This is a genomic window from Streptomyces sp. PTY087I2 (assembly GCF_001687325.1).
Lineage (GTDB): Bacteria > Actinomycetota > Actinomycetes > Streptomycetales > Streptomycetaceae > Streptomyces.
Window position 1 is genome coordinate 1 of record NZ_LZRD01000025.1, and the last position, 56702, is coordinate 56702.

The window sequence follows — 56702 nt, forward strand, 5'->3', positions numbered from 1 at the left end:
ACGGGGGATGTTGTGAAGTTCGATATGGGGGCGTCGGTCCTGTCGAGGTTGTTGTCGGATTCGCAGGGTGCGAGTACGGATCTGGGGACGTTGATCCAGCAGTTGATCGCGGCGGCGGAGCCGTTGGAGGGGAAGTTCAACGGGGCGGGGAAGGTCGCGTTCGATGACTTCAAGTCGCGTTCGGACGAGATCACGAAGGCGTTGAACGCGTCGTTGTCGGGGATTCTGGGTGGTCAGGCGGGGATGGACGCGGCGTTCGGTTCGGGTGATCAGGAGCAGGGTGAGAACGCGAAGTCGCAGATGGCGTCGGCGAATTTCGACGCGGCGCGTTTCGGCGGCCGCTGACACCGAGCGTGGCGACCGGTTCATACAGGTTTTGTTCAACGGGGAGTTGAGGGTTGATGGCAGGCAGTACGGATCGGCGTTCGTACGACACGGGGGCGTCGACGGAGGTGCAGGCGGCGTTGCAGGTGGTGATCAGCCGTTTGGAGCAGGTGATCACGGCGCGGGATGCGCAGGTGAAGGTGGCGATGAATGATTTCGCGGCTGATGGGGTGGCGGAGGAGTACCACGGCAAGGAGTTGCGGTGGTATGCGACGTCGCAGGAGGTGCGGAACATTATCCGGCTGCTGCGGTCGACGTTGGAGAAGAACGACGGGACGGCCGCGCAGACGCTGGCGCGGGCGAAGGCCGCGGTCGACAGCATCGGCTGACCGGTCTCTGCCGGGTTTCGTGTTGTCGCCCGTCGTGCGGGTGGGCGGCTCGGCTTTGTTGTGCGTACGGGGGATGTGGGATGAGCGGGTGGGATATCAAGCCGCAGGGTGTGCAGGGCCAGTTGAGGGTCGTCGGGGTGCATGCCGGTGAGCTGGAGAAGGCACTCAGCGCGTTGATGAAGGACCTGGGGGAGGCCGCGCGGTCGGCGGGGACCGCGGTTGCGGGGACGGCGGCGAGTACGCGGTTGCACGGTCCGGTGGCGCCGGGGCAGGCGCCGTTGTCGCGGGCGGCGTCGGGGCCGGTGGCGGCGGCGCTGGGTGAGTACGTGACGGGCCGGCAGGCGCAGCTGAAGTCGATGTCGGAGCGGATCCAGGCGGCGGTGCTGGGTGCGGCGACGGCGACGAACGAGTACGTGGAGGGGGACCTCGACACGGCGAAGCAGGCGCAGGACGCGGCGAAGTCGGTGCGTCTGGACCTGCTGAAGGACCTGCGGGGTGCGAAGTGAGTGATGACCAGCCGGTGGTCCTGGAGGGCATACCGGTCTTCACGGGTGACCTCGCCCTGCTGGACGCCACAGTCAGGGAGCTGACCCGGGACGGGGCGAGGGTCGCCACGGCCGCGGGCGACATCCACAGCAGCTTCGGCGGTCTGCAGGCCTTCTACCAGGCCCCCGAGGCCGATCAGTTGTTCGCGACGACGAAACCCGTGGCCGACCGGGGGGCGGCGCTGAAGGCCGACCTGGCCACGATCACGGGTGCGCTTGGCACGTACTCGGACGAGGCGTACCCGCTGGTGGAGAAGCTGAGGCAGCTCAAGCGGGACGCGGGTGCGTTCCTCGTCAAGGTCAACGCGGACGACAAGTGGCGCGAGGACGGCGACCTGGTCGAGGAGAACAATCACCGGCGCGACGAGATCCGGGAGACCTGGGCGGCGTTCCAGGCGGTGGAACGCGCCTGCTACAACAAGATCATCGCCCTGGTGCCCGGGGGCAAGCCGCTCACGGCGAATGACGGCTCGGGCGGCAAGCACCTGTACGGGTACGACGCCGAGGCCCTGAAGCAGGCCAAGGGGCTGCCCTGGGGCGATCCGGTCAAGGAGTCGACCCGCTGGTACCAGTTCTACGAACACGTCTGGGACTTCGGCAAGGGTTTCGTCGTCGACGGGGTGTGGGGCACGGTCAAGGGCCTGGGCACCCTGTTCGGCACCGAAGGCTGGGACACCGCCAAGCAGGCCTGGACGGGCCTGGGCAACCTCACCACGGGTGTGATCCTCACGATCGCCGCACCGCACGCACTGTGGCTCACCCCGAAGGACCAACTGCCGGGCTTCGCCCGGGACGCGCGCCAGGCGATGAAGGAGACCGGCAAGGCACTGATCGCCTACGACCAGTGGGGCGAGAACCCGGCGCGCGCCGGGGGTGCGGTCACGTTCAACGTCCTGACAACGGTCTTCACCGGCGGCACCGGGGGCGGCGCCTCGGGCGCCGGCAAGGCGGCGCTCGCGGGCAAGGCCCTCTCCTTCGCGAACAAGGCGAGCCGCGTCGTCGACCCGACGACATACCTCTTCAAGGGCGCCGGCGCGGGCCTCACCAAAATCACCGATGTCATGGCCGGCCTGAAGGGCACGGGCACCGTCGAGATCCCGCCACTGCCCGCGGGGACGATCGCCCTGCCGGACGGCGCGTACAAGGCGGCCGACGGCACTCTGACGCTCCCCGAGGGGGCGGCTGTCCCGGAGGCCGCGTTCGAGATCCCGAAGGGCTCGGTCAAGCTTCCGGCCGGCGCGGAGATCCCCGCCGGAGCGGTCGACCTCGGCGACGGCATCGTCCACCTCCCCGAAGGCATGGCCCCGCCCGCCGGCTCCCTGCCCATACGGGAGGGCACCCTCAAACTCCCCGAGGGCACCACCGCGCTACCCGAGGGCACCTTCAGGGACGTCGACGCCCAGGGCAACGTCGTTCACCTCGACCGCCAGGGCAACATCCTCGGCGAGGACGGCACCCTCAAACAGCACCACACCGACGCCCGGCGCGAGAACCCGCCCACGTCCGCTCCCGCCAGGACGGACGCGGACAGCCCCCTGCCCCGCACACCGGCAGAACAGCCGGCCCTGGCCGGCGCGGGCGCACGCAGCGGCAGCGACACGATCCGACTGGGCTCGGACCCGGGCGACACGGGACGGGCCGGCGACGACCTCGGCGGACAACAGCACGCCAGGCGGCGGCTCACGGGGCGGCCAGGACGGGCACATCCCGGCGAACAGCCTGGACGGGGGCAACCCGACGGGCATAGGCGGCCGAGACGTCCAAGGGAGTTCCGCTGCTGGCAGCGGCGTCGGCAGCGGCGGCACCGACAGCGGAGTGCCCGGCCCCCGCAACCCCGGCGGTGCCGATCTTGGTAGTGCGAGTGGCGCGGCGCGCGGTTCCGATGACACCCCCGCGTCGGCAGGCTCGACGCGCCAGCCCGTTCCGCGGCCGAGTTTCATGCGCGACGGCCTCAACCCGTACGGTCGGCCAGGTTCACTCACCCTGGACCAGATCGAGGACATTCAGGTCTATCGTGCGAACGAAGAACCTGGGTACCGCGAGCAGTACTACCGGAAGGACGGGACTCGTCGTCGGGTCGAGGTTCACGACGAGAGTGGATTCGCTCCCCCGCAGCTAGTCCAGCCCACGCCTGGCGGGCCCTGGGTCAGAGCCAAGGATGTTCCTCCGCCTCCGAGCCCGCACTTCCTCGACGGGGACTACATAGCGGTGGGAGCAGACACCGTCACGAGCCGTGCCAGGCTGAAGCTTCTTGACGCGGCCGCAGAAAAACGTTACTTCGGCATCCAGTGGGACAATCTCGTAGCCAAATGGAAGGGCGACTCAGCGACCCTCCACGAAAGGTTGGGGACCTCCGAAACAGCAGCCGATTGGGCCGAAGCTCGGGGCACCTACAAGGAATCCCATACCCAGATGGGAAAAATGGCGGAGGACTTCGGGGAAAAGGCTGCGGAGCACCACTTCGTTGCAGAACGGTACCCTGATTTCGAAAATCAACCGCTCCTCGGTCCGAAGAATGGCAATGACCGGTTCGATCAGGTATGGATACATGAGGACGGCCGCGTTGCGGTCATTGAAGCCAAGAGCAGCACGGGGACAGAACTGGGCAGTCGTAGACTTCCGGACGGTCGACGAGCATCCCAGGGAAGCCAGGAATACTTCCTGGACATCATCGAAGCCATGAAGAAGCGAGGTGAGTTCGACACGGTAGAAGCCCTGGAAAGAGCGCTCGAAGACAACCGGCTGGACTATGTAGTTGTCAAGGGCGAGAAGAATAAGGGCACGTATACTGGCTACCGGTATCGCCGCTTCGACATCAGCAAGGGGACCCTTCCGTGACTCTAGAAATTTCCCGCCATGCTCTGCCCACAGGGCCCGAGGCCGAGGAGTTCACGGAACGCGTCGGAGCACATCTGGCCAAGGGGATCGGACGTCTCGAACATTCCTCTGAAGCCATCCGCTCAACATTCGGCACGGCGCTTATGACGTTGCGCTCCAGGTGCATCGTCGATCCGCGCTCAGCAACGGTGGAAACATGGGAGTCCGCCGTCACCGCAATGCAGGTGGGGTCGGCCCTCTTCGCTGTAACCACCACAAACGAGGAGCGGGTGGAGTGTCGCATCGACAGGGAGCTCCGTTCCATCCCTGCAACCGGCCCTCGTTCGTTCGCTGATGCGGGCACCTGGCTGTCCGCGTTCTGGCTGGCTGTCATCTGCCGTGACCAGGACCGTATGACCCAGCTCAGCGAGATCCCCTTGGACCGGCTCCGTTCACCCGAGGGGTCCTACGACGAGTACATCTACCACTGGGTCGACACTCTCCAGGGCTGGTGGCTCCGCCGGCCCGACCTCGCGGACAAGCTCATCGCCACCATCCAGGCATCCGACCCGGCTGTCGCCCGCATCGCACCACAAGACCTGCTCCAGGCCGTGCTCTATCCCCCGATCAACCTCTTCTACCACTACGTGCGCAATGACAGGGACGGCTTCGCCCCCGCTCTCGCCGACGCCCTCAAACTCCACAGGACCTACTGGACCCTCACCGAAGACCGCGCCGCAGACATCGACGGCAGCATCGCCCTCGGCCCCCTCGCCATCGCCTGCCTCGCCTACGACGCCGAGTTCCCCCTCGACATCGAATCCGATTACCTCCCCAAGCACCTTCTCCAGCGCACTTGGATCGGCGAATTTCCCACCTGATCATCTCCGCAATGGTGCCGAGAGAGCGCCGACGCAAGTGCGGGGCCACTCGACCGGCAACCACGGGAGTCCGATGCTCTACGGCACGCCGCGGTTTTCCGAATACCTTTCTTACTCGAACCATGCGGGCAGTGGTGCCCCCAAGGTCGCCCATATGGTTCTCCAGCGGAAAACACGTCCGAGGAGATTGATCTGAAGTGATTGACGAGCGAGGCGGGCAGGCGGCATCCGAGGTGCTGGAGCGTCTCTGCGCAGTGGAATGGGTTGGCGAGTGGAGCGACATTTTCGGGAAAGCGATGTCGCGGCGACTGTTGATGCGAGAGTACCTGAGGCGAGCCGCCTTGTGGGCCCAGGAATACTCCGCCGAGAGCGCCTGGCCGTTCTTCGACATCACAGAGTATCTGGACTCCGGATGTGAACTTTCACCCAGCGTGACACGAAGGCTGGAAGAGTTTCTTCGCGACCGACCGAGTGAGGTCAAAACCACCTGCCGTGGCGCCGTTCGTCTCGCAGAAATTCGTGCGCATAATCCTGCAGCGGAGGCTCATGACCTCCCGGGCCTCTATGAGCCACTGATTCGCTTTTATGAGCGAGGTGGCGAGTTCATCAGAGACAATTCCGGAGCCCTGGATCTGACAGGTGTCTCGTTTCGTCATGGAAGCTTGCAGGGTTACGCCTACAACACGCCCGTCGTCGCGCTCCACGATGCCGTGCTCGATGCCTTGGACGCCGAAGGCCGGGTCACATTTTATACCTCCGAAAAGGATCGAACGGCAGTCTTCAGGCGCCTCCTTCCGCAGGGTGGTGGGCAGCGCGATGAGGTATTCAGCGCGACGCTGGGGTGGCAGACCACGACCCAACTGTCCACCTCTGAGGACGGTATCGAATGCATACAAATTTACGACCAGGATGCCGCCCGGCTCATCGAGCATGCCGTACTCGGCGGCACACCTCGAGGATCTGTTCAAGCAGTACATCCGCGGCGGTGAACGCTCCCATGGTCCGGGGCGCCCGAACGTATCCTACGGCCGGAGGCGCGCACCGTCTGCAGACTATCTTCCGTAAGGAAATGTTCCCGTGGAAGCGCATTTCAGGAATTTCTTCAGAGTGTATCTCGATCTTGAACGAGGCTACGAGAACACAGGAAATCTGAGGCTCACATTGCTGAGTTTTAGTGATTCCTACGTGAAATTGATCCGCGAAGGGTTCGAGCGTATCATATCGGACGATTCCTTTGGGCCGGCCGAGTACGAAGGGCTTACCGATATCGAGTTCCCCGACAGGGAAACTCTCCACGCCTATCTTCGAGACATGTTCGACTACCTATTCAATGGTGCGCCCGAGCAGCCGATGCCGCCGGGTTACTAGTGCCCCAGCTGACACCCCTGGTCGCGATCGATACCGCGGGCCTCACTATCCTTTACCGGTATGGGCATATGCATCGACGTACTGATCGTCGACTGGGACCACCTCATGTCCGTGCCGGGCGATGATCAGCGGTACGGGATACTGCACGGCGCCGCCATCTCGGTGAACGACGAGGACGCCTGGCCGGACCGTTCGCCCTCCGTCGGGCCTCAGTGGCTCTGGCCCTCTCCCCCGGACGCCGACTGGTTCGGAAAGTTCGACTTCGGGGCTGTCGGCTCCTCGTACAAGGATCACTTCTGGGCGGGCGAACGGTGGGAGGATATCCGGGCGTTCGTCGCGCCTGCGGTGCGGTCGGCCGTGGACCGGTTCATCGATCCGCTCTTCTGGGGCGGGCTGGAGTACATGGCCGATCGGGACGCCGAGGGAGCCGCGGCACACGTGTCGGTGGTCTTGCCTGATGCACCGTCGGATCACCTCCTGTGGTGTCCGCCGGAAGCTGTCTCTTTGCTGAGACTTCTCTGGGATTCCGTCGACGCCGAACTCGCAGCGCTCCGAGTTCCGTTCGAGCGGTACGCCGGCTTCGGCTTGGGGAGGGTGAAGGACTTCGACGCGTTCGCCGGGCTGCTCCGCGGGTGGGGTGATGTCATCGGCCAAGCCCAGCAGCGCGGCTGGGGCGTTGTCGGGATTCGTTGTTGAGCGACGTTCAGGCTCAATCCCGCTTCGCGTTGCCCTCCAGCTTGCGGCGTTCCCGCTTGTTGGGGTGGCGGATGACCACTCCGGCCATCCCGCCGGACCCGGTGAGCCGGATCAACGGGGTGCCCGGGAGGCGGTCGGGCGTGGTCTTGTCTTTCAGGCCGCCGACGCCGGGGTCCATGCCGGTGGTGTCCGTGGCCCAGCCGTCGGGGATGACGATCGTGACGCCCGAGGTCTCCCCGTACGCCTCCACCACGACCTCCGTGAGGCGGCACTCGACCCGGGTGAAGTCGATGCTCACCCCTCCCAGGCCTGCGTGCGCGATCACGTGCCCGGGAACCTCCCAGCGGCCGGGGCCCCGGGATGCTCCGTACATGCCGCCCTTGAGCACCAGCGGCGGCAGGTTCTCCGCTGCGGCTGCCGCTGCCGATGACGGCGACTTCGGCAAGTCGGCCGTCAGGACAGCCAGTTCGGCGTACGTCTTCGATGTCAGCGCCTGTTCCAGGCGGGAATCCAGCTCATCGAGGTCGATGCGCCCCTCGGCCGCCGCATCGCGCAGCTGCTCCACCACTGCTTCCCGGTCGTCGTGAGAAGCGCGGAGCTGTCCTGCTGGGACAGAGCGTGGAGTGGGCTCCGGAGGCTGAGCAGTCATGATCCCAAGAATAGGCAGTCGGCGGACCGGGCCAACAGGGGCCGCGCATCTTGAGCGCCGTCACCCTGGCTTCGCTCCTCATGCGGGCGTGATCCTCACGTCCGTCTCCTGTAGTGCCGCCGAGGGGTTGACTGATCAACTCGCATCGAAACCCAGACGATTCGGCACATCACCCATGGTGCAGAGCGCCGTGACTTGCTTCTCCAAACAGCTCAGGGCATCCGTGAGGGAGAGTTGATCGATCCGCTCACGGTAGAGGGTGTGGACAACGGCGCCGAACTCTCCCCATGGCCGTTCAAGGTCGACATCGACCATAGCTTCAACGATGCACCCGGTCGACGTGATGGTCACACCTGCCGAGAACCACAGCTCACTGACATCCGCATCATCCTCCGCGAAGAAGCCGAAGCGATGGCAGGCCCTCAGCTCAGGTCCCTCAGCGTGGTTTTCGATCTCGATGGCAGGCACCAGCCCGGACTCATTCCCGAAGTCGTAGGCGATGTGGAGCTGGGTGGTGAAATCGTCCAGCTCCTTGTGCGGCCGATGCATCGTGGTCAGCAAGAGAGCCATGCTTGCGGCCTCGTCCGGGCTGGTGACGTTCAACATCAGTGGATCATCAGCCATGCGCAACGCCTTGGAAGGGTTCGGCAGCCCGGAGAAGCTCCTTCGGGAGGTAGGCGGAATCGACCCGGATCGCCCAGCCGCGTCGGCGGGCGTGGCAGGCCAGGGCGAGAATGTCGAGGTTGATCGAGGCGTCCGAATCGTTGGCGCGGTCGGCGACCTCGTAGTGGTCGCGGTGGGCTTCGAGTGCGTCGGCGAGGGCCAGGTTGAAGCTCTCCTCATCGCCCTCCACCAGTTGTGACAGCAGCACGGCCGGCGGCATGGCGAAGCCCCAGTCCTTGGCCCTCTCCGCCTGCTCCAAGGCCTTTTGCGCGGCCGCTTCGGGATCGGTGCCCTTCAGATAGGCGTGGAGAGCTTCGCGGTACGCGCTGAAGGCGGAGCCGTCCGGGCCGACGGATTGGGGGCCGGCGAGGACGAGCGGGGCGAGGTCCTCTCGTACGCCGGTGATCAGCGCGAAGGCGACAGCCCGCTGCCAGGCGCCGGCGTCGATCCGGTCGCCCCGGTCGGCCGGGGTGGACGCAGCTTGGAGGCGTTCCCGGTAGATGGCCGTGACCCGGGCGTCCAGGGTCCGCTCGTAGGCAGGCCGGTCCACCACCAGCGGGCCCGCAGCCAGCGCGGCGACCGCGTCCGGCCGCCGGTTCCGGCCGAACCCTTCGGCCCGGGGGCCCCGCGCCTCGAAGCCGGTGACCAGCGCATGCGGCAGGTACTCGGTGTGGACGGCGGGCTCCCAGCCCAGCGTCCTGCGGGCGAACGCGGCGAGGGCGATCGGCACGAGCGGCAGAAGCGTCCTGGCGGGAGCCCCCGGTCCGTGCGCGGCGGCGTGGCCGGCCAACAGACCGGCGAGTTCGGCGTCGAACGCATCGCGGTCCTCGGAGGCCAGGGCGCGCAGCGCACGCAGGGCACCGCTGTCCGGGCGGTCCAGGAGGGGCTCGCCACTGTCACGGGCACGGACACGGTCCAGGGCCGCGTCGACGGCGGCGAGCTTGGCCTGCGCACTCGGCGGGTAGTCCTCATCGTCGCCGGTGTCGTCCAGCACCACGACCATCAGTGCGGTGGCGAGCTCTCCGGTGGGCGTGCCCTGCACCCGCGCGACGAACCTCTCCCGGGCGAAGTGAAAGGCCTCGCCGTGAAACGAGGCCTTGTCCCTGAGAACCGCCAGGCAGAGCGCGTCGATCCATTCCCCGGGCGTGACGCTCTCCTCGGGGGCGTCCTCTCCCGGGTCGTAGCTCATGCCGAAGTTCACGTACTCCAGGAAGATCTGGAAACTGCAGTGCGGGTGGTACGCCGCATAGGCGACGGCGCCGGCCGCGGCCTCGGAAGCGTCCTTCAGCACGGCCCGGGCCTCCGCCGTACCGAGGTCGGGGGTCTCGGCCGAGAGCGCCCCGAGATAGTCGAGGAACTCCTCGGCGATGAACTGCCACTCGTAGGTAGCCATCCGCCCTGCCCTCGACGCGGACCGCACCTGGCCCCCGATGCGGTTGCTGAAGTCTTCACGTGCCGCCGACACGACGGCCCCGCCCACCTGGTGACGCTCTATACGCACTACCGAACTCCTTGATCGCCTCTCCGTATCAGCCTAGGGGCGGGGTACGACAGTCCAGCCGTGGCGGGCGCCGGTGGCTCGTGAACGGCCCCCTCAGCCCAGCCAGTTGCCGAAGCGGACCGCCGACGGCGTCACGTCCAGGCTCGCCTCGCCGAAGGAGACGCTGCCCTTGGTGACCGGGCCCGTGCGGCTGCCTTTGAAGAGCCAGACGCCGCCCTGGTTCGTGTTCTCGCCGGGGGCCGCCACCGCCAGCGTGGCCGGTACACCCTTGGCTCCGGCCACCACGTGGACCTCGCCGCCGAAGCCGTCGCCTTGCTCGTCGACGCCCGGAACGTCCGCCGTGGACTGGCCGATCACCTTCGTGTCGGCGCCCGTGATGCCCGTGGCGCGGCCCTTGAAGATCAGGACCCCGCCGGCGTCCTTCGCCGTGCCCACGTCCTCGCCCGGCAGGCCCACGACGACCTCGCCGTAGCCGTCGCCGTCCAGGTCCCCCACCGCGGCGCTCGCGCCCATGGCGTCGCCCTGCTCGTCGGCGCCCGGCACCCCGGCGGTGGCCTGGGTGATCCACTTCGGCTTCACGGACGTGTTCTGCCCCTTGGGGCCACCGAGGGCGACCGCCACCGCGCCGCCCTTGCTCGGGAAGTCCACGTCGCTGTCCAGGCCGGTGGGCCGCCAGGTGAAGACCAGGTCCGGGTACGCGTCGCCGTTGACCGAACCGACCGTCACCGAGGCGTGGTTGAGGTGCGTTCCCGGCGCGGTGACGATGTCGGCGCGGGTGAAGCCCTTGCCGGTCGACAGGTACAGCGACGTCCCGCCGCAGTCCGGCTCGTCGTTGCAGCCGGTGCTTACCAGCAGGTCGTCCTTGCCGTCGTTGTTGATGTCCGCGGCCTGTACGCCCTCGTAGGTCGTGACGCCATCGGCCGTCAGCACCGTGCGGGTGCTCCCGACCGAGCCGTCGCGCCGACGTTCTCGCTCAGCACGACCTTCCCGGCCCAGTCGGCGTTGTCGATCCCGGCCACGTCCGCCCGGCCGTCGCCGCCGAAGTCACCCACCGCTTCGCCCTGTCCCGGACCCTGGAACTCGACAGCCCGGGTGCCGAAACCACTCTTGCCGCCGAACAGGATGATCGGCCGGTCGTTACCGGCCGAGACCAGCAGGTCGGTGTAGCCGTCGGCGTCGATGTCGGCGGGCGCGGACCCGCCGAAGCGGGCGTTCGCGGTGGCCGAACCGGGGACTCCGGCCGTGTTCTGGTTGATCACCTGGTGCCGGGCCGGGTTGATGCCCTTCGCGTCGCCCGGATAGACCACCACGTAACCGGCCTTGTAACCGGCCTTCTTGATGCCGGACACGGTCCCGTCCGGCACCGAGGCGACCATGTCCTCGTACCCGTCCCCGTTGAAGTCGACCGGCTGCCGTACGACGGAGGCCGGCGCGGCCGCCACCGCCGTACCGGAGAGGGCCGGGGCGGCGGTCGCCGTGGCGGCGAGCGTCACGAAGATCGCCGAAGCGGTACGGAGTCGAGAAGTCTGCATGGGTCATCCCCCCGGATGCGCGCGTGCGTACTGCGGGCGGGCCTGCTGCCCGCCATCTGCCCGGAAAGACCATCCGTGCGGCGAATGGTTGTGCACCCCGGTTCCGGACGATCACCTGCGAGGTGCCTGTGCCTTTGCCTACGTGGCTGGTTTCGGCGCCATCTTCTTGCGTTGTACGCAACATTGCATGCGCCAAACGCAGGAGTCCGTACGCTCGATCGCATGGCTCACGCACACCAGCACCACCGCGATCAGCATCAGCACGGTCAGCACCACCACGCGGCGCCCTCCGCCCACGCCCACGACTCCGACGCGACCCCCAACGGCCTTCCCGAGATCCTCGATCTCGACGCAGCCCTCTTCGCGCCCCGCCTGACCGCCCTCACCGGGCGTATCGCCTGCCTGGCCGGTGACGACGTCCGGCACATCGTCGACCTCGGCTCGGGCACCGGGACCGGCACCTTCGCCCTGCTGGAGCAGTTCCCGACCGCCCGTGTGACCGCCGTCGACAGCTCGCCCGCGATGCTGGAACTGCTCGTCTCGGCGGCCCGCGAGCGAGGACTGGGCGACCGGGTGCGCACGCTGGAGGCCGACGCCGGTGCGGGGCTGCCGGGGGTGGTCGACGCCGACCTCGTCTGGGCGTCGGCGTCCCTGCACCACCTGGACGACCCCGCGACCGCCCTGGCCGGGATCCGCGCCGCGCTGCGCCCCGGAGGGCTGCTGGCCGTCGCGGAGGCGGACGGGATGCCGTCCTTCCTGCCCGCGGACGGGGAGCCGGGCGAGCTGGAGGCCCGCTGCCGCGCGGCGCTCGACGGCCTGCACGCCGAGCGGATGCCGCACCGGGGTGCCGACTGGGGCTCCCTGCTGACGGCCGCCGGATTCTCCGTCGAGCAGGAGCGAGCCGAGCCGTGGGAGCTGCGCGCCCCGTTGCCCGAGGGGGCCGGGCGGTACGCCTTCCTGGTCTTCGAGCGGATCCGCGGCTCTCTCGACGGGCGCGTCGCCGCCGACGACCTGGCCGCGCTCGACCGGCTCATCGACGGCGGGCCCGAGGACGTACGCCACCGCGACGACCTCGTCGTACGGTCCACGCGCCGGACATGGATGGCCCGCCCGGCCCAGGAAGACCTGAAGACCTGAAGGCATGAAGACCTGAAGGCATGAGGAAGCAGGCAGCATCGTCGGCCCCCTGGGGCATCGTGTGCTGCCCTGCTGTCCCTTCCGCCGGGCGTACACCGTCAAGCAGCCTGGGAGGCTAGCCATCGACGCGACGAAGGAACCTCTCTGTGCGTGCGCATGCCTCGGGATCGGGAAAAGAACCTGCCGGTAGCCCTTCACGTGGCCGGACCCGGGCCGCGGCTCCGGCCCGCCCCGCGGGCGGCACCGCCAGAGCCCTTGACTCGAAGAGCGCCCTCGCGCTGCAACGGGCCCTGGGCAACGCGGCGGTGACACGCATGCTGGAAGAGGAGCGGGGACGGGCGGAGGAATCGGCCCGGTCCGGCGGGACGGAGGCCGCGCCCGGCGTCCAGCGATCCGCCGTGCAGAACGTGCTCCGGGCCCCAGGGCGCCCCCTCGACGCCGCGCTCAAGGACGACATGGAGAGCCGGTTCGACGCCGACTTCTCCGACGTACGCCTGCACACCGGCGCGGCCGCCCGGGACTCCGCCGCCGAGATCGGTGCCCGCGCCTACACCTCCGGAAGCCACATCGTGATCGGCGACGGGGGCGACGACCAGCACACGCTCGCCCACGAGTTGACCCACGTCATCCAGCAACGCACCGGCCCTGTCTCCGGCACCGACGACGGCACCGGTCTGCGGATCAGCGACCCCTCCGACCGTTACGAGCGCGAGGCCGAGGCGAACGCGTCGCGGGTGCTGTCCCGGCCGCCGGCCCACAGTCCGGCAGAGGGTGCGGGCCATGGCCCGTCCTCCCACGACACCGGGGCCGCCACCGTTCAGCGGCGCCCCCGGGAGAAGCCCGCCGAGGAGGAGGGCGACCACACACACGTGGACCCCGACTACCCCGGGCTGCGACTGACGGTGGACCAGGCCCTGACCGACGAGTACTACGAGACGATCTTCAAGCTCGGCGGATCCGAGGAGCGGGTGATCTTCGACGGGGACGGCAGCTTCGGCTACATCAAGGTCGACGAAGGGCTCCAGACCTACTACAGCCTCGTCGAGGGCAAGATCGGAGCGCAGGAGGCCCAGGCGAACCTGAGCGGCCACTTCTCGCCGCAGCGAGACAGCAGCTACCACGTCCGGGCCAACGGCAAGCAGTTCCAGGACGCCCGGATCGACAGCCTGCAGGACTTCGAGGCCGCGGGCATCGGTCCGGGGCAGCTGGTCGAGGTCAGCGTGGCGCTGCTGGGCCGGGCGAGCGGTCGCGCGGAGACCGTGGCGGGCGGGCTCGTCGAGAGCCGGCTCGGCAACGCGACCACCGGCATGCGGAACAGCGCCGCGCTCGATCCGATCAAGATCCGTGTCACGTCGAGCGGCATCTCCATCTCGGACGGGAACCACCGGCTCGCCGCGGCTGCGCGCGAGGGCCACGCCTACGCGCCGTGCATGATCGTCTGACCCCGGTCCGGGGCCCTGAGTCCGGGCCCCGAATCCGGGGCCCCCGTCCGTGACCCCAGCCCGGTATCCCCGGTCCGGTCGACAGCGCCGCTAGCATCCGTGGAGACCCGAGAGCCTCCGGGGGAGACCCGAACGGATGAGGAGCGAGCAACACATGCGATTCGCCCTGGAAGCACTGTTCGCGGACGTGCCCGCCGAGCAGATCGCCGAGGCCCGGGACTTCTACCGGTCGCGGGTGGCAGGCCGTGGGCCCGCCGACTTCGCGGAGCTGGAGGAGGCCCGGGCGAAGAAGCCCGCGCCCCGTGCCGCCGTTCCGCCGCCCCTCGAAGAGACGGTCGAGGCCGCCGGGGTACGGATCCCGGTCCGGGTCTTCCTGCCGTCCGGCGGTCCGCCCCAGGGGGTCTACCTGGACATCCACGGCGGCGGCTTCTACATGGACTCCGCCGCGCACAGCGACGTACGCAACAGGGTTCTCGCCGACGCCCTGAACACCGTCGTCGTCAGCGTCGACTACCGGCTGGCCCCCGAACACCCCTGGCCCGCCGCGCCCGACGACTGCGCAGCGGTGGCGCTCCGGCTCGTCGAGCAGGCCGAAACCCGCTTCGGGACCTCGCGGCTCGCGATCGGCGGAAGTTCCGCCGGAGCCACCCTCGCCCTCACGACCCTCCTCCGGCTACGGGACCGGGGCGTCGTCGACCGGTTCGCCGGGGCGGCGCTCCGCTTCGGCACCTGGGACCTGAGCGCGCACACCCCGAGCGGCCGCCTCATCGCGGACGAGTACTTCCTCCAGGCGTACGTCGGCCACGTGCCGGACCGCGACCGCACCCTTCCCGACATCTCGCCCCTCTACGCCGATCTGACCGGTCTTCCTCCGGCCCTGCTGGTCGTGGGCGCCGAGGACATCCTGCTGGAGGACAACCTGACCATGGCCGGGCGGCTGTCGGCGGCCGGGAACGACGTCGAGCTGCGCATCTACCCGGCCGCACCCCACGGCTTCACCGGCCACCCCACCGCCCTGGCCGCCATCGCGGTCGACGGCGTCAACTCGTGGCTGCGCGAGCGGATCAGCGGTCACCTCTGACCCTGGCGTGCAGATGCATGTCGTGCCGGCCGTCGTCGTGCACGGCCGCATCGCGCTTGGTGCCTTCCAGCCGGTAGCCAGCCTTGGTCGCGACCCTGCACGAGGCGTCGTTACGCGTCGAGTGGTCCAACTCCAGCCGGTGGAAGCCGATGTCGTCCAGTGCCCACGCGCTGACCGCCGCGAGTGCGCGGGAGGCGACCCCCGCGCCGCGAGCGGCCGGGAGCACCCAGTACGCCGCGTTCGCGACCCCGTCGGCGAAGTCCACGCGGCGCAAGGCCATCCGGCCGAGCACCTCGCCGCTGTCGCGGGCGACGGCCCAGTGGCAGCCCCTCTCCCGCTCCCAGTCCCGGCGGTACCCGTCGAACCAGTCCTCCACCTGGGCCACGGTCGAGGGGCGGTGCGTGTGCCAGCGGTGCGTCTCCTCGTCCTCGTACGCGGACAGGAACGCCCGCGCGTCGGCCCGCTCCCACGGACGCAGCAGCACGCCCTCGGCCACGGGGAGCACGGGTTGCGGGGCGGCGGCGAGGCAGCCGGAGGGCAGGGTGGGCGGCGTCGACAACGTACGAGTCATGGCCTCATCGTCACAGCCGGGTCTGGGGGCGTCCGCCCAGCCCCCTACGCGCCCCGGCCGTACCGCACACGCGACGCCGTCTCACATGTACGACGCCGTCTCACACGTACGACACCGTCGGCAGCAGGCGCAGCCGCCGCGGCGGACGGGTCAGGTGCGCCGACAGGTCCGGCAGCGGCGCCGGCTCCCCCGCCGTGAACCAGACCACCACGTCCTCGCCGGTCCGTACGGGCAGGGCGGGGAAGGTGTTCTCCGCGTGCTCGGTACGCAGCACCTCCGCCGGCACCGCCCCGGCGGGCAGCTCCGGGCGCAGCCGCCGCTCCACGTGGTCCGCGAAGGCCCCCGGGTCGCGCGGGTGGCAGATGGTCGCGACGACCAGCCCCTTGTCGGACGACGCGGGGACGGCCGGTCCGCGCAGCAGCAGTACGTCGTCCGAGTCCACCATCGTCGCGTTGGCCGCGTCCCGGTGCGCCCGCCAGACCGGGCCGCCGTAGAAGGAGTGCAGAGCACGGGCGCGTTCCGCCATGTCGGGGAAGCTGCGCAGCCAGACGAAGCGGTCCGGGTCGTCCAGGTCCCGGAACCGGCCGCCGACGCGGATGCCCGCCTTCTCCTGCCCCGTCACGAACTCCCGCTCGAACAGCTCGATCAGGGTGTCCCGGGCGCCCGGGTGCAGCGTGTACTGCCGGAGTTCGACGACGGGGGAAGGGTTCACGGTCACAGTCGCGGTCACGGGCCTGGAGTTCATGGCCGGAGGCTAGGACCTGTCCCCTGACATCTGCTGTCAGGGGACTTCCCCGCCCGGGGATAATCCCCGCCATGCGCGCCGGACGCCTCATCTCCCTCCTTCTGCTCCTCCAGAACCGGGGCCGTATGACGGCCCACGAACTGGCCGCGGAGCTGGAGGTGTCGGTCCGGACCGTCTACCGCGATGTCGAGGCCCTCGGCGCGGCGGGCATCCCGCTGTACGGGGACGCCGGGCACGGCGGCGGCTACCGCCTCCTCGACGGCTACCGCACCCGTCTGACCGGGCTGACCACCGACGAGGCGCAGGCCGTCTTCCTCGCCGGGCTCCCCGGCCCCGCCGCCGAACTCGGCCTCGGCGAGATGCTCGCCGGGGCCCAGCTCAAGCTGCGGGCCGCCCTCCCCGACGGGCTACGGGAGCAGGCGGTACGCGTCCAGGAGCGGTTCCACCTCGACGCACCCGGCTGGTACGGGAACGCCGACGAGACGCCCCACTTGACCGCCGTCGCCGACGCCGTCTGGGACCGGTACGCGATACGGGTCCGCTACCGGCGATGGAAGAGCCCCACGGAGGTCGAACGCCGCCTGGAACCGTACGGGTTGGTCCTCAAGGCGGGACGCTGGTATCTGGTCGCGGCCTCGGGCGGCGGCTCCCCGCGTACGTACCGCGTCGACCAGATCCTCGAACTCCGCGCCCTGGGCGAACCGTTCGAGCCGCCCGCCGCCTTCGACCTGGCCGCTCACTGGCGCGAGCACCTCGCCAGCTTTCCCGCCCGGCTGCACACCGGCGAGGCCGTCGTACGTCTGTCGCCGCGCGGCGTCGCCCGGGTCCGCGAGCGGCTGGGGCAGATGGCGGAGAGGGCCGTCGCGGAGAGCGGGGTGACCGAGGCGGACGGCTGGACGCGGGCGACCGTACCCATCGAGTCGCTCGACCACGCCCACGCGGAGTTCCTGAAACTCGCCGCCGACCTGGAGGTCGTCGAACCCCCCGAACTACGCGACCGCCTGACCACCACCGCCCGCGAACTGGCCGCCCTTTACGGCGAGGGCCCGTCCTGACGCCCGCGCCGTCAAGCGCGGGGCCCTCTCCGTCTGACCCGGAGGTCGGGCGGCGAGGGCCCGGCCCGCCTCACTCCCCCACGTACTCCGCCAGGTGTTCGCCCGTCAGGGTCGAGCGGGCCGCTACCAGGTCGGCGGGGGTGCCCTCGAAGACGATCTTGCCGCCGTCGTGGCCCGCGCCGGGGCCGAGGTCGATGATCCAGTCGGCGTGGGCCATGACCGCCTGGTGGTGCTCGATGACGATCACCGACTTTCCGGAGTCGACCAGGCGGTCCAGCAGGCCGAGCAGCTGCTCCACGTCCACCAGGTGCAGGCCGGTGGTCGGCTCGTCGAGGACGTACACGCCGCCCTTGTCGGCCATGTGCGTCGCCAGCTTCAGGCGTTGGCGTTCGCCGCCGGACAGGGTGGTGAGCGGCTGGCCGAGGCTGAGGTAGCCGAGGCCGACGTCCGCCAGGCGGTCGAGGATCTTGTGTGCGGCGGGGAGGGGCGCCTCGCCGGAGGAGCCGAAGAACTCCTCGGCCTCGGTGACCGACATGGCGAGGACCTCGCTGATGTCGCGGCCGCCGAGGTGGTAGTCCAGGACCGAGGCCTGGAACCGCTTGCCCTCGCAGTCCTCGCAGGGGCTGGAGACGCTGGCCATCATGCCGAGGTCGGTGAAGATGACGCCCGCGCCGTTGCACGTGGGGCAGGCGCCCTCGGAGTTGGCGCTGAACAGGGCGGGCTTCACGCCGTTGGCCTTGGCGAAGGCCTTGCGGATCGGCTCCAGCAGGCCCGTGTACGTCGCCGGGTTGCTGCGGCGGGAACCCTTGATGGGGCTCTGGTCGACCGAGATGACGTTCTCGCCCGCCGGGATCGAGCCGTGGACGAGCGAGCTCTTTCCGGAGCCGGCGACGCCCGTGATGACGGTGAGGACGCCGAGCGGGATGTCGACGTCGACGCCCTGGAGGTTGTGCGCCGTCGCGCCCCGGATCTCCAGCGCGCCGGCGGGCTTGCGCACCTCGTCCTTGAGGACGGCCCGGTCGTCGAGGTGGCGGCCGGTGACGGTGTCGGAGGCGCGGAGGCCTTCCAGGGTGCCCTCGAAGCAGACGGTGCCGCCCGCCGTACCGGCCCCGGGGCCGAGGTCGACCACATGGTCCGCGATCGCGATGGCCTCCGGCTTGTGCTCGACGACCAGGACCGTGTTGCCCTTGTCGCGCAGGCGCAGCAGCAGGTCGTTCATGCGCTGGATGTCGTGCGGGTGGAGGCCGATGGTCGGCTCGTCGAAGACGTACGTGACGTCGGTGAGCGAGGAGCCGAGGTGGCGGATCATCTTGACGCGCTGGGCCTCGCCGCCGGAGAGGGTGCCGGAGGGGCGGTCCAGGGCGAGGTAGCCGAGGCCGATCTCCACGAAGGAGTCCAGGGTCTGCTGGAGGGCTTCGAGGAGCGGGGCGACCGAGGGTTCGTCCAGACCGCGGACCCATTCCGCGAGGTCCCGGATCTCCATCGAGCAGGCGTCGGCGATGGAGATCTTCTTGATCTTCGAGGAGCGGGCGCCCTCGGTGAGCCGCGTGCCCTCGCACTCGGGGCAGGTGGCGAAGGTGACCGCGCGGTCGACGAACTCCCGGATGTGGGGCTGCATCGCCTCGCGGTCCTTGGACAGGAACGACTTCTGGATCTTGGGGATCAGCCCTTCGAAGGTGAGGGTGGAACCCTCGACCTTCACCTTGGTCGGCTCCTTGTAGAGGAAGTCCTGCATCTCCCGCTTGGTGAACTTGGCGATCGGCTTGTTCGGGTCGAGGAAGCCGGACTCGGCGTAGATCCGGACGGTCCACCAGCTGTCCGACTTCCAGCCGGGGATGGTGAACGCGCCCTCGGCGATCGACTTGGAGTCGTCGTAGAGCTGGGTGAGGTCGATGTCGGAGACCGTGCCCCGGCCCTCGCAGCGCGGGCACATGCCGCCGGTACGGCTGAAGGTCGCTTTGACGGCCTTCTTGTTGCCGCGCTCGACGGTGATCGCGCCGCTGGCGGTCACCGAGGGGACGTTGAAGGCGAACGCCCCGGGCGGGCCGATGTGCGGCTTGCCGAGCCGGCTGAAGAGGATGCGGAGCATGGCGTTGGCATCGGTGGCGGTGCCGACGGTGGAACGGGGGTCGCTGCCCATGCGCTGCTGGTCGACGATGATCGCGGTCGTCAGCCCGTCGAGCACGTCGACGTCGGGGCGCGCCTGGGTGGGCATGAAGCCCTGGACGAACGCGGGGTAGGTCTCGTTGATCAGCCGCTGGGACTCGGCGGCGATGGTGGCGAAGACCAGCGAGCTCTTGCCCGAGCCGGAGACCCCGGTGAACACCGTCAGCCGACGCTTCGGCAGCTCGATGCTGACGTCCTTCAGGTTGTTCTCCCGCGCACCGTGCACGCGGATCAGATCGTGGCTGTCGGCAGCGTGCGGCGCGGGCGGCTGCTGGGTCTTCGTTCGCGGAGCCATGCTCGTCGTCTCTCCATAACTGGGCAACCGGCCGTTGCTGGTGCGCGGAGCCTGCTGTCCGTGCGTGGGGGCCGGGGCCCGAATGCCGGGCTCCGGCCCCGGAGGGCGGGTGCGGGGACGGGTGCTACTTCTTGGCCTGGGTGATGCGCAGCATGTTGCCGGACGGGTCGCGGAAGGCGCAGTCGCGGACGCCGTACGGCTGGTCGATCGGCTCCTGGAGGACCTCGCCCCCCGCGGCGCGGACCTTTTCGAACGCCGCGTCGACGTCGTCGGAGGTGAGGATGACGCCGCGCAGCATGCCCTTGGCGAGCAGCTCGGCCATGGTCTGCCGGTCGGCGGCCGGGGCGTTCGGGTCGGCGAGCGGGGGCTCCAGGACGATCTCCACGTCCGGCTGCGCGGGGGACCCGACGGTCACCCAGCGCATGCCTTCGAATCCGACATCGTTGCGCACCTCCATTCCCAGGGCGTCGCGGTAGAAGGCGAGCGCCTTGTCGTGGTCGTCGACGGCGATGAAGCACTGCGAGAGCTTGATGTCCATGGATTTCACGCTACGGGCGGGGCCTCCGATCCGCTTCTCCATTCCTGACCGGTCGGGTGAGCATCTTGGCGACGCACGCGGGGATGGTCTCGCCGGCTTCGTGGGGGCGGGCCCGGTAGGCGCTGGGGCTCTCCCCGACCAGCTCCGTGAAGCGGGAGCTGAACGAGCCGAGCGACGTACAGCCGACGGCGAAGCAGACGTCCGTGACCGACAGGTCGCCCCGGCGCAGCAGCGCCTTGGCCCGCTCGATGCGGCGGGTCATGAGATAGCTGTACGGGGTCTCGCCGAAGGCGGCGCGGAAGCTGCGGGAGAAGTGGCCCGCCGACATCAGGGCGTCGCGGGCCAGCGAAGGGACGTCGAGCGGTTCGGCGTACTCGCGGTCCATCCGGTCACGGGCCCGCCGCAGCCGGGCCAGGTCCTCCAGCCTCACGTCCTCACCTGCCTCTCCTCACCCTCCCACGGCCGCCGAAGCCCGGCCCGCCGCCCGAAGCCCGGCCGCCCGCCGCCCGGCCGCCCGTCGCTCGAAGCCCGGCCCGCCGCCCGGAAGCGGGTCGCCGAACCCGGTCACCACTCGCGCTCCGCGATCAGCTCCTCCGGGTCCGCGTCCGCGAAGCCGTACGCCGTCGCGATCGTCCAGAAGGCCTCGCCTATCTCCTCGCGGGCCACCGTCTCGATCTCGCTGCCCGCCGCCTCGAACTCCGCCTCCAGGTCGTTGAAGGCCTCGGTCGCCACCGCGGTCAGCGCGTACAGCGCGGTGAGGTCTGCGGGGCGCTCCGCCTCGATCCGCTCGCACAGGGCACGCAGGATCGCCGTGCCCTTGTCCAGGACGTGGTCGGGGAAGTATTCGTCCTCGTACAGCAGGGACAGGAAGGTGTGGCCCGCCAGCTGCTCGTTCGTGATGGTCATGGTGATCCCCCGTGCGTTCCGTCGGCCGCGTCCGTCGCCGTTGTTCCGATACTCCCCCATGCCACTGACAATCGGGCCGTCCCTTGGCCTCCGCCGGCCTCCGCCGGGTCCGTCGCGTGCCGAGCATCACCCTGGACAGCGACCGCAACCGGCGGGTAACTTCGAAGGGAGTCTGAGCAAGCGCTTAGCCACGTTCCGCGAGTTTCCGCGAATCGACTGCCGACCTAGGAGGCATTCCGTGCGCCGTACGGTATTCAACGAGGACCACGAGGCGTTCCGGGAGACCATCCGCGCCTTCATCGCGGCCGAGGTCGTGCCGGTCTACGACGAGTGGTTCGCCGCGGGCCAGGCGCCGCGCGACTTCTACCTCAAGCTGGGCGAGCTGGGCATCTTCGGCATCGAGGTCGACGAGGAGTACGGCGGCGCGGGCATCGACTCGCACAAGTACGAGGCCGTCATCTACGAGGAGACCGCCCGCGCCGGTGTCTCCTTCGGCGGTTCCGGGGTGCACACGCTGCTCGGCCTCCCCTACATCAAGATGCTCGCCACCGACGAGCAGAAGAAGCGCTGGCTGCCGAAGTTCGCGACCGGCGAGGAGATGTGGGCCCTCGCGATGACCGAGCCGGGCACCGGCTCCGACGTGGCGGGCATGAAGACCACCGCGAAGCTCTCCGAGGACGGCACGCACTACGTCCTCAACGGTGCGAAGACCTTCATCACCGGTGGCGTCCACGCCGACCGCGTCATCGTCTGCGCCCGTACCGCCGCCCCGCGCGAGGACGACCGCCGCTTCGGCATCTCCCTCTTCGCCGTCGACACGAAGTCCGAGGGCTACTCGGTCGGCCGCAAGCTCGACAAGCTGGGTCTGCGCGTCTCCGACACCGCCGAGCTGGCGTTCGTCGACGTCAAGGTCCCGGTCGAGGACCTCATGGGCGAGGAGAACAAGGGCTTCGGCTACCTCGGCACCAACCTGGCCTCCGAGCGCTGGGGCATCGCCTTCGGCGCGTACGCCCAGGCCGCGGCGGCCGTCCGGTTCGCCAAGGAGTACGTCCAGGACCGCACGGTCTTCGGCAAGACCGTCGCCTCGTTCCAGAACACCAAGTTCGAGCTGGCCGCCTGCCAGGCCGAGGTGGACGCGGCCCAGGCCGTCGCCGACCGCGCGCTGGAGGCCCTGGACGCCGGTGAGCTGACGGCGGCCGAGGCGGCCTCCGCGAAGCTGTTCTGCACCGAGGTCGCGCACCGCGTCATCGACCGCTGCCTCCAGCTGCACGGCGGCTACGGCTTCATGAACGAGTACCCGATCGCCCGCCTGTACGCGGACAACCGCGTCAACCGCATCTACGGCGGCACCAGCGAGGTCATGAAGTCGATCATCGCCAAGTCCATGGGCCTGTAAGGGATTACCTTTCCCCCATGAACGAGAGTCCCGATCCCCTGCTCGATCTGCTCCACCTGCTCGACCTGGAGCAGATCGAGCGGGACATCTTCCGGGGCGAGAGCCGCAGCGCGCTCGTGCCCCGGGTGTTCGGCGGCCAGGTCGCGGCCCAGGCGCTCGTCGCCGCGGGCCGCACCGTCCCCGCCGACCGGGGAGCCCACTCCCTGCACTCGTACTTCCTGCGGGCCGGCGATCCGGGCGCGCCCATCGTCTACACCGTCGACCGCATCCGCGACGGGAAGTCGTTCACCACCCGCCGCGTCGTCGCCGTCCAGCACGGGCAGCCGATCTTCCACCTCTCCGCGTCCTTCCAGACGTACGAGGAGGGCATGGAGCACCAGGCCCCCATGCCCGCCGCCCCGGATCCGGAGACCCTGCCGACGGCCGCCGAGCTGCTGCCCCGGTACGCGGACCGCTTCAGCGATCCCGGTGTCGTGGACCGGCTGATCGAGGCGCGGCAGGCGGTGGACCTGCGGTACGTGGACGAGCCGCCGTTCGGCACGGTGGGCGAGCCGCGCGAACCCCGCTCCCAGGTGTGGTTCCGGACGAACGGCAAGCTCGCCGACGACCCGCTGCTGCACGTCTGCATGGCGACGTACGTCTCCGACATGACCCTGCTCGACTCGGTGCTCCTCGCCCACGGGCGGGGCGGCTGGGCGGTCGGGGACGTGGTCGGGGCCAGCCTGGACCACGCGATGTGGTTCCACCGGCCGTTCCGGGCGGACGAGTGGCTGCTGTACGACCAGGAGTCGCCCTCGGCCTCCGGTGGCCGGGGACTGGGCCAGGCCCGTATCTACACCGCCGACGGAAGCCTCGCGATCACCGTCATCCAGGAAGGCGTGGTCCGCATCCCGCGAGGATGAACGGTCTCTGAAACATCCCGCGAGGATGAACGGTCTCTCAAGCGTCCCGCGAGGATGAACGGCTCCTGAAGCCGCGATTCCGACATACTCCCCACCATGAGCGACGCGCAAGCGAGCAGGGAACCCGATGGTGGGGAGTCCACCTTCACCGTGATCGTGGCGGCCCTCGCCAACCTCGGCATCGCCGTGGCCAAGGCCGTCGCCGGTCTGATCAGCGGCTCCAGCGCGATGCTCTCCGAGGCGGCCCACTCGGTCGCCGACACCGTCACCGAGGTCATGCTCCTCACCGCCCTCAAGCGGAGCGAGAAGCCGGCCGACGAGGACCATCCCCTCGGTTACGGCCCCGAGCGCTACATCTGGGCGATGCTCGCCTCCATCGCCACCTTCGTCGGCGGGGCCGTCTTCTCGATCTACGACGGGGTGCACACCCTCGTCGAGGGCGAGGAGCTGGGCGATCCGCTCATCTCCTACATCGTCCTGGCCGTCGCCTTCCTGCTGGAGGGCTACTCGCTGCGCACCGGGGTCAAGCAGGTGCGGCGCGAGGCGTCCCGGCTGCGGGTGCCGGACACGTACTACCTGCGGCACACCCCCGACACGGCCGTGAAGGCCGTCGTGATGGAGGACTCGGCGGCGCTGATCGGGCTGCTGCTGGCGGCGTGCGGTCTGCTGGGCGGGCAGCTCTCCGGCTCGGGCGTCTGGGACGGGGTCGCGTCCTGCCTGATCGGCCTGCTGCTCGTGTACGTCGCCTGGGTGCTCGGCCGGTCCAACGCCCAGCTGCTCATCGGGCGGCCACTGCCTCCAGCGGTACGGTCCGGGGTGCGCGAGGAGCTGCTGTCGGTGCCGCACATCGTGGAGGTCCTGGAGCTGACCACGCTGATCCAGGGGCCGGACGAGATCCTGATCGCCGCGAAGATCGACTTCCGGGACATGGCCACCGCCGCGGAGGTCGAGTGGGCCTGCGAGGAGGCGGAGGCCCAGTTGCGCGAGCGGTTCCCGTCGGTCCGGCGGGTGTATCTGGACCCGACACCGGGGCGGGCGCAGCGGCTGCGGCGCGGCAGTTCCTGAGGCCAGGGCGTGCCAGGCGCCGCGGACCCGGTCAAGATCCGCCGGACACCCCCTACGACGTCAGCTCCGCCACCGTCTTCGCGATCCGTCGCTCCCGGGTCTCCTGCGCCTTCGCGCCCTCGATCGACGTGACGTGCGCCTTCTGGCGGCTGGGTGAGAGCGCGGCGAACGCCTCCGCCGCCCCGGGGACCGCCGCCAGTGCCGCCGCCAGGTCCTCGGGCGGCTCGACCGTGCGGGGCGCGGTGTCGAGGGTCAGCTCCACCTCGATGGCGTCGCCGCCGCCGATGCCGGTCTCCTTGCGTTTGTCGGAGCTGAACGGGATGAGGTACTGGCCGCCCATCGGGGCGATCGTCGAGCGGTACGCGTAACCGTTCACGGTCACGTTCACCGGTGGGCGCTTGCCCGCGCCGAGGGCTTCGACCACGGACTCCGGCACCTCGATGCCGGTGTTGTTCCCGGTCTGGAACATCGTCGTGCTGAACTTCATGGCCCGCGCCCTTCGTCTCCGTCGGCGTCTCCGCCGGCGTTCCCGTCGGCTGTTGTCAGTGCAGACGCCCGCCGCGCCGGAAACTCATCGCCGACGCCCTATTCGGCGGGCTCCTCCTCCAGCAGCCCCGCCGCGTGCAGCAGGTAGTCCGTCATCGGGTCGTAGAAGCGCGGGTCGGTGACATGGTCGTCGAGCGGGACCGTGACCTGGAGGGTGCCCTCCGACTCGCCGAGGAAGAGGGCCGGGTCGTTGCAGTCGGCGTAACCGATCGCGTCCAGGCCCCGCTGCCCCGCGCAGCCCGCCCAGCCGTGGTCGGCGACGACCAGGTCGGGCAGCGGGCGGCCCAGGTGGGCCATGGCGTCCAGGATGGCGGCCATCGGGGCCGGGGAGTGGGTGTGCCAGAGGGTGGCCCCGCGCTCCAGCATCGCGACATCGGCGAACTGGACGACCAGCCCCTCGTCCGCGATCAGCCCCGACGGGATGCGCACGATCTCGCAGCCCGCCCGGCGCAGCGCGTCCGCCGTCTGCCGGTGGACGTCCAGCAGGCCGCCGGGGTGCCCGGTGGCGAACAGGACCCGCTCGCGGCCGTCGGCGGCCTTGCGCAGGCGGGCCGCCATCCGCTCCAGGCCGTCGACCGTCAGCTCCGGGTCGATGGTGTCCTGCCCCTGCCGGTGCGCGGGGTCGTCGTTCACCCCGCAGCGCTCGGCCATCACGGCCAGCACGTCCTGCTCGTCGGTCCAGCGGTCGCCGAGCTCCAGGCCGAGCCAGTAGTGGCGGTCGCCGTTGGCGAGCTTGCGGTAGTGGGAGAGGTTGTTGTCGCGTGGCGTGGCGACGTCCCCCGCGATACGCGTACGGACGAGGTGGTCGACGAGGGCGGCGCGGCTGGGTATCGGCATGGACCCATTGTGCCGTCCCGTGTGCGGCGTGTGCCCGGTGTCCTGATCTACGGACAGCACGGATCCCGCGGACGGCCGGGCGGACGGTCGGCCCTCCGCCCGGTGGACGGTCGGCCCTCCGCCCGGCGGACGGCTGGCCCTTCGGCCCGGTGGCCACTCCGCCGTACGGCCCGCACGCGCCCCCGTAACTCTTCCGGGACTGTTCACCCTCGCGTGACCTGGCTCTTCCTTCGCCGGGCGGGCGCCGGGCTCGAATGGAACCACCCAGAGGTCTGGACCAATCGAGTCACGCCAAACCGGTGTCCGATTCTCTTCGTCGCCACACTCTCGGCCAAGTGGTCTATACCTTTGACGCTAGGCTGGCCTCCGGGAACGAGCACAGATAAACGGGCACATTCGCAGCCGTGGGGGGCTTTATGACCGTGCATCACCTTCCGCAACCTCCGTCCGACGACGAGCTGTACTGGTACTTCGGGCCGCAACGCCGGTGGGTGCTGGTGAGCAGTTCGCTGGCCTTCGTCTTCACGGCGGCGACGATGTTCGCCTTCGCGTTACGGACCCCGGCGCTCTGGGCGTTCCTCGCGGTCCTCGGGCTCAATGTGGTGGCCCTGCTGCTGTCGTCGATGAACAGCCTGCGGCAGCGCCGGCTGACCCGGGCCTCGCACGAGGTGCTGGTCCGCGCCTGGCGGCCGGCCGCGCTGCCCGCCGTCGACCTCTACCTGCCGACCTGCGGCGAACCCCTCCCCGTCCTCGCCAACGCCTACCGCGCGGTCGCCGCCCTCGACTGGCCCGACGCGCTCACCGTCTGGGTGCTGGACGACGCCGACCGGGCCGAGGTGGCGGCCCTGGCGGCCGAGCACGGTTACCGGTACGTCGTACGGCCCGACCGGGGGCACCTGAAGAAAGCGGGGAACCTCAACCACGCCCTCACGCTCTCCGGCGCCGAGTTCATCGCGATCCTGGACGCGGACTTCGCGCCCCGGCCGGACTTCCTGCGCCACCTGGTCCCCTACTTCGCGGACCCCGCCGTCGGCATCGTGCAGAGCCCGCAGTGCTTCGACACCGACGCGGGCATGGACTGGATCCAGCGCGCCGCCGGGGCCGCGCAGGAGTGGTTCTTCCGCTGGATCCAGCCCTCCCGGGACGCCGCCGACGCCGCGATCTGCTGCGGCTCCAACGCCGTCTACCGGCGCTCCGCGATCGACCTGGCGGGTGGCTTCGCCCGGCTCGACCACAGCGAGGACCTGTACACCGGACTCGCCCTGCACGAGCGGGGGTTCCGCACCCAGTACGTCCCCGTCCTGGTCGCCAAGGGCACCTCGCCGGACACCGTCACCTCGTTCGTCAACCAGCAGTACCGGTGGGCGATGGGCAATCTGCACCTCCTCGGCACCCCGGTCCTGAAGCGGATGGGCGCGCCCTGGCGGATGCGGCTGTGCTTCTACGAGGGCGTCGTCGGCTACCTGACCACGGCCGTGAACACCTTCGCCGCACCGCTGCCGCCGCTGGTCATGATGTTCTGGTACCCGGACCACGTCCGGCCCTGGCACGTCCTGCCGCTGCTCGCGCCGCTGTGGCTGTGGCATGTGCTGCTGCCCCGGATCAGCCGGACCCGGTGGCGGGTGGAGGTGATCCGCGCGGGCGTCCTCACCAGCGTGGCCGCCGCCACCGCGTTCTGGCACACGCTGCGGGGCCGCAGTGCCGCGTGGGTGCCCACGGGGGTGCGGAGCAGCGGTAGTTCGGGCTCGATGGCCCGCCGGGTCGTGGGCGTCTCGCTGGTCTGGCTGGTCCTGTCCAACGGGGCCGCCGCCGGGGGCCTCGCGCTGACCGTAGCCCGTAACGGCTGGGGACCCAGCTGGGGTCTCGGCCTCTATCTTCTGGTCCAGCTGCACATCAACGCCCCTTTGATCCGGGAGCTTTCGGCCGAACTGCGCCGGGGCGGGTGGACACGGGCCGGGGCCTTGGCCGGGGTTGGGGCTGGGGCTGGGGCCGGGGCCGGGGCTGGGGCCGGAGCCGGAGCCGCTGCCGGGACCGGGACCTTCGCCGAGGTCGGGGCCGGGACCGGGGCTGGGGCTGGGGCCTTGGCCGAAGCCGGGACCAGAACCGAGGCCGGCACCCTCGCCGAGGTCGGGGCCGGGACCGGGACTGGGGCTGGGGCTGGGGCTGGGGCCTTGGCCGAAGCCGGGACCAGAACCGAGGCCGGCGCCCTCGCCGAGGTCGGGGCCGAGGCCGGGACCTTCGCCGGTGCCGGGACTGGGGCCGGGGCCGGCACCCTCGCCGGGGCCGGCACCCTCGCCGAAGTCGGGGCCGGGGCCTTCGCCGAAGTCGGGTCCGGGGCCGGGACCTTCGCCGGGGCCGCGCCCCTGGCCCGGGCCTGGGCCCGGTCATGGGCCAGGGACCGGCTCGGCGGTCTCCGTTCGCGGAACCGGGCCGGTTCGCGTGTGCTGCTCCCCCGCCGCTGGCCCGAAGCCCTCGCCGCTTCCGCCGTCCTCCTGCTCACCGGCCTGCTCGCCTCGGGGTGGGTCGATCCGATGCTGCCATGGCTGAGTTGAGCCGTCCCGAAAGGCGCCACCCGATGCCCTTCCTCCTCGCACCCGGCCACCGCCGAAAGCGGTATGCCTCCGCGCCCACGACTCGCAACCGCCCCGGCGGTGAGTCCGGGCCCAGCCCGCACCGGGCCGCGTTCCGGCCCGACATCGAGGGGCTGCGCGCGGTCGCCGTCCTCGCGGTGCTCGCCTTCCACGCCCAGATACCGGGCGCGGCGGGCGGCTTCGTCGGCGTGGACGTCTTCTTCGTCATCTCCGGCTATCTGATCACCGGGCTGCTGGTCCGGGAGGCGATCACCACCGGCCGGATCCGGCTCGGCGACTTCTTCTCCCGGCGGGCCCGCCGGCTGCTGCCCTCCGCCGCCGTCGTCCTCGCGGCGGTCGCGGTCGCCGGGGCGTGGCTGACCGTACCGCTGCTCCGCGCCGACCTGGAGCACGACGTCCTCGCCGCCGCGCTGTCCGTCGCCAACTGGCGGTTCGTCTCGCAGCAGACCGACTATCTGGCCGCCGGGCACGACCAGAGTCCGCTGCTGCACTTCTGGTCGCTCGCCGTCGAGGAGCAGTTCTATCTGGTCTGGGCCCCGCTGCTGGCGGTGATCGTGCTGACCGCCGCCCGTGCGGTCCGCCGGGGCCGGGCCGTGCGCGCGGTCGTGGCGCTGGTCACCGCCGCCGCGGCCGTCGCCTCGTTCGCGCTGTCCCTGCACTGGACGCGGGACTCCGTCTCGCTCGCGTACCTCGGAACGCCGTCGCGCGTCTGGCAGTTCGCGGTCGGTGCGCTGCTGGCGCTGCTGCCCTGGCATCTGCTGCGCGGGCCGCGGCCGCTGCGGCTGGTGTGCGGGTGGGCGGGGGCCGCGGCGATCGTCTGGTGTGTCGTGTCGTACGACGCGTCGACCCCGTACCCCGGATACGCGGCGCTCGTCCCGACGCTCGGCACGGCCGCGGTGATCCTGGCGGCGATACCGGGGCGGGGCGAGCGGGACGTCCAAGGGGCTTACGGGGTCGGCCGGTTGCTCGCCGGAAGGGCGCCCCGGGCCGTCGGGCGGCTCTCCTACACGCTCTATCTGTGGCACTGGCCGGTGCTCGTGCTCGCCGAGGCCCGGCTCGGGGCGCTCGGCTGGCCCGCGAAGACGGCGCTGACGCTGGCGGCGGTGCTGCCCGCCTTCGCCACGATGCGCTGGGTCGAGCAGCCGCTGCGCCGCAGCCGTACGGTCTCCGAACTCCCGCGCCGGGGACTGGCGGTGGGGATCTCCGCCGTGATCCTGCCGGTCGTGCTCGCGCTGGTCGTCGGCGCCACGACGCTGCGTCTGCTGGGCCCGGCCACCCCGGTCGACGTCGGGAGCCTCCCGCCGGGTGCGGCCGCCGGGCCGTCCCTGCTGGCCCGCTCCGACGGCTCCGCGCTCGCGGCCGGGCCCGTGGTGCCGGGTCCGGCCCAGGCCCGCGAGGACTTCCCGCCGGACGGGGGCTGCCAGGTGCCCCCGCCGGTGACGAGCAGCCCGCCGTGCCTGTTCGGGGCGGTGGACAGCCCGGACCGTGTGGTGCTGCTCGGCGACTCGCACGCCGGCCAGTGGTTCTCCCCGCTGCTCGCCCTGGCCTCCCGGCGCGGCTGGGCGCTCCAGGAGCTGGTCAAGCAGGGCTGCCCGCTGCCGGAACTTACCGTGAAGAGCCCCCAGTTGGGCCGCGTCTACCGGGAGTGCGACACCTGGCGGGACGACGCCCTGGACCGCCTGCGTACGGGGCCGAGCCCCCGGCTCATCGTGATCGCCTCGCTCAACCGGTACACCGCCGACCCCGAACTCCTCACCGCCGCCTGGGAGAAGACGCTGAAGCGGCTCCGGGCGACCGGCGCGCCGATCGTGTACGTCGAAGGCACCCCCGTACCGGGGACGGACATCCCGGCGTGTGTCTCCGGCGCTCCGGACGAGACGGCGGCCTGCGCGTTCGACCGGGCCCAGGCGCTTCCCGCCGATCCGCTGGCGCGGCGGATCGCGGCGGGCGCGGTGCCGGGCGTACGGTCCGTCAGCGTGAACCCGGTGCTGTGCCCGGGCGACGGCCCGACGTGCCCCGCCGTACGGGACCGGATCCTGCTCTACCGGGACGACGCCCACCTCACGAACGTGGCGACGGTCGTCCTGGCCCCGAGGCTGGAGCGGCTGCTGACGGAGTCGGGCGCGCTGCCGGTCAGCGCGACCGCCGCCCCCGCCCGGCCGCACAGGACCGCCCCGTAACCGGTGAAGACGAGCGCCAACACCAGTGGCTGCGTCAGACAGGCCCACGACGAGGATCCGGCGCAGCCGGGCCGCCCGGTCCGCGGTGCCGGAGACACCGGTGCCCAGGCGCCGGGCGACGGGCGTCAAGCGACGGGCGACGGGCCGCGGGCCGCGGGCCGCCTACGACACCACGGTGAGGACCGTCACCACGGACACCGCGGCGATCGCCGCCTGGAGGTCGCGGATCGCCTCGCGGACGCTGACGCCCGCCCAGTGGCCCTCGGCGATCTCGGCCATGCGCGGGGCGACCTGCTTCTTCGGCAGGCCGGGGAAGGTCTGTCGGTGCATGCCCGTGGCGTGCAGCAGGGCGACGAGGGCACTGGTGCGGGCGTCCGGCTCGGCGCCCGCCAGCACCACGGCGGCCAGCCGGGCGCGCAGCTCGCGTTCGACGGTTCCGTCGGCTTCCGGGTAGCGGCGGACGGGGAAGACGCCGAGGGCCCGGTGCGTCTCCTCGGTCACCAGGCCGCGGGCGCAGAGGCTGTCCACGACGTCCTGCGAGCCCTTGGCGTGGTCCCGGGTCAGCCAGGCGGTCACCTTACGGGTGCTGGAGGCCCCGTGGACCCAGCGCGTGAGCCGGTCGAGGCGGCCGTCCAGCAGGGCGTCGCCGGTCGGGGTGGGGTCGAAGACCTCGACGCGGCCGCCCTTGACCGTGACGCGCCCCGCCATGACCAGTTCCAGGAGCATGCCGGCCGCCACGCCCCAGCGGGCGGCGGTCTCCCCCTTCGCCGCGCCGGTCTCGTCGTCCAGCGACAGCAGCATGATCTCTTCGCCCAGTGAGACGGTCATGGTGCGGCTCCCCGATTCGTAGCGTGGCGACCGATTCGCAGCCCGTTGACCGGTCGTCCGGTCGTAGCGTGTTGACCGGAGAGACGCACGTACCCCGTCCCGGGTTGCCCGGAACCCGGGGTGGCCCGGGCGGAACCCAGGGCGGCCCGGACAGGGAAACCGCCGCTCAGGAAGGTTCCGCCGCGGCGAAGGCGCCCCGGGCCAGCCGGTGCAGCAGGGCGGCGGTCGCCGCGCGGCCGGGCAGGGCGTCGGGGCGGGCCAGGTGCGGGGTGGAGTTCAGCAGGCCGAAGACGGCGTGCACGGTGACGCGGGCCCGGTTCTCGGCCAGCGACGGGTAGAGGGCGCGTACGACGCCGACCCAGACCTCGACGTACTCCCGCTGGAGGCGGCGCACCCGCTTGCGGTCCGTGTCGCGCAGCCGGTCCAGCTCCCGGTCGTGGAGGGTGATCAGGGGGCGGTCGTCGAGGGCGAAGTCGATATGGCCCTCGATGAGCGCGTCCAGGAGGGCCTCCGGGGAGCCGTCGCCCCGGGCCTCGTCCTCCGCCACCCGCAGACGGCCGCCTTCGAGGAGCCGCTCACTGATGCCCACCAGCAGCTCGGCGAGCATCGCGTCCTTCCCTGGGAAGTGGCGGTAGAGGCCAGGGCCGCTGATGCCGACGGCGGCGCCTATCTCGTCGACGCCGACACCGTGGAAGCCGCGCTCGGCGAAGAGGCGGGCGGCCTCCCGGAGGATCTGCTCGCGGCGGGTGGGGGCCGCGACGCGGGCGGCGGCATGGGTGCTCATGAGGATTCATTCTAGACAGGGTCGTTAGCGGTCGTTAACCTGAGGGAAACGCGTTAACGCTCATTAACGGAGCGCAGATGATCGCGGTACGGGCAAGGGGGCTCGACACGATGCAGCAGGCACCGGTCCTGGCGAGCGCGGCCGATCCCGCCTCGGAGGCCTGGCAGGCCAACGAGGCGGCGCATCGCGCGCTCTCCGACGACCTGGCGGAACGCCTCGCCACGGCACGGCTGGGCGGGGGTGAGAAGGCACGGGCCCGCCACGAGGCGCGCGGCAAGCTGCTCCCCCGGGACCGGGTGGACACCCTGCTCGACCCGGGTTCGCCGTTCCTGGAGCTGGCCCCGCTGGCGGCGAACGGGATGTACGGGGACCAGGCGCCCGCCGCGGGCGTCATCGCGGGCATCGGGCGGGTCTCCGGCCGGGAGTGCGTGATCGTCGCCAATGACGCGACGGTCAAGGGCGGCACGTACTACCCGATGACCGTGAAGAAGCATCTGCGCGCCCAGGAAGTGGCGCTGGAGAACCGTCTCCCCTGCCTGTATCTGGTCGACTCGGGCGGCGCGTTCCTGCCGATGCAGGACGAGGTCTTCCCCGACCGGGACCACTTCGGGCGGATCTTCTACAACCAGGCGCGAATGTCGGGGGCGGGCATCCCGCAGATCGCGGCGGTGCTGGGCTCCTGCACGGCGGGCGGGGCGTACGTCCCGGCGATGAGCGACGAGGCCGTCATCGTGCGCAACCAGGGCACGATCTTCCTCGGCGGCCCGCCGCTCGTGAAGGCCGCCACCGGTGAGGTGGTCACGGCCGAGGAGCTGGGCGGCGGCGAGGTCCACTCCCGTACGTCAGGGGTCACCGACCATCTCGCGGAGGACGACGCGCACGCGCTGCGGATCGTCCGCAACATCGTCGCGACCCTCCCGGACCGGGCCCCGCTCCCCTGGTCGGTCGAGCCGGCCGAGGAGCCGAAGGTGGACCCGGCGGGGCTGTACGGGGCCGTGCCCGTGGACTCCCGCACCCCCTACGACGTACGCGAAGTGATCGCCCGGGTCGTGGACGGCTCCCGCTTCCAGGAGTTCAAGGCCGAGTACGGCCAGACGCTGATCACCGGCTTCGCCCGGATCCACGGCCACCCGGTCGGGATCGTCGCGAACAACGGCATCCTGTTCTCCGAGTCGGCCCAGAAGGGCGCGCACTTCATCGAGCTGTGCGACCAGCGCGGCATCCCGCTCGTCTTCCTCCAGAACATCTCCGGCTTCATGGTCGGCCGGGACTACGAGGCGGGCGGCATCGCCAAGCACGGCGCGAAGATGGTCACGGCGGTGGCCTGCACGCGAGTGCCGAAGCTGACGGTCGTCGTCGGCGGTTCGTACGGCGCGGGCAACTACTCCATGTGCGGCCGGGCCTACAGCCCCCGCTTCCTGTGGATGTGGCCGAACGCCAAGATCTCGGTCATGGGCGGCGAGCAGGCCGCCTCCGTCCTGGCCACCGTCAAGCGCGACCAGCTGGGCGACGACTGGAGCGCCGAGGACGAAGAAACGTTCAAGGCCCCGATCCGCGCCCAGTACGAGACCCAGGGCAACGCGTACTACGCCAGCGCCCGGCTCTGGGACGACGGGGTGATCGACCCCGTGGACACCCGGCAGGTGCTGGGCCTCGCCCTGACCGCCTGCGCCAACGCCCCGCTGCCCCAGAAGGACCCGGCCGGGCCCGGCTTCGGCGTCTTCCGGATGTGAGGAACAGATGACGACGATGTTCGACACCGTGCTGGTCGCCAACCGCGGCGAGATCGCGGTCCGGGTGATCCGGACCCTGCGGGAGCAGGGCGTGCGCTCGGTCGCGGTCTTCAGCGACGCGGACGCGGACGCCCGGCATGTCCGGGAGGCGGACACGGCGGTACGGATCGGCCCGCCGCCCGCCGCCGAGAGCTATCTGAACGTGCCGGCGCTGCTCGATGCGGCCCGCCGCACGGGCGCGCAGGCGGTCCACCCGGGGTACGGATTCCTGGCGGAGAACGCGGAGTTCGCGCAGGCGTGCGCGGACGCGGGGCTGGTCTTCATCGGCCCGCCCGCCGCCGCGATCGCGCTCATGGGCGACAAGATCCGGGCCAAGGAGACGGTAGCGGCGTACGGGGTCCCGGTGGTCCCGGGCTCGTCCGGTAGCGGCTTGACCGACGCCGAACTGGAGGAGGCGGCACGGGAGATCGGCACCCCGGTCCTGCTGAAGCCCTCGGCGGGCGGCGGCGGCAAGGGCATGCGCCTGGTCCGGGACGCGGCGGTGCTGGGCGAGGAGATCGCGGCGGCGCGACGGGAGGCACGGGCCTCGTTCGGCGACGACACGCTGCTCGTGGAGCGGTGGATCGACCGCCCGCGCCACATCGAGATCCAGGTGCTGGCCGACGCCCACGGCAATGTGGTGCACCTGGGCGAGCGCGAGTGCTCGCTCCAGCGCCGCCACCAGAAGATCATCGAGGAGGCGCCGTCCGTCCTGCTCGACGAGGAGACCCGGGCGGCGATGGGCGAGGCGGCGGTCCAGGCGGCGCGCAGCTGCGGCTATGTCGGGGCGGGGACGGTGGAGTTCATCGTCCCGGGCAACGACCCGTCCTCGTACTACTTCATGGAGATGAACACCCGCCTCCAGGTCGAGCACCCGGTGACCGAGCTGATCACCGGACTGGACCTGGTGGAGTGGCAGCTGCGGGTGGCGGCGGGCGAGCAACTCCCGTACGCACAGGAGGACATCACCCTGACCGGCTGGGCGATCGAGGCGAGGGTCTGCGCCGAGGACCCGTCCCGTGGCTTCCTGCCCTCCGGCGGTACGGTGCTGGCGCTGAGCGAGCCGCAGGGCGGCGGGGTGCGGACGGACTCGGGGCTCAGCGAGGGCGTACCGGTGGGCAGCCTGTACGACCCGATGCTGTCGAAGGTCATCGCGTACGGCCCCGACCGCGCGACGGCCCTGCGCAAGCTGCGGGCCGCCCTGGCGGACACGGTGATCCTGGGCGTCCCGACCAACGCGGGCTTCCTGCGCCGCCTGCTGGCGCACCCGGACGTGGTCGCGGGGAACCTGGACACGGGGTTGGTGGAGCGCGAGGCGGAGGGCCTGGTGCCGGAGGGTGTCCCGGACGAGGTGTACGCGGCGGGGGCGGCGGTCCGCCTCGACGCGCTGGCTCCCCGGCCGGACGCGGACGGCTGGACGGACCCGTTCTCGGTGCCGAGCGGGTGGCGGACGGGGGGTGTGCGGGCGCCGCTGGTGTTCCCGCTGCGAGTAGCGGGACGTGAACCCGTCGCTCAGGGCTCCCCGGCGTCCGCGACGGTCACAGCCGACCGCGTCACGGTCGAACTGGACGGTATGGCCCACCACTTCCACCGCTCCGGCGACTGGCTCGGCCGGGACGGCGACACCTGGCACGTGCAGGACCACGACCCGGTGGAGGCGTCCCTGAGCGGGGCGGGCCGGAGCGGGGCGGACACGCTGGCGGCCCCGATGCCGGGCACGGTCACGGTGGTGAAGGTGGCCGTCGGGGACGAGGTCGAGGCGGGTCAGAGCCTGCTCGTGGTGGAGGCGATGAAGATGGAGCACGTGATCTCCGCGCCGCACGCGGGGACGGTGACGGAGCTGGACGTCACGGCGGGCGCGACAGTGGCGATGGACCAGGTCCTGGCGGTCGTGGTCCCGACGTCGGCGGACGGGGAGGACGCATGAGCGCACAAGGACTCCCCATGAAGGTGCCGGCCCCCGGCCTCCCGACCCGGGTCCGGATCCACGAGGTAGGAGCGCGTGACGGCCTCCAGAACGAGAAGCAGACCGTCCCGACCGAGGTGAAGGCGGAGTTCATCCGCCGCCTGGCGGTGGCCGGCCTGACGACGATCGAGGCGACGAGCTTCGTGCACCCGAAGTGGGTGCCCCAACTGGCGGACGCGGAGAAGCTGTTCCCGCTCCTCGGCGATATCGCCGACGTAGGGGACGTATCCCTCCCCGTCCTGGTCCCGAACGAACGGGGCCTGGACCGGGCGCTGGCGCTCGGGGCGCGGTCGATCGCGGTGTTCGGCTCGGCGACGGAGACGTTCGCGGCGCGCAATCTGAACCGTACGGTCGACGAGTCGCTGGCGATGTTCGAGCCGGTGGTGGCCCGCGCGAAGGCGGAGGGCGTGCAGGTGCGCGGGTACTTGTCGATGTGCTTCGGCGACCCGTGGGAGGGCGCGGTCCCGGTCGCCCAGGTGGTGAGGGTGGCCAGGACCCTGCTGGACCTGGGCTGCGACGAGCTGTCGCTGGGCGACACGATCGGGGTGGCGACGCCGGGCCACGTGACGGCGCTGCTGACCGCGCTGAACGAGGCCGGAGTCCCGACCTCGTCGATCGGCGTGCACTTCCACGACACGTACGGCCAGGCGCTGTCGAACACGCTGGCGGCGCTTCAGCACGGTGTGACGACGGTGGACGCGTCGGCGGGCGGCCTGGGCGGCTGCCCGTACGCGAAGAGCGCCACGGGGAACCTCGCCACCGAGGACCTGGTCTGGATGCTCGACGGCCTGGGCATCGAGACGGGCGTCGACCTGGCCGAACTGGCCGCCACCAGCGCTTGGTTCGCAACGCTCCTGGGCCGGCCGAGCCCATCCCGCACGGTCCGAGCCCTGCCCCCTCCCCCTTCTTCCGCCTCCCACAAGGAGTGAGTGACCCCATGTCCCTGGACCACCGGCTGACCGCCGAACACGAGGAACTGCGCCGTACGGTCGAGGAGTTCGCGCACGATGTGATCGCGCCGAAGATCGGCGACTTCTACGAGCGCCATGAATTCCCGTACGAGATCGTGCGCGAGATGGGCCGGATGGGCCTGTTCGGGCTGCCGTTCCCGGAGGAGTACGGGGGGATGGGCGGCGACTACCTGGCGCTCGGGATCGCCCTGGAGGAGCTGGCCCGGGTCGACTCCTCGGTGGCGATCACGCTGGAGGCCGGGGTCTCGCTGGGCGCGATGCCGCTCCATCTCTTCGGCACGGAGGAGCAGAAGCGGCAGTGGCTGCCGAAGCTGTGCGCGGGCGAGGCGCTGGGCGCGTTCGGCCTGACCGAGCCGGACGGCGGCTCGGACGCGGGCGGCACGCGGACGACGGCGGTGCTGGACGAGGCGACGAACGAGTGGGTGATCAACGGCTCGAAGTGCTTCATCACCAACTCGGGTACGGACATCACGAAGTTGGTGACGGTCACGGCGGTCACGGGCCGCAAGAAGGACGGCCGCCCCCTGATCTCCGCGATCATCGTCCCCTCGGGCACCCCCGGCTTCACGGTCGCGGCCCCGTACTCCAAGGTCGGCTGGAACGCCTCGGACACCCGCGAGCTGTCCTTCACGGACGTCCGCGTCCCGGCGGCGAACCTCCTGGGCGAACAGGGCCGGGGCTACGCCCAGTTCCTGCGCATCCTGGACGAGGGCCGCATCGCGATCTCGGCACTGGCGACGGGCCTGGCGCAGGGCTGCGTGGACGAGTCGGTGAAATACGCGGCGGAGCGCCACGCCTTCGGCAAGCCGATCGGCGCGAACCAGGCCATACAGTTCAAGATCGCCGACATGGAGATGCGCGCGCACATGGCCCGCATCGGCTGGCGCGACGCGGCCTCCCGCCTGGTCGCGGGCGAACCGTTCAAGAAGGAGGCGGCGATCGCGAAGCTGTACTCGTCCACGGTCGCGGTGGACAACGCCCGCGACGCGACACAGATCCACGGCGGCTACGGCTTCATGAACGAGTACCCGGTGGCGCGGATGTGGCGCGACTCGAAGATCCTGGAGATCGGCGAGGGAACGAGCGAGGTCCAGCGGATGCTGATCGCCCGGGAGCTGGGCCTGCCGGGCTGAGCCGGAGGCCGCCGCACTGACTGCTGCCGCCCCGCCCGCCGTGGATCACTCTGCGGCGGGCGGGGCGGACGTGTGGGCGGGCACTGCTCTCTGCCACCCTTGCCCTGGTCGTCCGGCACGGCCGTGCCGGACTCGGCAAGCGCGAAAGGCGAGGCAGCATGATCTCCGCTCGGTCCTGGTCGGACGCCCGGCAGGTGTGGGATCACCACCTCATGCACCACACCCCGCGCCCCTGCTCGGTCATCGTCGGGCTGGGCAGCCACGACCTGGGGGTGGCCGACGCGGCGGCGGGGTTCTATCTGCGCGGGCTGGCACCCGTCATCGTGTTCACCGGCTCGACCAGCCCCACCACCCGCGACCGGATGCCGCGCGGCGAGGCCGTGCACTACCGGGAGCGGGCCGTCGAGCTGGGCGTGCCGGAGACCGCCGTGCTGGTCGAGCCGAAGGCACGTAACACCGGTGAGAACATCCGCTTCTCGCGTGCCCTCCTCGAGGAGGCCGGGGTGGACGTGGAATCCGTCCTGCTGGTCAGCAAGCCGTACGAGGAGCGGCGCGCGTACGCCACGGCGCGCAAGCTGTGGCCGGGGGTCGACGTCGTGAGCGCGTCGAGCCCGATGACGTTCGAGGAGTACGCGGCCTCGATCGGGGACGACCGGATGGTGATCGACATGCTGGTCGGGGCCCTGCAACGGCTGCTCGTCTACCCGGCCCAGGGCTTCATGATCGAGCAGCCTGTGCCGGAGGAGGTTGTGGCCGCGTACGAGCGGCTGGTTGGGGCCGGGTTCACGCGTCGGCTGATCGCATAGGCCGTGGTAGCACCTGGTCCGGCTGTGCATCATGCTGATGCCCCTATGTAGAGATGGGGAATTTAGGTGCCCCCCTCCCGTCGGCCTGGTAGGCGGCCGCCCCGCGCAAGGCGACCGCCTGACCTGACCAGCCACAGCTCTCTACTGTGGTGTGGCCCCCGGCACCGCCACCCCGTCCTCCGTCACGTACTTCACGCCCGCGTCGTTCTTCGTGATCGTGAACGCGTCCAGGGTCTCCCCCACCTCCTTGTCCGTCGTCGACTTGTCGTCCCACTTCGCGCCGATGACCGCCTCGTAGCGGATCGTGTCCTTCGTGACCGTGATTCCCTGGAACGTCGACGTGTGCGCCGCGCGGGTCACCTGGGTCGCGCCGTTGCGGGTCCAGACGTTGTCGTCGGCCGGGGACAGTTCGTAGTACTTGGGGCCCGCCATCGCCACCGCGTAGACGGGGCCCGTCGTCACGCCCGGGGTGTCCGTCGCGTCCGCGTTGACGTAGCCGCGGGCGTACACGTGGTCGTGGCCCATCAGGACCAGGTCGATGTCGTTGCGCTGGAAGACCGGGAGCCACGCGTCGCGGATCGGCTTCTCGTCGCGGCCGACCGCCGCCGAGAAGACCGGCTGGTGGAAGGTGGCCACCGACCACTTGTTGGGGTTGTTCGCCAGGATGTGGTCGAGCCAGCGGGCCTGGAGGTCCAGCCACAGCTTCTGCGGGTCCGGGCAGCCCTCGGAGCACGGCGGCAGGTCCGGCGGGGTCATCAGTTCGCGGGCGTCGTGCGTGCTCGCGTTGAGGGTGATGAAGCGGACGTTCTGGTAGTCCGTGTAGTACGCCGTCTCCGCTATCGACTTCGCCATGTGGGCTTCGTACGCGGCCCGTTGGCGTTCAGAAGGTGACTCGTCCTTCGCCGGTGTCGCCGTGGGGCCGTTCGCCGGGTACGCGAACGTCGACTTCCACGTCTTCAGGAACAGGTCCGCGTTGTACTCGTGGTTGCCCGGGGCCGCGATCACGTTCGTCGTCTGGCTGTGGCCGTTCATCGCGCCGAACCACTCGTCCCACAGGCCGTCGTTGCCGCCCGAGTCGACCAGGTCGCCCGCGTTGACGCTGCCGATCGCCTTCGGGAAGCGCTTGTACGCCTGGTCGACGACCGGGGCCCACTTCGCCTTCAGGTCGTTCTGCGCGTCCCCGAAGTAGAGGAAGGTGAACTCCTCGCCCGGGTTGCCGGCCGCGGTGAACGTGTAGCTCTCGCTCAGCTTGGTGCCCGTGCCCACGCGGTACTCGTACGCCCTGCCCGGCTTCAGGCCCTCCATCACCGCCGAGTGCGTGCGCGTCGGGACCCCGTTGCTCAGCAGTTCCTCGTTCGTCGTCGCCTTCGCCTTGCGCCAGGCCGAGTTGGAGCCCTTCTCGCGGTACTGCGCCTCGCCCTGCGTCGTGCCGCTGCCCGTCCGCCATGTCACCGCCTGGGACGTGGCGGGAGTCTCCGTCGGGGTGAGGACGATGCGCTCCGGGGTCACCCCCGGCGCTTCCAGGTCCGGGTTCGTCGTCAGGGCCACGTCGAAGACGTGCATGATGCCCCGGTCCGTGCCCTGGGGCAGGGTCACGGCACGTACCCGCTTCTTGCCGTCCAGCACCTGCGGGACCGTGCCGAACACCACCGTGCGCGTCGTGTCCGACGTGCCGTTCACCTTGTTGCGGCCCTCGGTGACCACCAACGGGACGTTGCCGTAGAGGTAGTCGGTGCCGGGCGTCCAGTCCGTGAACTGCACCGCCACGTTCTGCGTCGAGCCGTCCTCGTACTCCACCGTCGCCAGACCCTGCGACGGGCCGTTCGTCGCCAGACCCAGGAAGGAGATGCCCGTCGCCTTGGCGCCCTTGCCGGTCCGGCCGGTGAAGTCGATGCGCTGGCCGTGCGGGATCCAGTTGTCCGGCTGCCCCGCCTTGGCGTTCGGCCAGGTGAACGTGACCCCCGTGTCCCCCAGCGGCAGCTTCGCGCCCGGGGACGCGCCCGCCGCCGCCAGCTTCTCGCGGGAGAGGGAGTTGTCGCTGAGGTCGAGGGAGCCCAGCCTGCCCTGGCCGTCCGGGGTCGAGCCGATGTTGTTGCGGGTGTCCGAGCCGTCCGTGTACGAGGGCGGGACATCGGCCGCCCCCGTGCCCCAGGCCGCCGGAGCCTCACCCATCGTGTACGTCAGGACGCCGCCCGACCGCGCGAAGTCCTCGGTCAGCCAGGACTTCGTCGTGGGCTTTCCGTTGACCTTCAGGCCGGTCACATACGGCTTGTCGGCCGCCGCGCCCGGCGCGTTGATGGTGATCCGGCGGTCGCTGTCCGCGCTGTCGATCGTCACCTTGTCGAACATCGGCGAGCTGAGCGCCAGGTTCGCCGTGCCGTACACCGTCGGGTTCATCCCGAGGTTCGCCCACACGTACCAGGAGCTGAGCGAGCCCAGGTCGTCGTTGCCCGGCAGGCCCGACGGGGTCGTGCCGTACATCTCGTCCGTCGCCCGGCGCAGCACTTCCGACGTGCGGTGCGGCTGGCGCAGCCAGTTGTAGACGTACGGCATCGAGAAGCTCGGCTGGTTGCTGAGGTACGCGCCCGTCGTGTTGTAGACGCCCGCGTCCAGCGACTTCGTGTGCTCGTCCAGGTCCCGCGTGACCGCCTCGACGCCGCCCCGCTTCTCGATCAGCGTGCCCATGTTCTGCGGGACCATCCAGCCGTACTGGTAGCCCGTCGCCTGCTCGAACTGGTTGCCGCGCTCACCGAGGTTGAAGCTCCGGTCAAAGCCGTTACGGCCGCGCGGGCGGATGCGCTGCGTCTCCGGGTCGAGCAGATTCTGCCAGTTCTGCGCTCGCGTCATGAACCGGTCGTGGGTGGCCTTCTCGCCCAGCCTGCCCGCCAGTTGGGCGATCGCGAAGTCGTCGATGGCGTATTCGAGGGTCTTCGACGTCGCCGAGTCGCCCTTGCCGTTGTCGATGAAACCGGCACTGAAGTACTGCTGTGCGTGCGCCCGCTTCGTCGTGTCGGCGGGCAGCGACTGCGTCTTCCGCATGGAGGTCAGCGCCGCCTTGCGGTCGTAGTCGACGCTGCCGAACGCGTCGATCGACGACAGCACCACCTGGAGCGAGTCGCCGCTCATCTTCTGCTGCGACTGGTTCAGATGCGGCCAGTTGGGCCACGCGCCCGTCTGCTTGACCAGGTCCACCAGCGACTGGTTGATGTCGGAGCCGACCTTCGGGAAGAGCAGCGCGATGAGCTGCGCCTGCCCCCGGTACATGTCCCAGCCGGCGTACGTCACGTAGTGGTGCCGGCCCGCCGCCACCTTCCGCACCTTGCCGTCGTGGCCCGGGTACTGGCCGTTGACGTCGTCGGCGATGTTCGGGTGGAGGAGGGAGTGGTAGAGCGCGGTGTAGAACTTCACCCGCTCCGACTTCGTCCCGCCCGTGGCCTTCACCGTGGCCAGCGTGTCCTTCCAGACCTGCGCCGTCGCCTTCCGCACCTGGTCGAAGGTGCGGCCGCCGGTCTCCTCCTCCGCGTTGCGGGCCGCGTTGGCCACGCTGACGTAACTCAGCCCGGTCCGCGCGGTGACCGTCGTCCCCTTCGGGAAGACCAGATACGCGCCGGAGCCGTGCTTGGCCTCGCCGCCGCGCGCGGTCGCCGCGCCCGGGGTGACCTCGCCGCCCTGCCAGGTGCCGTACGAGGTGAACTCACGGTCGAACGTCGAGGAGAAGTAGGCCCGGTAGCGGCCGCCCTCGTCGCACACCGACGCCGTCTCGACCCAGCCGCTGACCGTACGGCCCTCGACCTTGACCTCGCTGTCGAAGACCCGGTTGTTGGAGCCGGCCACGTCCAGGATGAGGGTGGAGGAGTCCTTGCGGGCCGGGAACTCGTACCGGTTGACAGCGGTTCGGGTGGTCGCCGTCAGCTCGGTCTCCACGCCGTTGCCGAGGCCGACCGTGTAGTGGCCGGGGGCCGCCGTCTCGTCCCGGTGGTCGAAGTCCAGGTAGTACGGGTCGATCTTCGTGCCGGGGCTGGTCGGCAGCGCGCCCCCGTCGAGCTTGCCCGTGTACGGCAGGACCGGGAAGTCGAAGGCGCTGAACCGGCCTTCGCACCCGGTGCCGGACAGCCGGGTCATCCCGAAGCCACGGATCTTGTCGGCGCTGTACTCGTACCCGCCCTTCTGGTCCCCGTCCGACGAGCGGTACGTCGTCGGGCTCGACTGGACCATGCCGAACGGGGTCGTCGCACCCGGCCAGGTGTTGCCGTACGCGCTGTTGCCCTTGTTCTGGGCCGGGTCCAGCTGCGTCCCGATGAACGGGTCGACGGCGTCGTACGGGCTGATGGCCGAGGCGCGCGGGGCGGCCTCCGCGGCCGTACCGGTGGCGGCGGCGGTGACGTTCGCCGTGGCGGGCGCCAGGCCCGCGACGAGCGCGCCCGACGTCAGCGCGGCCACGGCGACGGCGCGCAGCCGCCCCCGTCTGGTCGGGGGCGGCGGGGGTGCGGCGGCGGTGGGTTCCCGCATGAGCGGTCCTCTCGGGGGAGACGGAAGGCGTGGGCCCGGCCGGACGATGACACCGATGACAACGTTGTCCAACTCCCGTCCGGGCGCGTGCACCACAGTGCTCGGCACAGTTTTCCCGGAGAGGGCCGCGATGGGAAGACCTGGCCAACACAGCGTTTCGGGCCGCATCCGGGCCTCGCCCGAAGAGCCGGGCGCCTCAGCGCCAGGCGTGGCGGATCCTCAGCCGCCCGTATCCGACCGCCCCGGAGAAGCGGAAGCGCGGCGCGTCGGGGCGGGACGGCTGCCGGGGGCGGTAGCGCAGGTCCTTCCACCCGGTCGTCAGACCCTCGACCTCGACGATCGCGTCCCGCGGCACGGTGATGCTCGCATTGCCCGTGCCGAGGCGGAGCTCGATGTCGACGACCGGATACGTGAGGACCGCCCGGGAAAGGTCCAGGCGCACCCGCCCGAAGGCGGACTCGACCGTGAGGGTCCTGGGCACCTGCCACGCGCCGCGCCGTGTGATCCGGCCCCCGGCGGCGGCGATCGTCGCCGTCGCGCCCGGGTCCTCCGCCGGGAGCGCGTCCAGGGCCACCGCGAGCTCGCCGTACGTCGTGGCGGCGAGCACCCGGTCGAGGCGGCCGTCCATCTCCTCGTGCGTGATGCGCTGTTCGGCATACGCCTCCCGCACGCGCAACACGGCGCTCTCGCGGTCTTCTTCGCCCACGCGCGTCGACGCGTCTCGCTGAGGTGAGGTCACCGGTTCACCCTAGCGCCGCTCCAACCGCCCGCATATGAAGCATATTTGCTGCCTCAGGAGGCCGACGCCTCCGCGCTCTGCCGGGCGTCGTACTCGCTCCGCGCCTTCGCGATCTCCTGCTGGTGGCTCTCGGTCCAGTCGACGAGGGACCTAATCGTCGTGTGCAGGGTCGCGCCCAGCTCCGTCAGCTCGTACTCCACGCGGGGCGGCACGACCGGGTACACCGTGCGCCGCACCAGGCCGTCGCGTTCGAGCTGGCGCAGGGTCACCGTCAGCATGCGCTGGCTGATGCCCTCGATGAGGCGGCGCAGTTCGGAGAAGCGCAGCGTGCGGCGTTCCAGGTGGGCGATGGCGAGGAGCGACCACTTGTCCGCGACGCGGTCGAGGATCTGCCGTACCTCGCAGCCCTCGCGGACGTCCCACTGGCTGATGTCGTAGTCCGGACCGACGCCGGTATCGGTACCGGTACCGGTATCGGCGCAGTGACTCGGTGACTTCGAAGTGCCTTCTTCCATACCGCCCCACGGTGCCGCAAGCTTCGAGTGGTTACAAGAGGGAACCGACCGCTGGTTGGGTAACTCGCTTTCCCTCCGCGTCGCTTGAGGCCTCTGCACGCGAAATCCGTCCTGTTCAGCCGCTGTTGCGGTGGCTCGTCATGCCTCTTTCGCCCCCGCACCCCGTCCGCGTACAAGGAGAATTCCCGTGTCCTCATCACCGTCCCCGTCCGGACCGAGCAGTGACCGTATGACCGGCCGCGCCTGGGGCGTGCTGTTCGTCCTGTGCGGCGCGATCTTCCTCGAAGGCATCGATGTGGCCATGCTGAACGTGGCCCTCCCCGCGATCCGCGAGGATCTGGATCTGTCCACCGGCACCCTCCAGTGGGTGATGAGCGCGTACGTCCTCGGGTACGGCGGGTTCATGCTGCTGGGCGGACGGGCGGCCGATCTCTTCGGGCGGCGGCGGATGTTCGTCCTCTGGCTCGTGGTGTTCCTGCTCTTCTCCGGGCTGGGCGGACTCGCCACCGAGGGCTGGACGCTGATCGTCGCCCGCTTCGTGACGGGGATCGCGGCGGCCTTCATGACCCCGGCCGGTCTGTCGATCATCACCACCGGTTTCCCGGAGGGGCCGCAGCGCAACCGGGCCCTCCTCGTCTACGCGGGCACCGCCGCCGGAGGTTTCTCCATCGGCCTGGTCGTCGGCGGGCTGCTGGCCGCCGTCGACTGGCGGTGGGTGTTCTTCGCGCCGGTCATCCTCTCGCTGGGCATCCTGCTCGCCGCGCTCGCGCTCATCCCCGCCTCGCCCCGGCCCGACCGCACCGGGCAGGGCGTCGACCTGGCCGGAGCGGTCACCGTCACCGCCGGGATCCTGCTACTCGTCTTCGGCGTCGAGCGGGCCACGCACGTGCCGGCCGGGTGGACCGCCGGCACGGTCGGCGCGGCGCTGCTCCTCTTCTTCTCGTTCGTCGTCATCGAGCGCGCCTCGTCCTCGCCGCTGGTGCGCCTGGGGATCTTCCGCAGCGGGTCGCTCGTCCGCGCCAATGCGGCGGGGCTGCTGTTCGCCGCGGGGTTCTTCGGCTTCCAGTTCATCGTCGTGCTCTATCTCCAGGAGCTGCGCGGCTGGTCGCCTCTGCGGACCAGTCTCGCGCTGATCGTCGTCGGCGTGGACGCGGTGCTCTCGCCGCTCCTGACCCCGAAGCTGGTGGCCCGGTTCGGCAACGCGCGGGTCATCTTCGGCGGGCTGCTCCTCGCGTCGCTCGCCTACGCCCTGTTCCTGCCGCTCGCCGCGGACTGGACGTACGCGGCGATGTTCCCGGGCCTGCTCCTGCTGGGGGTGGCCTTCTCGCTGGTCTACGGGCCGCTGACCATCGTGGCCACGGACGGCGTCGCCGAGGAGGAGCAGGGTGTGGCCGGCGGACTGCTCTACACCTCCTTCCAGTTCGGTGCCGCGCTGGGGCTGTCCGCCGTGACCGTCGTCCATATCGCGGCCACGGACGGAAGTTCACCCGCCGCGCTTCTCGACGGCTACCGGGCGGCCCTGGTCGTCCCGCTGGCCGCCGCCCTGATCGCCGCCGCCGTGAGTGCGTTCGGTCTCGGTGGCCGGCGGGCGGGGGCCGCTGCTTCCCCTGTCGGCGGTTCCGGGGGCGCGCCCGACGGGAGCGGCTCGCCGAGGAAGGCCGAGCAGGCCGCTCGACTCGGATCCTGATCGCGCGTACGGGGTGCACGCTCCGGACCGGATGCCGTTCAGCGTGGCGTGGACCGACAGGAAGCCCGAAGAGGTGGGGCGCGCGGTGTTCCAGCATGTGCTGGGGACCGTCGCCGGCTGGACCGGGCCCGGTGGGAGGCGCACCGGAGCGTGGACGTGGTCGTGGAGGGGCTCGACGCCTGCCGGGCGGAGTTCGGGGGCGAGGAGTCGGCGAGTCGCGTGAGTCGGTGAGTCGGTGAGTCGGTGACTTCGGGGTGTCACGCCACCCCCCTTTTCAAGCAAGGGTAGGCTAACCTTCCTTCGGATCGCCCCCGCCGGATGCCGGGCCCGTCCGCCCGCCGCTCCGGCCCGCCCCGGAGGAGCTTCCGTTGACGTCGACGACTGCCGCCACCCCCGAAGTCGCCCCGCTCCAGCTCTTCGATCTGACCGTGGTGAGGACCAAGCGGCTGGGCCCGTCCATCCTCCGGATCACGCTCGGCGGGCCGGGGTCCGAGGGGTTCCGCGGCGGCGGTCGCGACCAGAGCCTGTCCCTCCTTCTTCCCCGTCCGGGGCAGCGCGAATCGGTGGCCCCGGCGGGTGAGGCCGGGAGCGGGCGCGAGCGGTGGCGGGCGCTGACCGAAGGCGAACGGGCCCTCCTGCGTTCGTACGCCGTACGGGCCGAGCGGCCGCGGCCCGACGGCTCCACCGAGGTCGACCTCGACTTCGTACTGCACGGCGACGGCGGCCCCGCGTCCCGCTGGGCGCGGAAGGCGGCCCCCGGCGACCGGATCACCGTGCTGGGCCCCGCCGTGGCGGACGACACCGCCGTACGCTTCCGGCCGCCGGCCGACACCGACTGGGTGCTGATCCGGGCCGACGAGACCGCCCTGTCCGCCGCGGCCGCCGTCCTGGAGTGGCTGCCCGCGGGGCTGCCCGCCCGGGTCTGGCTGGAGGTGCCGTGCACCGAGGACCGGCAGGCGCTGAACACCGCGGCGAAAGCGCGGATCCGCTGGCTCGTCCGGAGCGAGGGGGCCGCCTGCGGCGTGGAGGCCGTGCGGGCCGCCGCGCTGCCCGAGGGCACACCGTACGCATGGATCGCGGGCGAGGCCTCCGGGGTACGGGCCCTGCGCCATCACCTCGTCCAGGAGCGGGGGTTCGCCCCGGAGAGGGTGACGTCCACCACGTACTGGACGCGCGGACTGAGCGCGGAACAGGCGCGGAAGGCGGAATCGGAGGGCGTATCCGCTGAAAACGGGGCGTCAGAACATCGCGAAGGGGTGTGTCCGGGTCAAGTGGCCCGATAGGAGCAGCAAAGCGGGCAACCCGCACACCCGCCGAGGGGTGAGGGGAATGATCGATTCCGAGTTAGGTTAGGCTCACCTTACTTTGAGATCGCGTCCCTCGTACCCTCTTCCTGCCCGGAGGGACGCGATGAAGTTCCCCTCACCGGGAGGACCCCTTCATGCGTGCGCACCTGCTCAACAACACGACTGCGGAGCACTATCGGAGCACCGTCTCCGCAGGCGTGGAACGGGTCGCGGCCACCCTCGCCGCCACCGAGCGCCCCTTCAGCGGGATCGGTGTCGACGAGCTCTCCCCCGTCGTCGACGCGATCGACCTCGACCGGCCGCTGGGCGACGCCGCCGCCGCCCTCGACGAGCTCGGCGAGGTCTACCTCCGCGACGCCGTCTACTTCCACCACCCCCGCTACCTGGGCCACCTCAACTGCCCGGTCGTCATACCCGCGGTGCTCGGCGAGGCCGTGCTCTCCGCGATCAACTCCTCCCTGGACACCTGGGACCAGAGCGCGGGCGGCACCCTCATCGAGCGCCGGCTGATCGACTGGACCACCGAGCGGATCGGGCTCGGCCCGGCCGCCGACGGGATCTTCACCAGCGGCGGTACGCAGTCCAACCTCCAGGCCCTGCTGCTGGCGCGGGAGGAGGCGAAGGTCCGGCCGGAGCACTTCAGCCGGCTGCGGATCTTCACCTCCGAGTGCAGCCACTTCAGCGTGCAGAAGTCCGCCAAACTCCTCGGCCTCGGCCCGGACGCCGTCGTCTCCGTCCCCGTGGACCGCAACAAGCGCATGCAGACCGTGGCGCTCGCCCACGCGCTGGAGAGTTGCGTCGCCGAGGGGGCCGTCCCGATGGCCGTCGTCGCGACCGCCGGCACCACGGACTTCGGGTCCATCGACCCGCTGCCCGAGATCGCCGCGCTCTGCGAGCAGTTCGCCACCTGGATGCACGTGGACGCCGCGTACGGCTGCGGGCTGCTCGCCTCCCGTGAGCGGCGCGGGCTGCTCGAAGGCATCGCGCACGCCGACTCGGTGACCGTGGACTACCACAAGTCCTTCTTCCAGCCGGTGAGTTCGTCGGCCGTCCTGGTCCGCGACCGGGCGACCCTGCGCCACGCCACGTACCACGCGGAGTATCTGAACCCGCGCCGGATGGCCGAGGAGCGGATACCCAACCAGGTCGACAAGTCCCTCCAGACGACCCGCCGGTTCGACGCGCTCAAGCTGTGGATGACGCTGCGCGTCATGGGCGCCGACGGCATCGGCGAGCTGTTCGACGAGGTCTGCGACCTGGCCGCCGAGGGCTGGAAGCTGCTCGCCGCCGACCCGCGCTTCGACGTCGTGGTCCAGCCGCAGCTCTCCACGCTCGTCTTCCGCTACATCCCCTCCGGTGCCGTCTCCCCGGACGACATCGACCGCGCCAACCTCCACGCCCGCAAGGCGCTGTTCGCCTCCGGCGAGGCGATCGTCGCGGGCACCAAGGTGGGCGACCGCCAGTACCTGAAGTTCACCCTGCTCAACCCCGAAACGACCGCGCACGACATCGCCACGGTCCTCGACCTGATCTCCGGCCACGCCGAGAAGTACCTGGGAGACTCCCTTGACCGCGCTTCCTGACCCCCACGACTTCATCGGGATCGGCCTCGGCCCGTTCAACCTCGGCCTCGCCTGCCTCACCGAGCCGATCGACGAACTCAACGGTGTCTTCCTGGAGTCCAAGCCGGACTTCGAGTGGCACGCCGGGATGTTCCTCGAAGGGGCCCATCTCCAGACGCCGTTCATGTCGGACCTGGTCACCATGGCCGACCCGACCTCGCCGTACTCCTTCCTCAACTACCTCAAAGAGCGCGGGCGGCTCTACTCGTTCTACATCCGGGAGAACTTCTACCCGCTGCGGACCGAGTACAACGACTACTGCCGCTGGGCCGCCGGGAAACTGAGCAGCATCCGGTTCGACGAGACCGTCGAGTCGGTGACGTACGACGAGGGCTCCGGGCTCTACACCGTGACCACCGTCTCCGGTGAGGCGTTCCGGTCCCGGCATCTGGTCCTCGGCACCGGCACGCCACCGCACATCCCGGAGGCCTGCCAGGGGCTCGGCGGGGACTTCCTCCACAACTCCCGTTATCTGGACGGGAAAGCCGAGCTCCAGAAGAAGAAGTCGATCACCCTGGTCGGCAGCGGGCAGAGCGCGGCGGAGATCTACTACGACCTGCTCTCCGAGATCGACACCTACGGCTACCGGCTGAACTGGGTCACGCGCTCCCCGCGGTTCTTCCCGCTGGAGTACACCAAGCTGACGCTGGAGATGACCTCCCCGGAGTACATCGACTACTTCCACGCGCTGCCCGAGGAGACCCGCTACCGGCTGGAGACCGGGCAGAAGGGGCTGTTCAAGGGCATCGACGGGGAGCTGATCGACGCGATCTTCGACCTGCTCTACCAGAAGAACCTGCCGGGCCCCGTGCCGACCCGGCTGCTCACCAACTCCGCGCTCGTCAGCGCCCGTTACGACGAGGAGGGCGGCGCGTACAGCCTGGGGCTGCGCCAGGAGGAGCAGGGCAAGGACTATGAGCTGACCACCGAGGGGCTCATCCTCGCCACCGGGTACCGGTACGAGGCTCCCGCCTTTCTCGCGCCCATAGCCGGCCGGCTGCGCCACGACAGCCGGGGGCGCTTCGACGTGGCCCGCAACTACAGCATCGACACCACCGGGCGCGGGGTCTTCCTCCAGAACGCCTCGGTCCACACCCACTCGATCACCTCGCCCGACCTCGGCATGGGCGCCTACCGCAACGCGTACATCATCGGCGAGCTGCTCGGCCGTGAGGTCTACCCGGTCGAGAAGTCCATCGCCTTCCAGGAGTTCGCCGTATGACCCGCCCCGACAAACAGCAGCCCGCAGCCATCGGCACGTTCACCGTCCGGCCGCTGGACCCCGGCGCCGACGCCGCGCTGGTGCACGGCTGGGTGACCCATCCCAAGGCCGCGTTCTGGCTGATGGGCGACGCCGAACTCGCGGATGTGGAGCGGGAGTACCGGTCCATCGCCGCCCATCCGCACCACGAGGCGTTCATCGGACTGCACGACGGCGAACCCGCCTTCCTGATCGAGCGGTACGACCCCACCGAGGTCGAGCTGAAGGGGCTGTACGAGGCGGAGCCCGGCGATGTCGGGATGCACTTCCTGGTCGCCCCGACCGACACCCCGGTGCACGGCTTCACCCGGGCCGTGATCACCGCCGTGATGGATTTCCTCTTCGCCGACCCGTCGGTGCGCCGGGTCGTCGTGGAGCCCGATGTGACCAACAGCGCCGTCCAGGCCCTCAACAAGGCCGTCGGGTTCGAGGTGCTCCGCGAGATCGCCAAACCGGAGAAGGACGCACTGCTCAGCGCCTGCACCCGTGAGCAGTTCGAAGCAGCAACCGGAGGTAACGACCGATGACGACCGACCTCACCGCCAGCGCCGCCCACCTCTCCCCGGAGCGCTGGGCCACCGCAAACCGACTGCTGGTCCGCAAAGCACTGGCGGAATTCAGCCATGAGCGGCTGCTGAGCCCCACCCCGCTCGGCGACGACCGCTACACCGTCCGTAGCGACGACGCCTCCACCGAGTACCGTTTCACCGCACGCGTCTTCGCCCTGGACCACTGGCAGGTCGAGGCCGATACCATCACCCGGCACCGGCACGGCTCCGAACTCCCGTTGGACACCCTGGAGTTCTTCATCGAGCTGCGGCATGCTCTGGGGATCTCCGAGGAGATCCTGCCGGTCTATCTGGAGGAGATCTCCTCCACGCTGGCCGGAACCGCCTACAAACTCACCAAGGAACCGGCCACCTCCGGCCAGCTCGTCGCCGCCGGCTTCCAGGCCGTCGAGACCGGGATGACCGAGGGCCACCCGTGCTTCGTCGCCAACAACGGGCGGCTCGGCTTCGGCGTGGACGAGTACCGGGCGTACGCCCCCGAGGCGGCGTCCCCGGTCCGGCTGGTGTGGCTGGCCGCCCGGCGGGAACGGGCCACTTTCACGGCGGGCGCCGGGCTCGACTACGACGCGCTGATCAAGGACGAGCTGAGCGAGGCGACCCGGGAGCGGTTCGACGGCGCGCTGCGCGGGCTCGGCCTCGACCCGGACGACTACTTCCTGCTGCCCGTCCACCCCTGGCAGTGGTGGAACAAGCTCGCGGTCACCTTCGCCGGGGAGCTGGCCCAGCGCCATCTGGTGGTGCTCGGGGAGGGTGAGGACGGCTATCTCGCCCAGCAGTCGATCCGTACCTTCTTCAACACCGACCACCCCGAGAAGCACTACGTCAAAACGGCGCTCTCGGTCCTCAACATGGGGTTCATGCGCGGGCTCTCGGCCGCGTACATGGAGGCCACGCCCGCCATCAACGACTGGCTGGCCGGTCTCATCGAGCGCGACGACCTGCTGCGCGGGGCCCGGTTCTCGATCATCCGGGAGCGGGCCGCGATCGGCTACCACCACCGCTCGTACGAGGCGGCCACCGCCAAGGGCTCCCCGTACCGGAAGATGCTCGCCGCCCTGTGGCGCGAGAGCCCGGTGCCGGGCCTCCAGCCGGGCGAGCGGGTCGCGACGATGGCCTCGCTGCTCCACACGGACCACGAGGGCGGTTCGGTGGCCGGGGTGCTGATCGCCGAGTCGGGCCTGGACCCGCAGGTGTGGCTGCGGCACTACCTGGACGCCTATCTGGTCCCGGTGCTGCACAGCTTCTACGCCTACGACCTGGTCTACATGCCGCACGGCGAGAACGTGATCCTGGTCGTGGAGGACGGGGTCGTCACCCGCACGATCTTCAAGGACATCGCCGAGGAGATCGCGGTGATGGACCCGGACGCGGTGCTGCCGCCGCAGGTCGAGCGGATCCGGGCCGAGGTGCCCGAGGACATGAAGCTGCTGTCGGTCTTCACCGACGTCTTCGACTGCTTCTTCCGCTTCCTCGGCGCGGGCCTGGCCACCGAGGGGATTCTCGACGAGGACACCTTCTGGCGGACGGTCGCCGCCTGTGTGCGCGACTACCAGGATTCGGTGCCGTATCTCGCGGAGAAGTTCCGGCAGTACGACCTGTTCGAGCCGGAGTTCGCGCTGTCCTGCCTCAACCGCCTCCAGCTGCGCGACAACCAGCAGATGGTCGACCTCAACGACCCTGCGGGCGCCTTGCAGTTGGTGGGCCGGCTGAAGAACCCGATCGCCGGGTTCTGAACCCCGGCCGCCGCGGCGCGGCGGCCCCTGGACGGCGAGCGCCCGAGGACGGTCCCCCGGGCGCTCGCCCCCTTTTCCCGAGGGGGCCGACTGGCAGAATCGGGGCCATGGCGGAAATCATCCAGCGGGACGGAACGTGGACGTTCGACGGGGACACCGTGCGCATCGTGCCGGGCGGAAAGGCGCATCCGGTCCGGCAGGAGCTGGGCGAGATCGCCGTCCCGCTGGAGGCGGTGGCGGGCGTCTCCTTCGAACCGGACCGCAAGGGCGGCCGGCTGCGGCTGCGGCTGCGCGGGGGCGCCTGTCCGGTGCTGCGGGCCGCCGACGGCCGGCTCAAGGACGGCGCCGACCCCTATGCGCTGACCGTGGAGAAGGACCGCACGGGGGTCGCGGAGTACTTCGTCGACGAGGTCCGCAACGCGCTGCTGATCGAGCAGGTGCCGGACACCCCGGTGGACCGCTTCCTGCTGCCCGGGCCGGCGCTGCCGGTCTCCGGCGCGGGCGGCGACGGCACGGCGTCCTTCGACGGCGAGAGCGTGCGGCTGACCTGGAACTGGAAGGCCGAGGAGGCCAAGACCGCCGGGGGCGCGCCCACCTTTCCGCTGTCGCGGATCGCGGGGGTGCGGTGGCTGCCCGCGATCGGTCTGGAGAACGGCTATCTGCGCTTCGAGCCGGTGGAGGGGCCCGTCTCCGCGCCGCCGAAGTACGACCCGTACGCCCTGGTTCTGTGGGGGATGTCCAAGAAGGAGTACACCTCCGTCCTGGTCGCGGCGGCGGTGCTGATGCGGCTGCCCGGGGCCCGGGCGGCCCTGGACGCGCCGGAGGCACCCCCGGCCCTCACCAAGGCGGCCGAGCCCGCCGCACCGCCCGCGAGCGACCATGACGCGCTGCTGCGGCGGCTGCGGGAGCTGGGCGAGCTGCACCGGGGCGGGGTCCTCACCGACGAGGAGTTCAGCACCGCGAAGCAGGCCGTTCTGCGCAGCATGTGACGCCATCGGGCGACGTTCAGCACATCTCCTGCCCGATATCGGGCAGATTTCTTGCGTAAGCGCGCCCGGGCACGCAATATCGACGGGTGCTTGAACGCCGCTCGTCGCACGACGACCTCATCGATCACCTCGTACGCTCCACCGCGCTCCAGCGCGGCGAGGCGGCCCGGGTGATCCTCGACGTGCTGGCGTACTTCGACGAGAGCACCGACGACTTCGTCCGGCGCCGCCACCGCGAACTACAGTCCGGCGGCCTGGTCAACACGGAGATCTTCGAGCGGATCGCGGCCGAGCTGCCGCACCGCGCCGTGGCGCCGCCGGAGCTCTCGCTCCGCCAGCTGCGCCGCATCGTCTACGGCTGAGCGGGGCCGGGCGCCCGTGCGCGGGGCGCCGCACCGCGTGTGTACGTGTACATCGATGGAGGGGCAGAGAAATCCATGTGCGGGATCGTCGGATACATCGGGAAGCGTGACGTCGCTCCGCTGCTGCTGGAAGGCTTGCAGCGGCTGGAGTACCGGGGGTACGACTCCGCCGGCATCGTGATCACCGGCAAGGCCGCGGCGGGCAGGCCGGGCACGCTGAAAATGGTCAAGGCCAAGGGCCGGGTCCGCGAGCTGGAGGCCAAGGTCCCCAAGCGGTTCGCGGGCACCACCGGCATCGCCCACACCCGCTGGGCCACCCACGGCGCCCCGAGCGACGAGAACGCGCACCCGCACCTGGACGCGGAGAACAAGGTCGCCGTCGTCCACAACGGGATCATCGACAACGCCTCCGAGCTGCGCGCCCGGCTCACCGCCGACGGCGTCGTCTTCCTCTCCGAGACCGACACCGAGGTGCTGACCCACCTGATCGCCCGCGCCCAGGCCGACACCCTGGAGGAGAAGGTCCGCGAGGCGCTGCGCCACGTCGAGGGCACCTACGGCATCGCCGTGCTGCACGCCGAGTTCAACGACCGCATCGTGGTCGCCCGCAACGGCTCGCCGGTCGTCCTCGGCATCGGCGAGAAGGAGATGTTCGTCGCCTCCGACGTCGCCGCCCTGGTCGCCCACACCCGCCAGGTCGTCACGCTGGACGACGGCGAGATGGCCACGCTGAAGGCCGACGACTTCCGTACGTACACGACGGAGGGCTCGACCACGACGGCCACGCCGACCACCGTGGAGTGGGAGGCCGAGTCGTACGACATGGGCGGCCACGACACGTACATGCACAAGGAGATCTCCGAGCAGGCCGACGCCGTGGACCGGGTCCTGCGCGGCCGGATCGACGACCGGTTCTCCACCGTGCACCTGGGCGGCCTCAACCTGGACGCCCGCGAGGCGCGCGGGGTGCGCCGGATCAAGATCCTCGGCTGCGGCACCTCGTACCACGCGGGCCAGATCGGCGCCCAGCTGATCGAGGAGCTGGCCCGGATCCCCGCCGACGCCGAGCCGGCCTCCGAGTTCCGCTACCGCAACCCGGTCGTGGACCCCGACACCCTGTACGTCGCGGTCTCCCAGTCGGGCGAGACGTACGACGTGCTGGCCGCCGTCCAGGAGCTGAAGCGCAAGGGCGCCCGGGTCCTCGGCGTGGTCAACGTGGTCGGCTCCGCGATCGCCCGGGAGGCCGACGGCGGTACGTACGTCCACGCGGGCCCGGAGGTCTGCGTGGTCTCCACCAAGTGCTTCACCAACACCGTGGTCGCCTTCGCGCTGCTCGCCCTGCACCTGGGCCGGATCCGCGACCTGTCGGTCGCGGACGGCAAGCGGATCATCGACGGGCTGCGCCGGCTGCCCGAGCAGATCAGCGAGATCCTGGCGAACGAGGACGAGATCAAGCGGCTGGCGGCGGAGTACGCGGACGCCAAGTCGATGATGTTCATCGGCCGGGTGCGCGGCTATCCGGTGGCCCGCGAGGCCTCGCTGAAGCTGAAGGAGGTCTCGTACATCCACGCCGAGGCCTACCCGGCCTCCGAGCTGAAGCACGGGCCCCTCGCGCTGATCGAGCCCGCGATGCCGACCGTGGCGATCGTGCCGGACGACGACCTGCTGGAGAAGAACCGCGCCGCGATGGAGGAGATCAAGGCCCGCAGCGGCCGCATCCTCGCCGTGGCCCACCAGGTGCAGGAGAAGGCCGACCACACCATCGTCGTACCGAAGAACGAGAACGAGCTGGACCCGATCCTCTTGGGCATCCCGCTCCAGCTCTTCGCGTACCACACGGCCCTCGCGATGGGCCGGGACATCGACAAGCCGCGCAACCTGGCGAAGTCCGTGACGGTCGAGTAGACGGCGGCGCACAGCCGTCGGCACGGCGTTGGGCCCCGTACCGCTTCCCCTGCGGTACGGGGCCCAACGTGTGCCGTCGCAAGGCTTTCTGGCGGTCCCTCAGGGGATGACGACGACCGGGCGCTGCGCGCGGCGGGCCAGGCGGCCGGCCACCGAGCCGAAGATCCGGCCGACGATGCCGTGCGTGGAGCCGACGACGATGGCGTCGGCGGCATACTCCCGGCCGACCTCCTCCAGCTCGTGGCAGATGTCGCCGCCGCGCTCGACCAGCACCCAGGGGACCTCGGAGAGATAGTCGGCGCAGGCCAGCTCCAGGCCGAGGACCTCGGTGCGGTGGTCGGGGACATCGACGAAGACGGGGGGCTCGCAGCCCGCCCAGACGGTGGTCGGCAGCCGGTTGGCGACATGGACGATGATCAGGCCGGA

At 70.6% G+C, this 56702-nt stretch carries 50 protein-coding genes and 2 pseudogenes (1 of these 52 running past the window's edge); 33 read left to right on the top strand and 19 right to left on the bottom strand.

All coding sequences use genetic code 11. From position 1 onward, the window contains the following. The first annotated feature begins 12 nt into the window (after nucleotides 1-12). From A3Q37_RS26305 to A3Q37_RS26340, 9 genes are all read left to right on the top strand, one after another. On the top strand, nucleotides 13-345 hold the full coding sequence (locus A3Q37_RS26305; RefSeq protein ID WP_065488200.1) for a hypothetical protein: 333 nt from the start codon (nucleotides 13-15) through the stop codon (nucleotides 343-345). 56 nt (nucleotides 346-401) lie between these two features. After that, entirely contained in the window at nucleotides 402-713 is a 312-nt protein-coding gene (locus A3Q37_RS26310; protein WP_065488108.1) for a pore-forming ESAT-6 family protein, read from the top strand. An 80-nt stretch (nucleotides 714-793) separates the two neighbouring features. After that, a complete protein-coding gene (locus A3Q37_RS26315) occupies nucleotides 794-1219 on the top strand; it encodes a DUF6507 family protein (RefSeq protein ID WP_065488109.1) in 426 nt (141 codons plus the stop codon). After that, nucleotides 1216-3114: a hypothetical protein gene (locus A3Q37_RS26320; RefSeq protein ID WP_369691472.1), complete on the top strand. Its 1899-nt coding sequence runs from the start codon at nucleotides 1216-1218 to the stop codon at nucleotides 3112-3114. The genes A3Q37_RS26315 and A3Q37_RS26320 overlap by 4 nt, the downstream gene beginning before the upstream one ends. An 82-nt stretch (nucleotides 3115-3196) precedes the next feature. Continuing rightward, entirely contained in the window at nucleotides 3197-4096 is a 900-nt protein-coding gene (locus tag A3Q37_RS38040) for a hypothetical protein (protein ID WP_255311959.1), read from the top strand. 143 nt (nucleotides 4097-4239) lie between these two features. Next, complete coding sequence (locus tag A3Q37_RS26325; RefSeq protein ID WP_107471593.1) at nucleotides 4240-4956, top strand: immunity 49 family protein; 717 nt, start codon at nucleotides 4240-4242, stop codon at nucleotides 4954-4956. A 197-nt stretch (nucleotides 4957-5153) separates the two neighbouring features. Beyond that, a complete protein-coding gene (locus tag A3Q37_RS36915; protein ID WP_141693613.1) occupies nucleotides 5154-5945 on the top strand; it encodes a hypothetical protein in 792 nt (263 codons plus the stop codon). Nucleotides 5946-6033: 88 nt separating this feature from the next. Then, nucleotides 6034-6324, top strand: coding sequence for a hypothetical protein (locus A3Q37_RS26335; RefSeq protein ID WP_065488112.1), 291 nt, complete (start codon nucleotides 6034-6036; stop codon nucleotides 6322-6324). 60 nt (nucleotides 6325-6384) lie between these two features. Next, nucleotides 6385-7020 (top strand): hypothetical protein, encoded by a 636-nt coding sequence (locus tag A3Q37_RS26340; RefSeq protein ID WP_065488113.1) that lies wholly within the window; start codon nucleotides 6385-6387, stop codon nucleotides 7018-7020. Nucleotides 7021-7033: 13 nt separating this feature from the next. Here A3Q37_RS26340 and A3Q37_RS26345 read toward each other — a convergent pair whose 3' ends face one another. The 5 genes from A3Q37_RS26345 to A3Q37_RS38050 form a co-directional block, all read right to left on the bottom strand. Beyond that, the gene (locus tag A3Q37_RS26345) at nucleotides 7034-7669 is read right to left on the bottom strand and encodes a DUF1707 domain-containing protein (RefSeq protein WP_065488114.1); all 636 of its coding nucleotides are present in this window, start codon (nucleotides 7667-7669) and stop codon (nucleotides 7034-7036) included. A 135-nt stretch (nucleotides 7670-7804) separates the two neighbouring features. Continuing rightward, nucleotides 7805-8293 carry a hypothetical protein gene (locus A3Q37_RS26350; protein WP_141693614.1) on the bottom strand — a complete coding sequence of 163 codons (489 nt, stop codon included), beginning with the start codon at nucleotides 8291-8293 and terminating at the stop codon, nucleotides 7805-7807. After that, nucleotides 8286-9812 carry an immunity 49 family protein gene (locus A3Q37_RS26355; protein WP_065488116.1) on the bottom strand — a complete coding sequence of 509 codons (1527 nt, stop codon included), beginning with the start codon at nucleotides 9810-9812 and terminating at the stop codon, nucleotides 8286-8288. Before A3Q37_RS26355 ends, A3Q37_RS26350 begins: the two co-directional genes overlap by 8 nt. A gap of 114 nt (nucleotides 9813-9926) precedes the next feature. Further along, a complete protein-coding gene (locus A3Q37_RS38045; RefSeq protein ID WP_255311951.1) occupies nucleotides 9927-10763 on the bottom strand; it encodes an FG-GAP and VCBS repeat-containing protein in 837 nt (278 codons plus the stop codon). Next, nucleotides 10757-11365: a VCBS repeat-containing protein gene (locus A3Q37_RS38050; protein WP_255311952.1), complete on the bottom strand. Its 609-nt coding sequence runs from the start codon at nucleotides 11363-11365 to the stop codon at nucleotides 10757-10759. The genes A3Q37_RS38045 and A3Q37_RS38050 overlap by 7 nt, the downstream gene beginning before the upstream one ends. A 222-nt stretch (nucleotides 11366-11587) precedes the next feature. On the opposite strand from A3Q37_RS38050, the gene A3Q37_RS26365 reads away from it, so the two are divergent. The 3 genes from A3Q37_RS26365 (at nucleotide 11588) to A3Q37_RS26375 (ending at nucleotide 15025) form a co-directional block, all read left to right on the top strand. Beyond that, a complete protein-coding gene (locus tag A3Q37_RS26365; RefSeq protein WP_065488117.1) occupies nucleotides 11588-12502 on the top strand; it encodes a trans-aconitate 2-methyltransferase in 915 nt (304 codons plus the stop codon). Nucleotides 12503-12816: 314 nt separating this feature from the next. Beyond that, nucleotides 12817-13944: a DUF4157 domain-containing protein gene (locus tag A3Q37_RS26370; RefSeq protein ID WP_107471594.1), complete on the top strand. Its 1128-nt coding sequence runs from the start codon at nucleotides 12817-12819 to the stop codon at nucleotides 13942-13944. A gap of 154 nt (nucleotides 13945-14098) precedes the next feature. After that, the gene (locus tag A3Q37_RS26375) at nucleotides 14099-15025 is read left to right on the top strand and encodes an alpha/beta hydrolase fold domain-containing protein (RefSeq protein ID WP_065488119.1); all 927 of its coding nucleotides are present in this window, start codon (nucleotides 14099-14101) and stop codon (nucleotides 15023-15025) included. On the opposite strand, the gene A3Q37_RS26380 is transcribed toward A3Q37_RS26375, so the two are convergent. Both A3Q37_RS26380 and A3Q37_RS26385 read right to left on the bottom strand, forming a co-directional pair. Next, nucleotides 15009-15596 carry a GNAT family N-acetyltransferase gene (locus tag A3Q37_RS26380; protein ID WP_065488120.1) on the bottom strand — a complete coding sequence of 196 codons (588 nt, stop codon included), beginning with the start codon at nucleotides 15594-15596 and terminating at the stop codon, nucleotides 15009-15011. The genes A3Q37_RS26375 and A3Q37_RS26380 overlap by 17 nt on opposite strands. 100 nt (nucleotides 15597-15696) lie before the next feature. Beyond that, the gene (locus tag A3Q37_RS26385) at nucleotides 15697-16341 is read right to left on the bottom strand and encodes an NIPSNAP family protein (protein WP_065488121.1); all 645 of its coding nucleotides are present in this window, start codon (nucleotides 16339-16341) and stop codon (nucleotides 15697-15699) included. A 71-nt stretch (nucleotides 16342-16412) separates the two neighbouring features. On the opposite strand from A3Q37_RS26385, the gene A3Q37_RS26390 reads away from it, so the two are divergent. Continuing rightward, nucleotides 16413-17396 carry a YafY family protein gene (locus A3Q37_RS26390; protein ID WP_065488122.1) on the top strand — a complete coding sequence of 328 codons (984 nt, stop codon included), beginning with the start codon at nucleotides 16413-16415 and terminating at the stop codon, nucleotides 17394-17396. A gap of 70 nt (nucleotides 17397-17466) precedes the next feature. Here A3Q37_RS26390 and A3Q37_RS26395 read toward each other — a convergent pair whose 3' ends face one another. From A3Q37_RS26395 to A3Q37_RS26410, 4 genes are all read right to left on the bottom strand, one after another. Then, nucleotides 17467-19857 carry an excinuclease ABC subunit UvrA gene (locus tag A3Q37_RS26395; protein ID WP_065488123.1) on the bottom strand — a complete coding sequence of 797 codons (2391 nt, stop codon included), beginning with the start codon at nucleotides 19855-19857 and terminating at the stop codon, nucleotides 17467-17469. A 124-nt stretch (nucleotides 19858-19981) separates the two neighbouring features. Further along, nucleotides 19982-20395 (bottom strand): VOC family protein, encoded by a 414-nt coding sequence (locus A3Q37_RS26400; RefSeq protein WP_010062862.1) that lies wholly within the window; start codon nucleotides 20393-20395, stop codon nucleotides 19982-19984. 10 nt (nucleotides 20396-20405) lie between these two features. Next, nucleotides 20406-20825: a helix-turn-helix transcriptional regulator gene (locus tag A3Q37_RS26405; RefSeq protein ID WP_065488124.1), complete on the bottom strand. Its 420-nt coding sequence runs from the start codon at nucleotides 20823-20825 to the stop codon at nucleotides 20406-20408. A 134-nt stretch (nucleotides 20826-20959) separates the two neighbouring features. Further along, complete coding sequence (locus tag A3Q37_RS26410; protein ID WP_065488201.1) at nucleotides 20960-21301, bottom strand: DUF5713 family protein; 342 nt, start codon at nucleotides 21299-21301, stop codon at nucleotides 20960-20962. Between the two features lie 238 nt (nucleotides 21302-21539). Here A3Q37_RS26410 and A3Q37_RS26415 point away from each other — a divergent pair, with 238 nt between their 5' ends. From A3Q37_RS26415 to A3Q37_RS26425, 3 genes are all read left to right on the top strand, one after another. Further along, nucleotides 21540-22697 carry an acyl-CoA dehydrogenase family protein gene (locus A3Q37_RS26415; RefSeq protein WP_065488125.1) on the top strand — a complete coding sequence of 386 codons (1158 nt, stop codon included), beginning with the start codon at nucleotides 21540-21542 and terminating at the stop codon, nucleotides 22695-22697. Nucleotides 22698-22714: 17 nt separating this feature from the next. After that, nucleotides 22715-23599, top strand: coding sequence for an acyl-CoA thioesterase II (locus A3Q37_RS26420; protein ID WP_065488126.1), 885 nt, complete (start codon nucleotides 22715-22717; stop codon nucleotides 23597-23599). Between the two features lie 96 nt (nucleotides 23600-23695). Further along, nucleotides 23696-24664, top strand: a complete 969-nt coding sequence (locus tag A3Q37_RS26425; protein ID WP_065488127.1) for a cation diffusion facilitator family transporter — start codon at nucleotides 23696-23698, stop codon at nucleotides 24662-24664. Between the two features lie 52 nt (nucleotides 24665-24716). On the opposite strand, the gene A3Q37_RS26430 is transcribed toward A3Q37_RS26425, so the two are convergent. Both A3Q37_RS26430 and A3Q37_RS26435 read right to left on the bottom strand, forming a co-directional pair. Then, entirely contained in the window at nucleotides 24717-25151 is a 435-nt protein-coding gene (locus A3Q37_RS26430) for a YdeI/OmpD-associated family protein (RefSeq protein ID WP_065488128.1), read from the bottom strand. Between the two features lie 98 nt (nucleotides 25152-25249). Continuing rightward, a complete protein-coding gene (locus tag A3Q37_RS26435; RefSeq protein ID WP_065488129.1) occupies nucleotides 25250-26047 on the bottom strand; it encodes a phosphatase in 798 nt (265 codons plus the stop codon). Nucleotides 26048-26463: 416 nt separating this feature from the next. Here A3Q37_RS26435 and A3Q37_RS26440 point away from each other — a divergent pair. Both A3Q37_RS26440 and A3Q37_RS26445 read left to right on the top strand, forming a co-directional pair. Next, nucleotides 26464-27981, top strand: a pseudogene (locus tag A3Q37_RS26440) (glycosyltransferase family 2 protein); the annotation flags it as partial. Between the two features lie 641 nt (nucleotides 27982-28622). Continuing rightward, entirely contained in the window at nucleotides 28623-30818 is a 2196-nt protein-coding gene (locus tag A3Q37_RS26445) for an acyltransferase family protein (protein ID WP_065488130.1), read from the top strand. Between the two features lie 162 nt (nucleotides 30819-30980). On the opposite strand, the gene A3Q37_RS26450 is transcribed toward A3Q37_RS26445, so the two are convergent. Next, nucleotides 30981-31646: a GPP34 family phosphoprotein gene (locus A3Q37_RS26450; protein WP_065488131.1), complete on the bottom strand. Its 666-nt coding sequence runs from the start codon at nucleotides 31644-31646 to the stop codon at nucleotides 30981-30983. 166 nt (nucleotides 31647-31812) lie between these two features. Then, nucleotides 31813-32430 carry a TetR/AcrR family transcriptional regulator gene (locus A3Q37_RS26455; protein ID WP_030708508.1) on the bottom strand — a complete coding sequence of 206 codons (618 nt, stop codon included), beginning with the start codon at nucleotides 32428-32430 and terminating at the stop codon, nucleotides 31813-31815. 110 nt (nucleotides 32431-32540) lie between these two features. On the opposite strand from A3Q37_RS26455, the gene A3Q37_RS26460 reads away from it, so the two are divergent. From A3Q37_RS26460 to A3Q37_RS26480, 5 genes are all read left to right on the top strand, one after another. Continuing rightward, nucleotides 32541-34163, top strand: a complete 1623-nt coding sequence (locus tag A3Q37_RS26460; protein WP_032774824.1) for a carboxyl transferase domain-containing protein — start codon at nucleotides 32541-32543, stop codon at nucleotides 34161-34163. Nucleotides 34164-34170: 7 nt separating this feature from the next. Beyond that, complete coding sequence (locus A3Q37_RS26465) at nucleotides 34171-36129, top strand: acetyl/propionyl/methylcrotonyl-CoA carboxylase subunit alpha (protein ID WP_065488132.1); 1959 nt, start codon at nucleotides 34171-34173, stop codon at nucleotides 36127-36129. Beyond that, on the top strand, nucleotides 36126-37097 hold the full coding sequence (locus A3Q37_RS26470) for a hydroxymethylglutaryl-CoA lyase (protein WP_176711515.1): 972 nt from the start codon (nucleotides 36126-36128) through the stop codon (nucleotides 37095-37097). Before A3Q37_RS26465 ends, A3Q37_RS26470 begins: the two co-directional genes overlap by 4 nt. Nucleotides 37098-37105: 8 nt before the next feature. Further along, nucleotides 37106-38272: an acyl-CoA dehydrogenase family protein gene (locus tag A3Q37_RS26475; RefSeq protein ID WP_065488134.1), complete on the top strand. Its 1167-nt coding sequence runs from the start codon at nucleotides 37106-37108 to the stop codon at nucleotides 38270-38272. 158 nt (nucleotides 38273-38430) lie between these two features. Continuing rightward, nucleotides 38431-39078 carry a YdcF family protein gene (locus tag A3Q37_RS26480; RefSeq protein ID WP_065488135.1) on the top strand — a complete coding sequence of 216 codons (648 nt, stop codon included), beginning with the start codon at nucleotides 38431-38433 and terminating at the stop codon, nucleotides 39076-39078. A 141-nt stretch (nucleotides 39079-39219) separates the two neighbouring features. Here the strand turns inward: A3Q37_RS26480 and A3Q37_RS26485 are convergent, their stop codons facing one another. The 3 genes from A3Q37_RS26485 to A3Q37_RS26495 all read right to left on the bottom strand — a co-directional run bounded on the left by A3Q37_RS26485 (nucleotide 39220) and on the right by A3Q37_RS26495 (nucleotide 44841). Next, a complete protein-coding gene (locus tag A3Q37_RS26485; protein WP_065488136.1) occupies nucleotides 39220-43587 on the bottom strand; it encodes a GH92 family glycosyl hydrolase in 4368 nt (1455 codons plus the stop codon). A 196-nt stretch (nucleotides 43588-43783) separates the two neighbouring features. Then, nucleotides 43784-44326 (bottom strand): DUF1707 domain-containing protein, encoded by a 543-nt coding sequence (locus A3Q37_RS26490; protein WP_065488137.1) that lies wholly within the window; start codon nucleotides 44324-44326, stop codon nucleotides 43784-43786. A 53-nt stretch (nucleotides 44327-44379) separates the two neighbouring features. Beyond that, nucleotides 44380-44841 carry a helix-turn-helix domain-containing protein gene (locus A3Q37_RS26495; protein WP_065488138.1) on the bottom strand — a complete coding sequence of 154 codons (462 nt, stop codon included), beginning with the start codon at nucleotides 44839-44841 and terminating at the stop codon, nucleotides 44380-44382. A gap of 229 nt (nucleotides 44842-45070) precedes the next feature. On the opposite strand from A3Q37_RS26495, the gene A3Q37_RS26500 reads away from it, so the two are divergent. The 10 genes and pseudogenes from A3Q37_RS26500 (at nucleotide 45071) to glmS (ending at nucleotide 56276) form a co-directional block, all read left to right on the top strand. Beyond that, nucleotides 45071-46528, top strand: a complete 1458-nt coding sequence (locus A3Q37_RS26500; protein WP_065488139.1) for an MFS transporter — start codon at nucleotides 45071-45073, stop codon at nucleotides 46526-46528. 4 nt (nucleotides 46529-46532) lie between these two features. Next, nucleotides 46533-46652 (top strand): annotated as a pseudogene (locus tag A3Q37_RS38060) (GNAT family N-acetyltransferase); the annotation flags it as partial. 244 nt (nucleotides 46653-46896) lie between these two features. Next, nucleotides 46897-47811: a siderophore-interacting protein gene (locus A3Q37_RS26505; RefSeq protein WP_065488140.1), complete on the top strand. Its 915-nt coding sequence runs from the start codon at nucleotides 46897-46899 to the stop codon at nucleotides 47809-47811. A gap of 158 nt (nucleotides 47812-47969) precedes the next feature. Continuing rightward, nucleotides 47970-49418: an aspartate aminotransferase family protein gene (locus A3Q37_RS26510; RefSeq protein WP_065488141.1), complete on the top strand. Its 1449-nt coding sequence runs from the start codon at nucleotides 47970-47972 to the stop codon at nucleotides 49416-49418. Then, a complete protein-coding gene (locus tag A3Q37_RS26515; RefSeq protein ID WP_065488142.1) occupies nucleotides 49402-50679 on the top strand; it encodes a lysine N(6)-hydroxylase/L-ornithine N(5)-oxygenase family protein in 1278 nt (425 codons plus the stop codon). Before A3Q37_RS26510 ends, A3Q37_RS26515 begins: the two co-directional genes overlap by 17 nt. Then, the gene (locus tag A3Q37_RS26520; protein ID WP_065488143.1) at nucleotides 50676-51245 is read left to right on the top strand and encodes a GNAT family N-acetyltransferase; all 570 of its coding nucleotides are present in this window, start codon (nucleotides 50676-50678) and stop codon (nucleotides 51243-51245) included. The genes A3Q37_RS26515 and A3Q37_RS26520 overlap by 4 nt, the downstream gene beginning before the upstream one ends. Beyond that, on the top strand, nucleotides 51242-53020 hold the full coding sequence (locus A3Q37_RS26525; protein WP_065488144.1) for an IucA/IucC family siderophore biosynthesis protein: 1779 nt from the start codon (nucleotides 51242-51244) through the stop codon (nucleotides 53018-53020). Before A3Q37_RS26520 ends, A3Q37_RS26525 begins: the two co-directional genes overlap by 4 nt. A 107-nt stretch (nucleotides 53021-53127) precedes the next feature. Further along, complete coding sequence (locus A3Q37_RS26530) at nucleotides 53128-54009, top strand: DUF4429 domain-containing protein (RefSeq protein ID WP_065488145.1); 882 nt, start codon at nucleotides 53128-53130, stop codon at nucleotides 54007-54009. 86 nt (nucleotides 54010-54095) lie between these two features. Then, complete coding sequence (locus tag A3Q37_RS26535) at nucleotides 54096-54371, top strand: hypothetical protein (RefSeq protein WP_003968990.1); 276 nt, start codon at nucleotides 54096-54098, stop codon at nucleotides 54369-54371. A 75-nt stretch (nucleotides 54372-54446) separates the two neighbouring features. Continuing rightward, nucleotides 54447-56276, top strand: a complete 1830-nt coding sequence (gene glmS, locus A3Q37_RS26540; protein WP_065488146.1) for a glutamine--fructose-6-phosphate transaminase (isomerizing) — start codon at nucleotides 54447-54449, stop codon at nucleotides 56274-56276. Between the two features lie 99 nt (nucleotides 56277-56375). Here the strand turns inward: glmS and A3Q37_RS26545 are convergent, their stop codons facing one another. Beyond that, on the bottom strand, nucleotides 56376-56702 hold the 3' portion of the coding sequence (locus tag A3Q37_RS26545) for a universal stress protein (protein ID WP_065488147.1). It continues 195 nt past the right edge of the window; the window shows 327 of its 522 coding nt (coding positions 196-522); its start codon lies beyond the right edge, outside the window; it ends in the stop codon at nucleotides 56376-56378.

Coding starts and splice junctions, on each gene's coding strand:
- A3Q37_RS26310 (WP_065488108.1), top strand. CDS start 402: ATGGCAGGCAGTACGGATCGGCGTTCGTACGACACGGGGGCGTCGACG.
- A3Q37_RS26315 (WP_065488109.1), top strand. CDS start 794: ATGAGCGGGTGGGATATCAAGCCGCAGGGTGTGCAGGGCCAGTTGAGG.
- A3Q37_RS38040 (WP_255311959.1), top strand. CDS start 3,197: ATGCGCGACGGCCTCAACCCGTACGGTCGGCCAGGTTCACTCACCCTG.
- A3Q37_RS26325 (WP_107471593.1), top strand. CDS start 4,240: ATGACGTTGCGCTCCAGGTGCATCGTCGATCCGCGCTCAGCAACGGTG.
- A3Q37_RS26340 (WP_065488113.1), top strand. CDS start 6,385: ATGGGCATATGCATCGACGTACTGATCGTCGACTGGGACCACCTCATG.
- A3Q37_RS26345 (WP_065488114.1), bottom strand. CDS start 7,669: ATGACTGCTCAGCCTCCGGAGCCCACTCCACGCTCTGTCCCAGCAGGA.
- A3Q37_RS26350 (WP_141693614.1), bottom strand. CDS start 8,293: ATGGCTGATGATCCACTGATGTTGAACGTCACCAGCCCGGACGAGGCC.
- A3Q37_RS38050 (WP_255311952.1), bottom strand. CDS start 11,365: ATGCAGACTTCTCGACTCCGTACCGCTTCGGCGATCTTCGTGACGCTC.
- A3Q37_RS26365 (WP_065488117.1), top strand. CDS start 11,588: ATGGCTCACGCACACCAGCACCACCGCGATCAGCATCAGCACGGTCAG.
- A3Q37_RS26370 (WP_107471594.1), top strand. CDS start 12,817: ATGCTGGAAGAGGAGCGGGGACGGGCGGAGGAATCGGCCCGGTCCGGC.
- A3Q37_RS26375 (WP_065488119.1), top strand. CDS start 14,099: ATGCGATTCGCCCTGGAAGCACTGTTCGCGGACGTGCCCGCCGAGCAG.
- A3Q37_RS26380 (WP_065488120.1), bottom strand. CDS start 15,596: ATGACTCGTACGTTGTCGACGCCGCCCACCCTGCCCTCCGGCTGCCTC.
- A3Q37_RS26385 (WP_065488121.1), bottom strand. CDS start 16,341: ATGAACTCCAGGCCCGTGACCGCGACTGTGACCGTGAACCCTTCCCCC.
- A3Q37_RS26390 (WP_065488122.1), top strand. CDS start 16,413: ATGCGCGCCGGACGCCTCATCTCCCTCCTTCTGCTCCTCCAGAACCGG.
- A3Q37_RS26395 (WP_065488123.1), bottom strand. CDS start 19,857: ATGGCTCCGCGAACGAAGACCCAGCAGCCGCCCGCGCCGCACGCTGCC.
- A3Q37_RS26400 (WP_010062862.1), bottom strand. CDS start 20,395: ATGGACATCAAGCTCTCGCAGTGCTTCATCGCCGTCGACGACCACGAC.
- A3Q37_RS26410 (WP_065488201.1), bottom strand. CDS start 21,301: ATGACCATCACGAACGAGCAGCTGGCGGGCCACACCTTCCTGTCCCTG.
- A3Q37_RS26420 (WP_065488126.1), top strand. CDS start 22,715: ATGAACGAGAGTCCCGATCCCCTGCTCGATCTGCTCCACCTGCTCGAC.
- A3Q37_RS26425 (WP_065488127.1), top strand. CDS start 23,696: ATGAGCGACGCGCAAGCGAGCAGGGAACCCGATGGTGGGGAGTCCACC.
- A3Q37_RS26430 (WP_065488128.1), bottom strand. CDS start 25,151: ATGAAGTTCAGCACGACGATGTTCCAGACCGGGAACAACACCGGCATC.
- A3Q37_RS26435 (WP_065488129.1), bottom strand. CDS start 26,047: ATGCCGATACCCAGCCGCGCCGCCCTCGTCGACCACCTCGTCCGTACG.
- A3Q37_RS26445 (WP_065488130.1), top strand. CDS start 28,623: ATGCCCTTCCTCCTCGCACCCGGCCACCGCCGAAAGCGGTATGCCTCC.
- A3Q37_RS26450 (WP_065488131.1), bottom strand. CDS start 31,646: ATGACCGTCTCACTGGGCGAAGAGATCATGCTGCTGTCGCTGGACGAC.
- A3Q37_RS26455 (WP_030708508.1), bottom strand. CDS start 32,430: ATGAGCACCCATGCCGCCGCCCGCGTCGCGGCCCCCACCCGCCGCGAG.
- A3Q37_RS26460 (WP_032774824.1), top strand. CDS start 32,541: ATGCAGCAGGCACCGGTCCTGGCGAGCGCGGCCGATCCCGCCTCGGAG.
- A3Q37_RS26465 (WP_065488132.1), top strand. CDS start 34,171: ATGACGACGATGTTCGACACCGTGCTGGTCGCCAACCGCGGCGAGATC.
- A3Q37_RS26470 (WP_176711515.1), top strand. CDS start 36,126: ATGAGCGCACAAGGACTCCCCATGAAGGTGCCGGCCCCCGGCCTCCCG.
- A3Q37_RS26475 (WP_065488134.1), top strand. CDS start 37,106: ATGTCCCTGGACCACCGGCTGACCGCCGAACACGAGGAACTGCGCCGT.
- A3Q37_RS26480 (WP_065488135.1), top strand. CDS start 38,431: ATGATCTCCGCTCGGTCCTGGTCGGACGCCCGGCAGGTGTGGGATCAC.
- A3Q37_RS26485 (WP_065488136.1), bottom strand. CDS start 43,587: ATGCGGGAACCCACCGCCGCCGCACCCCCGCCGCCCCCGACCAGACGG.
- A3Q37_RS26495 (WP_065488138.1), bottom strand. CDS start 44,841: ATGGAAGAAGGCACTTCGAAGTCACCGAGTCACTGCGCCGATACCGGT.
- A3Q37_RS26500 (WP_065488139.1), top strand. CDS start 45,071: ATGACCGGCCGCGCCTGGGGCGTGCTGTTCGTCCTGTGCGGCGCGATC.
- A3Q37_RS26510 (WP_065488141.1), top strand. CDS start 47,970: ATGCGTGCGCACCTGCTCAACAACACGACTGCGGAGCACTATCGGAGC.
- A3Q37_RS26520 (WP_065488143.1), top strand. CDS start 50,676: ATGACCCGCCCCGACAAACAGCAGCCCGCAGCCATCGGCACGTTCACC.
- A3Q37_RS26525 (WP_065488144.1), top strand. CDS start 51,242: ATGACGACCGACCTCACCGCCAGCGCCGCCCACCTCTCCCCGGAGCGC.
- A3Q37_RS26530 (WP_065488145.1), top strand. CDS start 53,128: ATGGCGGAAATCATCCAGCGGGACGGAACGTGGACGTTCGACGGGGAC.
- glmS (WP_065488146.1), top strand. CDS start 54,447: ATGTGCGGGATCGTCGGATACATCGGGAAGCGTGACGTCGCTCCGCTG.